The organism is Microbulbifer variabilis (assembly GCF_020524905.1).
In the GTDB taxonomy this organism is placed as follows: Bacteria; Pseudomonadota; Gammaproteobacteria; order Pseudomonadales; family Cellvibrionaceae; genus Microbulbifer; species Microbulbifer variabilis_A.
Genome location: NZ_JAIVKI010000014.1, coordinates 55390 through 113060 on the forward strand (window position 1 = coordinate 55390; position 57671 = coordinate 113060).

General features: G+C 52.2%; 47 protein-coding genes (2 of these 47 only partly in view). 18 read left to right on the forward strand and 29 right to left on the reverse strand.

Translation table 11 applies throughout. The annotated features are described in order from the left end of the window. The 10 genes from pyrF to gyrA form a co-directional block, all read right to left on the reverse strand. A protein-coding gene (gene pyrF / locus LC073_RS15370; protein ID WP_226648182.1) for an orotidine-5'-phosphate decarboxylase crosses the window boundary here: on the reverse strand, nt 1-691 show its 5' portion. 20 nt of this gene lie to the left of the window's left edge; 691 of the gene's 711 nt are visible here — the first part of the coding sequence; it begins with the start codon at nt 689-691; its stop codon lies beyond the left edge, outside the window. Between the two features lie 48 nt (nt 692-739). Next, nucleotides 740-1930, reverse strand: a complete 1191-nt coding sequence (lapB, locus tag LC073_RS15375) for a lipopolysaccharide assembly protein LapB (RefSeq protein WP_226648184.1) — start codon at nt 1928-1930, stop codon at nt 740-742. 1 nt (nt 1931) lies between these two features. Further along, nucleotides 1932-2240, reverse strand: coding sequence for a lipopolysaccharide assembly protein LapA domain-containing protein (locus tag LC073_RS15380; protein WP_226648186.1), 309 nt, complete (start codon nt 2238-2240; stop codon nt 1932-1934). A 119-nt stretch (nt 2241-2359) separates the two neighbouring features. Beyond that, nucleotides 2360-2668, reverse strand: coding sequence for an integration host factor subunit beta (gene ihfB / locus LC073_RS15385; protein ID WP_226648188.1), 309 nt, complete (start codon nt 2666-2668; stop codon nt 2360-2362). 139 nt (nt 2669-2807) lie between these two features. After that, the gene (gene rpsA, locus LC073_RS15390; protein ID WP_226648190.1) at nt 2808-4487 is read right to left on the reverse strand and encodes a 30S ribosomal protein S1; all 1680 of its coding nucleotides are present in this window, start codon (nt 4485-4487) and stop codon (nt 2808-2810) included. A gap of 173 nt (nt 4488-4660) precedes the next feature. Further along, entirely contained in the window at nt 4661-5350 is a 690-nt protein-coding gene (gene cmk / locus LC073_RS15395; RefSeq protein WP_226648191.1) for a (d)CMP kinase, read from the reverse strand. A 68-nt stretch (nt 5351-5418) separates the two neighbouring features. Beyond that, on the reverse strand, nt 5419-7650 hold the full coding sequence (locus LC073_RS15400) for a bifunctional prephenate dehydrogenase/3-phosphoshikimate 1-carboxyvinyltransferase (RefSeq protein WP_226648192.1): 2232 nt from the start codon (nt 7648-7650) through the stop codon (nt 5419-5421). Continuing rightward, on the reverse strand, nt 7650-8753 hold the full coding sequence (pheA, locus tag LC073_RS15405; protein WP_226648193.1) for a prephenate dehydratase: 1104 nt from the start codon (nt 8751-8753) through the stop codon (nt 7650-7652). Before pheA ends, LC073_RS15400 begins: the two co-directional genes overlap by 1 nt. 42 nt (nt 8754-8795) lie before the next feature. After that, a complete protein-coding gene (gene serC / locus LC073_RS15410) occupies nt 8796-9875 on the reverse strand; it encodes a 3-phosphoserine/phosphohydroxythreonine transaminase (protein ID WP_226648194.1) in 1080 nt (359 codons plus the stop codon). A 166-nt stretch (nt 9876-10041) separates the two neighbouring features. Further along, nucleotides 10042-12603: a DNA gyrase subunit A gene (gyrA, locus tag LC073_RS15415; RefSeq protein ID WP_226648196.1), complete on the reverse strand. Its 2562-nt coding sequence runs from the start codon at nt 12601-12603 to the stop codon at nt 10042-10044. Nucleotides 12604-12792: 189 nt separating this feature from the next. Here gyrA and LC073_RS15420 point away from each other — a divergent pair, with 189 nt between their 5' ends. The 4 genes from LC073_RS15420 (at nt 12793) to LC073_RS15435 (ending at nt 16548) form a co-directional block, all read left to right on the forward strand. Then, complete coding sequence (locus LC073_RS15420; protein WP_226648257.1) at nt 12793-14118, forward strand: TRZ/ATZ family hydrolase; 1326 nt, start codon at nt 12793-12795, stop codon at nt 14116-14118. A 246-nt stretch (nt 14119-14364) separates the two neighbouring features. Beyond that, the gene (gene ubiG, locus LC073_RS15425; protein ID WP_226648198.1) at nt 14365-15066 is read left to right on the forward strand and encodes a bifunctional 2-polyprenyl-6-hydroxyphenol methylase/3-demethylubiquinol 3-O-methyltransferase UbiG; all 702 of its coding nucleotides are present in this window, start codon (nt 14365-14367) and stop codon (nt 15064-15066) included. Between the two features lie 12 nt (nt 15067-15078). Then, on the forward strand, nt 15079-15738 hold the full coding sequence (locus tag LC073_RS15430) for an HAD family hydrolase (protein WP_226648200.1): 660 nt from the start codon (nt 15079-15081) through the stop codon (nt 15736-15738). A 51-nt stretch (nt 15739-15789) separates the two neighbouring features. Further along, complete coding sequence (locus LC073_RS15435; RefSeq protein ID WP_226648202.1) at nt 15790-16548, forward strand: YciK family oxidoreductase; 759 nt, start codon at nt 15790-15792, stop codon at nt 16546-16548. Nucleotides 16549-16619: 71 nt separating this feature from the next. Here LC073_RS15435 and LC073_RS15440 read toward each other — a convergent pair whose 3' ends face one another. Next, complete coding sequence (locus tag LC073_RS15440; protein WP_226648203.1) at nt 16620-16928, reverse strand: hypothetical protein; 309 nt, start codon at nt 16926-16928, stop codon at nt 16620-16622. A 264-nt stretch (nt 16929-17192) separates the two neighbouring features. On the opposite strand from LC073_RS15440, the gene LC073_RS15445 reads away from it, so the two are divergent. The 3 genes from LC073_RS15445 to LC073_RS15455 all read left to right on the forward strand — a co-directional run bounded on the left by LC073_RS15445 (nt 17193) and on the right by LC073_RS15455 (nt 19711). Next, nucleotides 17193-17612: a hypothetical protein gene (locus LC073_RS15445; protein ID WP_226648206.1), complete on the forward strand. Its 420-nt coding sequence runs from the start codon at nt 17193-17195 to the stop codon at nt 17610-17612. 186 nt (nt 17613-17798) lie between these two features. Continuing rightward, the gene (locus tag LC073_RS15450; RefSeq protein ID WP_226648208.1) at nt 17799-18947 is read left to right on the forward strand and encodes an RNA polymerase sigma factor RpoD/SigA; all 1149 of its coding nucleotides are present in this window, start codon (nt 17799-17801) and stop codon (nt 18945-18947) included. 326 nt (nt 18948-19273) lie between these two features. After that, complete coding sequence (locus LC073_RS15455) at nt 19274-19711, forward strand: acyloxyacyl hydrolase (protein WP_226648209.1); 438 nt, start codon at nt 19274-19276, stop codon at nt 19709-19711. A 15-nt stretch (nt 19712-19726) separates the two neighbouring features. On the opposite strand, the gene LC073_RS15460 is transcribed toward LC073_RS15455, so the two are convergent. Then, entirely contained in the window at nt 19727-20845 is a 1119-nt protein-coding gene (locus LC073_RS15460; RefSeq protein ID WP_226648210.1) for a glycosyltransferase, read from the reverse strand. Between the two features lie 186 nt (nt 20846-21031). Between LC073_RS15460 and LC073_RS15465 the strand changes: the two genes are divergently transcribed. Further along, the gene (locus tag LC073_RS15465) at nt 21032-21922 is read left to right on the forward strand and encodes a TraB/GumN family protein (RefSeq protein ID WP_226648212.1); all 891 of its coding nucleotides are present in this window, start codon (nt 21032-21034) and stop codon (nt 21920-21922) included. A gap of 252 nt (nt 21923-22174) precedes the next feature. Further along, nucleotides 22175-23485, forward strand: a complete 1311-nt coding sequence (locus tag LC073_RS15470) for an OprO/OprP family phosphate-selective porin (RefSeq protein WP_226648214.1) — start codon at nt 22175-22177, stop codon at nt 23483-23485. A 53-nt stretch (nt 23486-23538) separates the two neighbouring features. Here LC073_RS15470 and LC073_RS15475 read toward each other — a convergent pair whose 3' ends face one another. Beyond that, entirely contained in the window at nt 23539-27096 is a 3558-nt protein-coding gene (locus tag LC073_RS15475) for an indolepyruvate ferredoxin oxidoreductase family protein (protein WP_226648216.1), read from the reverse strand. A gap of 277 nt (nt 27097-27373) precedes the next feature. Between LC073_RS15475 and LC073_RS15480 the strand changes: the two genes are divergently transcribed. Beyond that, nucleotides 27374-27844, forward strand: a complete 471-nt coding sequence (locus LC073_RS15480; RefSeq protein ID WP_020413378.1) for an Lrp/AsnC family transcriptional regulator — start codon at nt 27374-27376, stop codon at nt 27842-27844. 54 nt (nt 27845-27898) lie between these two features. Here LC073_RS15480 and LC073_RS15485 read toward each other — a convergent pair whose 3' ends face one another. Both LC073_RS15485 and LC073_RS15490 read right to left on the reverse strand, forming a co-directional pair. Continuing rightward, a complete protein-coding gene (locus LC073_RS15485) occupies nt 27899-28411 on the reverse strand; it encodes a shikimate kinase (protein WP_226648217.1) in 513 nt (170 codons plus the stop codon). A 44-nt stretch (nt 28412-28455) separates the two neighbouring features. Beyond that, on the reverse strand, nt 28456-29178 hold the full coding sequence (locus LC073_RS15490; protein ID WP_226648218.1) for an acyltransferase: 723 nt from the start codon (nt 29176-29178) through the stop codon (nt 28456-28458). A gap of 107 nt (nt 29179-29285) precedes the next feature. On the opposite strand from LC073_RS15490, the gene LC073_RS15495 reads away from it, so the two are divergent. Then, nucleotides 29286-29903: a class I SAM-dependent methyltransferase gene (locus tag LC073_RS15495; protein ID WP_226648220.1), complete on the forward strand. Its 618-nt coding sequence runs from the start codon at nt 29286-29288 to the stop codon at nt 29901-29903. On the opposite strand, the gene LC073_RS15500 is transcribed toward LC073_RS15495, so the two are convergent. The 8 genes from LC073_RS15500 to LC073_RS15535 all read right to left on the reverse strand — a co-directional run bounded on the left by LC073_RS15500 (nt 29832) and on the right by LC073_RS15535 (nt 39141). Beyond that, entirely contained in the window at nt 29832-30944 is a 1113-nt protein-coding gene (locus LC073_RS15500; RefSeq protein WP_226648222.1) for a prenyltransferase/squalene oxidase repeat-containing protein, read from the reverse strand. The two genes, LC073_RS15495 and LC073_RS15500, sit on opposite strands and share 72 nt — an antisense overlap. After that, on the reverse strand, nt 30941-31693 hold the full coding sequence (locus tag LC073_RS15505; RefSeq protein WP_226648223.1) for a class I SAM-dependent methyltransferase: 753 nt from the start codon (nt 31691-31693) through the stop codon (nt 30941-30943). Before LC073_RS15505 ends, LC073_RS15500 begins: the two co-directional genes overlap by 4 nt. Further along, nucleotides 31693-33036 (reverse strand): glycosyltransferase family 4 protein, encoded by a 1344-nt coding sequence (locus tag LC073_RS15510; RefSeq protein ID WP_226648224.1) that lies wholly within the window; start codon nt 33034-33036, stop codon nt 31693-31695. Before LC073_RS15510 ends, LC073_RS15505 begins: the two co-directional genes overlap by 1 nt. A 638-nt stretch (nt 33037-33674) precedes the next feature. After that, complete coding sequence (locus tag LC073_RS15515; RefSeq protein ID WP_226648225.1) at nt 33675-35060, reverse strand: glutamine synthetase family protein; 1386 nt, start codon at nt 35058-35060, stop codon at nt 33675-33677. A gap of 123 nt (nt 35061-35183) precedes the next feature. Next, on the reverse strand, nt 35184-36533 hold the full coding sequence (locus tag LC073_RS15520; RefSeq protein ID WP_226648226.1) for an aspartate aminotransferase family protein: 1350 nt from the start codon (nt 36531-36533) through the stop codon (nt 35184-35186). A 336-nt stretch (nt 36534-36869) separates the two neighbouring features. Further along, on the reverse strand, nt 36870-37541 hold the full coding sequence (locus tag LC073_RS15525; protein ID WP_226648227.1) for a GntR family transcriptional regulator: 672 nt from the start codon (nt 37539-37541) through the stop codon (nt 36870-36872). Next, entirely contained in the window at nt 37538-38644 is a 1107-nt protein-coding gene (locus LC073_RS15530) for a patatin-like phospholipase family protein (RefSeq protein ID WP_226648228.1), read from the reverse strand. The genes LC073_RS15525 and LC073_RS15530 overlap by 4 nt, the downstream gene beginning before the upstream one ends. 56 nt (nt 38645-38700) lie before the next feature. Further along, nucleotides 38701-39141, reverse strand: coding sequence for a VOC family protein (locus LC073_RS15535; protein ID WP_226648229.1), 441 nt, complete (start codon nt 39139-39141; stop codon nt 38701-38703). Nucleotides 39142-39216: 75 nt separating this feature from the next. Between LC073_RS15535 and LC073_RS15540 the strand changes: the two genes are divergently transcribed. Continuing rightward, nucleotides 39217-40386, forward strand: coding sequence for a hypothetical protein (locus LC073_RS15540; protein WP_226648230.1), 1170 nt, complete (start codon nt 39217-39219; stop codon nt 40384-40386). A 147-nt stretch (nt 40387-40533) separates the two neighbouring features. Then, complete coding sequence (locus LC073_RS15545) at nt 40534-41244, forward strand: SIMPL domain-containing protein (protein WP_226648231.1); 711 nt, start codon at nt 40534-40536, stop codon at nt 41242-41244. 60 nt (nt 41245-41304) lie between these two features. Here the strand turns inward: LC073_RS15545 and LC073_RS15550 are convergent, their stop codons facing one another. After that, on the reverse strand, nt 41305-42666 hold the full coding sequence (locus tag LC073_RS15550) for a metal-dependent hydrolase family protein (RefSeq protein ID WP_226648232.1): 1362 nt from the start codon (nt 42664-42666) through the stop codon (nt 41305-41307). Nucleotides 42667-42756: 90 nt separating this feature from the next. Between LC073_RS15550 and LC073_RS15555 the strand changes: the two genes are divergently transcribed. Beyond that, nucleotides 42757-43368 carry a glutathione S-transferase family protein gene (locus tag LC073_RS15555; protein ID WP_226648233.1) on the forward strand — a complete coding sequence of 204 codons (612 nt, stop codon included), beginning with the start codon at nt 42757-42759 and terminating at the stop codon, nt 43366-43368. 151 nt (nt 43369-43519) lie between these two features. On the opposite strand, the gene LC073_RS15560 is transcribed toward LC073_RS15555, so the two are convergent. After that, complete coding sequence (locus LC073_RS15560; protein ID WP_226648234.1) at nt 43520-46336, reverse strand: M16 family metallopeptidase; 2817 nt, start codon at nt 46334-46336, stop codon at nt 43520-43522. Nucleotides 46337-46586: 250 nt separating this feature from the next. Next, entirely contained in the window at nt 46587-47675 is a 1089-nt protein-coding gene (locus LC073_RS15565) for a Glu/Leu/Phe/Val dehydrogenase dimerization domain-containing protein (protein ID WP_226648235.1), read from the reverse strand. A 348-nt stretch (nt 47676-48023) separates the two neighbouring features. On the opposite strand from LC073_RS15565, the gene LC073_RS15570 reads away from it, so the two are divergent. From LC073_RS15570 to LC073_RS22005, 3 genes are all read left to right on the forward strand, one after another. Continuing rightward, on the forward strand, nt 48024-49991 hold the full coding sequence (locus LC073_RS15570) for a VacB/RNase II family 3'-5' exoribonuclease (protein WP_226648236.1): 1968 nt from the start codon (nt 48024-48026) through the stop codon (nt 49989-49991). A gap of 108 nt (nt 49992-50099) precedes the next feature. Beyond that, nucleotides 50100-51572: an aminoacyl-histidine dipeptidase gene (locus LC073_RS15575; protein WP_226648237.1), complete on the forward strand. Its 1473-nt coding sequence runs from the start codon at nt 50100-50102 to the stop codon at nt 51570-51572. Nucleotides 51573-52388: 816 nt separating this feature from the next. Then, nucleotides 52389-52715: a YceK/YidQ family lipoprotein gene (locus LC073_RS22005; protein WP_413231454.1), complete on the forward strand. Its 327-nt coding sequence runs from the start codon at nt 52389-52391 to the stop codon at nt 52713-52715. A gap of 158 nt (nt 52716-52873) precedes the next feature. On the opposite strand, the gene LC073_RS15580 is transcribed toward LC073_RS22005, so the two are convergent. From LC073_RS15580 to LC073_RS15590, 3 genes are all read right to left on the reverse strand, one after another. Continuing rightward, entirely contained in the window at nt 52874-53767 is an 894-nt protein-coding gene (locus LC073_RS15580) for a polysaccharide deacetylase family protein (RefSeq protein ID WP_226648238.1), read from the reverse strand. Next, complete coding sequence (locus tag LC073_RS15585) at nt 53767-54639, reverse strand: GNAT family N-acetyltransferase (RefSeq protein WP_226648239.1); 873 nt, start codon at nt 54637-54639, stop codon at nt 53767-53769. Before LC073_RS15585 ends, LC073_RS15580 begins: the two co-directional genes overlap by 1 nt. Nucleotides 54640-54739: 100 nt before the next feature. Further along, nucleotides 54740-55822, reverse strand: coding sequence for a linear amide C-N hydrolase (locus LC073_RS15590; RefSeq protein ID WP_226648240.1), 1083 nt, complete (start codon nt 55820-55822; stop codon nt 54740-54742). Nucleotides 55823-57102: 1280 nt separating this feature from the next. Here LC073_RS15590 and LC073_RS15595 point away from each other — a divergent pair. After that, nucleotides 57103-57671 carry the 5' portion of a hypothetical protein gene (locus tag LC073_RS15595; RefSeq protein WP_226648241.1) on the forward strand. Its footprint extends 538 nt past the window's final position, so only the first 569 of its 1107 coding nucleotides appear in the window; its start codon is at nt 57103-57105; its stop codon lies beyond the right edge, outside the window.

The window sequence follows — 57671 nt, forward strand, 5'->3', positions numbered from 1 at the left end:
CCAATATATCTTGCAAGGCTGCCAGGGGGTCCTCTGCCGCCGTGATTGGTCGGCCGATTACCAAGTAGTCAGATCCTTGGCTCAATGCCTCAGAGGGGGTCAGCGTGCGTCGCTGGTCGCCGACATCACTGCCAGCAGGACGAATTCCAGGGGTCACCAGCGCAAAATCCGAGCCAAAGGCTGCTTTTAGCGCTTCAGCTTCACGGGCAGAGCAGACCACACCATCAAGGCCACAGGACTGAGCCTGAGCGGCCAGGTTAAGTACCTGTTCCTTCAACGGCTTACCAACCCCAGTTGCTGCAAGCTCTTCCGGGGTGGTACTAGTCAGCACAGTGACTCCGATCAGCAACGGCTTACCCTCACCAAACTCACTCAACGCATCGGCAGCCGCTCTCATCATGCGCTCTCCGCCACTAGCATGCACGTTTACCATCCAAACACCCAGACGCGCTGCTGCCCTTACTGCTGCTGCAACGGTGTTGGGGATATCATGAAATTTCAAGTCGAGAAAAACCTGAAATCCGCGATCAACAAGGGCACGAACCAGATCTGGTCCCGCAATAGTGAATAATTCCTTGCCAACCTTTACTCGACAAAGAGACGAATCTAACTGATCCGCCATAGAGAGCGCGGCAGCGGCGTTGTCATAATCGAGGGCGACAATAACCGGGGAAGAGACTTGAGAATGCAAAGAAATACCTCTTAAAAAATTAGATTAGAAAGCGATCGAGGAAACCCATCACTCCCCCTCAATCCCCTTGACTGAGTGGACAGAATCCCAATGCTTACAGCTTGGGCATAACCAGTGCAACTGGTTTCCGGAGAACCCGCAATTACTGCAACGATAGTGCGGACGACTGGCGATCAGTTGATCAATCAATGTTTTCAGCAGGGAGAGATTTTCCTTCGACCTGCCTTGTGTCGTGCCGATATATAAATCCAGAAAACGACCAAGTCCGCGCAACGACGGGCGTAGAGCAAGCTGCTTCCCCATAAAGGCTGCCGCAGCGGCTTCGCTATCCTGCTCTTGAATCCTGCCAGTAAGGGCGATCAGCACACTATTCGAAGGGTGCTCCTTGAGGAGTGACTCAAGATAGCGATCCAACCCTTTTCCATCACCCTGCTCGACATAGCAGGTGATTAAAAGCTCCAGAATTTCTGGAATATAGTCAGGGCTTTGCTTGGGAATCCGCTGTAACACCTTGATGGCATCCCGCTGCTTACCGAGCAAATATTCAAGACGCGCCCACAGCAAGCAGGCTCTGACCGAGCTGCGATCATACCCCATAGCTGCATCGAGATGTTTCCGGGCACTCAAATAGTCTTTGCCTGCAATAGACTCCTCAGCCAACTCACAGCAAAAGTGCGCCTGTATAGGGGCCCAGTCGGCGGACAATCGCTTGAATCGGCGACCGTGCAAAAGGTTTACCGCATGAATGGCTTTGGCCCATTCTCTCTCATCCCTATAAACCTCTATTAAGTGCTCGAGACTGGTTGCCCGCAACTCCTGTGAGGTCTCAACCAGCTCCTGCAGAAGTCGCTCGGCCCTGTCTAACCAGCCAGCGGCGATATAGTCGCAGGCCAGCTCGAATTGGGCTTTATGCTGACTCTGTCTTGATAGGCTGGGACGCGCCAACAGGTTCTGGTGGACCCTGATAGCCTGATCGTACTCTCCCCGTCTACGCAAGAGATTACCCAAGGCCAGGTGTGTATCGAAAGTGACCGGACTTACCTCAAGAGAATCGATAAACTTCTCAATCGTATCATCGTGGTGCTCACTCAGCAGGTAATTAAGCCCCTGCGCATAAGAGCGGGCTAGGGACTGCTCCCGCTCACTAAAATCGGGCTTTTTCCTGGAACTACCGCGACCCAATACCCAACCGATAGCAACAGCAGTCAACAGAAAGAAGAAGTAGGCAAGATCCAGCAAGTCAGTCTCCGGAAGCCTTTCGGTGAACGGCTTGCAGTTCGCGCTCCATCTTTTTGAGCTGCTTGCTCAAACCTCGAACGCGGCGATGCTGGGAGAAAATCGGTAAAAGACTGGCAAGAAAGCCGAGCAAAACACCCAGCAACAACATACAAATTAGCCAAACCCCAACACTACCGGGCTGCAAGGAGTAGCCCGCAATAACCGGGGATATCACCTGGGAGTTTTCCACCGCAAAATAGATACCGAGAGCAACGCAAACCAGGGCCAAAAGACCGAAAAAAAAGTGCATCAGCCAGCGCAGAAATGACAAGGGAACCTCCACGTTCCACAAAAGATTGGCTCAAACTAGCGGCCACAAGGATTTTCAGGCGAATGATACTGCCATTTTGGAAGCTCCACCCCTCTGATCCGGCAATATCCGAGATGCAATCATACTTCGATCCCAGCCACATCGTGCATGCTGCGATTTACTCTGTCGCGCAATTCCTTGCCGGGCTTGAAATGGGGAACATATTTACCCGCCAACGACACAGCATCCCCCGTTTTAGGGTTCCGCCCTGTACGCGGTGCACGGTAATGCAGTGAAAAACTGCCAAAACCTCGTATCTCAATGCGTTCCCCCTGCGAGAGGGAATCAGACATGGTATCCAACATCACCTTCACCGCCAGTTCTACATCCTTAACTGGCAGCTGATCCAACCTCAACGCAATCCTTTCGATCAGTTCGGACTTGGTCATGCGCTCCGCAACCTTTGTAAGTCATTGATTTTCTGGAGAGAGCGCCAATCATCTAATAGAAAGCCGGACTGGGCAACCCCAGTCCGGCTTTCTGGTCACTCCAAGCACTAAACTTGGAGTGGTGAACACTCAAAGACGATTAGTCTTTGTTGTTCATCTGTGCCTTGATCAGGTCACCGATAGTAGCGGGCTGAACTTGCTCAGACTGCTTCTTGCTGTGATCCTTGATGGCTTGCTTCTCGTCATCCTGATCCTTGGCTTTGATGGACAGGCTGATCACGCGGTTCTTGCGATCCACGCTGGTGATCTTGGCCTCAACCTCTTCGCCTTCTTTCAGAACGTTGCGAGCATCTTCAACCTTATCGCGGCTGATTTCGGAAGCACGCAGAATGCCTTCCACTTCATCCGCCAGGGTGATTACCGCTTGCTTAGCATCCACTTCCTTAACGATACCATTCACGATGCTGCCGCGATCGCTGGTGGATACGTAGTCGGAGAACGGATCGGACTCCAGCTGCTTGACCCCCAGGGAGATGCGCTCGCGCTCGGAATCAATACCCAGGATAACAGTCTCGATCTCGTCGCCTTTCTTGAACTTGCGAACAGCTTCTTCGCCAGCTTCGTTCCAGGAGATATCGGACAGGTGTACTAGACCGTCGATGCTGCCATCCAGACCAATGAAGATACCGAAGTCAGTGATGGACTTGATCTTACCGGAGATCTTGTCGCCCTTAGCGAATTTACGCGCAAAGGCATCCCACGGATTTTCCTGGCACTGCTTGATACCCAAGGAGATACGACGACGCTCTTCGTCGATATCCAGGATCATCACCTCTACCTCGTCGCCCACCTGAACAACTTTGGAGGGGTGGATGTTCTTGTTGGTCCAATCCATTTCGGAAACGTGCACCAGACCTTCCACACCCTCTTCCAGCTCGGCGAAGCAGCCGTAGTCGGTCAGGTTGGTTACAACCGCCTTCACGCGGCTGTTTTCCGGGTAACGCTGCTTGATGGATACCCAAGGGTCTTCGCCCAGCTGCTTCAGGCCCAGGGATACACGGCTGCGATCGCGATCGAACTTCAGTACTTTCACTTCGATTTCGTCGCCAACATTCACGATCTCGCTCGGATGCTTGATGCGCTTCCAAGCCATATCGGTGATGTGCAGCAGGCCGTCGATACCACCCAGATCTACGAAAGCACCGTAGTCGGTCAGGTTCTTAACGATACCCTTAATGCTCATGCCTTCTTGCAGGCTTTCCAGCAGCGCTTCACGCTCTTCAGAAGTTGCAGCTTCCATCACGGCGCGACGGGAAACCACTACGTTGTTACGCTTGGCATCCAGCTTGATAACCTTGAACTCGAGCTCTTTACCTTCCAGGTGCGCGGTGTCGCGAACCGGGCGAACATCGACCAGAGAGCCGGGCAGGAATGCGCGGATATTAGCAACATCGACAGTAAAGCCACCCTTAACCTTGCCGCTGATAACACCTTTAACCACTTCGTCAGCTGCGTGAGCTGCGTCGAGGATTTTCCAGGCTTCAGCGCGCTTGGCTTTTTCACGGGACAGACGGGTTTCACCGAAACCGTCTTCTACAGCTTCCAGGGCAACCTGTACTTCGTCGCCCACCTGCAGCTCAACTTCGCCCTTGTCGTTGGCGAACTGTGCGGCAGGGATAACGCCTTCAGACTTCAGGCCCGCGTGAACGGTTACCCAGTCTTTGTCTACGTCAATGACAACACCAGTGACGATAGCGCCCGGTGCCATTTCAACGCTTTTCAGGCTCTCTTCAAATAGATCAGCAAAGCTCTCGCTCATTACATTACCTATAGTGCTGGGTCCAGCCGTTAGTAACTGTTGAGTTTAGTCAACCGCCAGCCAGGACCCCAACCGCGATGCCAGAACGCGGGTCGGATTACAACAACGGCCGGGCAATTCTGGCAAAACCCGGCCGCTATCGTTAAAAACTATTTGCTACTGGCTACTATGGCTCAGAGCGCGATTCGCTCCTGCACCAGTGCCATTACTTTACAGAGAACATCCTCGATCCCCACCCCAGTACTGTCGAGCTCTACCGCATCCTCAGCGGGAGCCAGGGGGGACGCTTTTCGATTCATATCCTGTGCATCACGGGCACGGATGTCCTCCAGCAGGTCGCGGAGGCTAACAGAAACCCCCTTCTCCCGCAACTGCGCTTCACGCCTCCTGGCGCGCTCCTCCGCGCTGGCGGTTAAATACACCTTAACGGGGGCATCAGGGAATACGGTGGTACCCATATCGCGCCCATCCGCTACCAAGCCTGGCTGGAGCCTAAAGTCCCGTTGACGCTGCAGCAGTGCGGCTCGCACGCCCGGGATCGCAGCTACCGTAGAGGCCGCCATACTCACCCGCTCCATTCGGATTTCATGGCTGACCTCCCGCCCCTCCAACAGGACCTGCAAGCGGCCATCGCTTATCGGAAAGCAAACATCCAAATCTTTGGCTACCTGAGTTAGCGCTTCCTCATCGGCGAGATCCACCCCTTTTTCCAGGGCGGCCAAGGCTGCAGCCCGATAGAGCGCACCTGAGTCCAAAAGAGCAAAGCCCAGCCTGTCGGCTAGCAACTTTGCGATAGTCCCCTTGCCTGAGCCACTGGGGCCGTCAATTGTGACGACCGGTGGCAGCTTGCTTGTATCATTCATAGTTATTCGTACAACTCTACTTCATCGTTAGCCGCGCCAACCGGCTCCCTCCATAAAGGTACCTTAGGTCAAGCTAACTGCAGCCTAAGACCTGAGCCAACTGCCAATTCAGCAAAATTCGGAAAGGAGGTCGCCACATTGGCACAGTGGAGGATACGAATTGTATCCTTTGCACGCAGCGATGCCACCGCAAAAGCCATGGCGATACGGTGATCGCCCAAACTATCCACAGTACCACCGGAAAATACCGCTTTTTCCAGAGAGCCATTGATCACTATTCCGTCCCCGGTAGGCGCTGCACTTACCCCCAAGGCAGCAAGGCCATCGGCCATTGCCTGAATACGATCACTCTCCTTTACCCGCAACTCTTCGGCACCGGTCAAAACTGTTTGCCCCTGCGCACAAGCCGCGGCAATAAATAGTGCAGGGAACTCATCAATAGCCAATGGCACCTGATCTTCTGGAATGGCAACCCCCTTTAAAGGCGCATAGCGAACCCGGATATCCGCTACTGGCTCTCCGCCGACGGTGCGTTTATTTGAAAGCTCAATATCGCCACCCATGGCCCGAAGGATATTGATTACTCCATCGCGCGTCGGGTTGATTCCCACATGCTCCAGGGTCACATCCGCCCCCGGAGAAATAGCCGCAGCCACCATAAAGAAAGCCGCTGAAGAGATATCCGCCGGCACATCAATACGACAAGCCTTCAATTCTCCATTCCCTTGCAGTGTCGCGCGAGCACCATCTCGCTCCACCGAATAACCAAAGCCCTGCAACATGCGTTCGGTATGATCGCGAGTAGGAGCAGGCTCCACAGTACTGGTCTCACCTTCTGCATAGAGGCCGGCCAGCAATACCGCAGATTTCACCTGAGCACTTGCCATTGGCAGCCGATAGTCGATCCCTGAAAGACGCTTGCCACCTTTAATCAGCAGCGGCGGATGCCCCTCCGGACCGGTTTCGATAGCCGCGCCCATTTCACGCAATGGATTGGCAACCCGGTTCATAGGGCGTTTAGAGAGGGACTCATCACCGGTCAAAGTGACATCAAAATTCTGACCCGCGAGTAAACCAGCAAGCAGGCGCATAGAAGTCCCGGAGTTACCCAGATAAAGAGGGCCCGGTGGTGCCTGTAAACCCTGGAGTCCCACCCCATGTATCGTCACCCGGCCCTTATCCGGCCCCTCAATCACCACCCCCATATCGCGGAAAGCCTGCAGAGTGGCAAGAGCGTCCTCTCCCTCCAGGAAGCCCTCGACTTCTGTCACCCCTTCAGCCAGAGAACCCAGCATAATTGAGCGGTGTGACATGGATTTGTCTCCCGGAACACGGAGTTTGCCACTCACAGTGCCACCCGGCTGCACGATAAAAGTAACTTCCTTAGCTTGCATAGGTTCTGAATACGCTTGTTTCGCCAACATTTTTGTAAAGTGATCCCGCGCGGCTTTAGCGCGGGTAAATACCCCCATCAGTGCCGAGCTATCACCGGAGGCAATCGCACTGCGCAGGGAGGAGAGGTTGAGGCTGTAGAGATCAATCGCCTTTAAAATGGCATCACGGTTAGCCAGCATAATATCCCGCCACATCACAGGGTCGCTGGAAGCGATGCGAGTGAAATCTCGAAAACCCCCAGCGGCATAGCGGAAAATATTTTCATTCTCAGCATCATGGGCCAAGGTATCAACCAGGCTAAAGGCGATCACATGGGGGAGATGGCTGGTCGCGGCCAGCACCTCATCATGCTCTTCCACCGACATTTTCAATACTTCAGCTCCGGCGGCCTGCCACGCCTGAGCCACCCGCTGCAGATGATCGGCATCGGTGTCATGGGCTGGAGTGAGAATAACGCGGTGATCGCGATAGAGGTCATCGCGCGCAGCGCTTACCCCACTATTCTCGGAGCCGGCAATAGGGTGCCCTAACACCAGATAATTCGGTACCCTGCCCCAAATTTTTTCCGCCGCACTCTGCACACTTCCCTTAACACTGGCACCATCAGTGACAGTCACACCTTCAGGCAAATGTTCCTTCAGCTGCGCAAATACCGACTCCACTGCGAGAGTTGGCACCGCAATAAAAATCAGATCTCCTGCTTCTAAAAGCTCGAGCGCTTGCGGCAGGCTTGTATAGGCACGATCGACTACACCCAACCTCTTTGCCTGCTCGCAGACCTCCTCCTGAAGTGCCACACCGATCACCTCACGGCAGGCCCCCGCCGCCTTGAGGGCGAGCGCAAAGCTGCCGCCAATAAGGCCGACCCCCACAACCAACAAACGGCCAACACGCACCTGTCCCATCACAATACGCCACGCGGGTAAGATCCAAGTACCTTTAGGTCTGAAGCGCAGGCCCCGACCTCTTTTAGCGCCTCAGCAATATCTTTCGTATCGCGGTGACCTTTAAAGTCGACAAAAAACACGTAAGTCCAGTTGCCGGACTGAGAGGGGCGCGTCTCCACCCTGGTAAGGTCGATATTGTAACGGCGGAAGGGCTCAAGCATATCGTGCAGCGCACCTGGCTCATTGCGCATGGAGACCATCAGAGAGGTCTTATCATCGCCACTGGCAGGTACCTGCTGAGTGCCAACGATCAGGAAACGTGTGGAGTTATCCGGGCGGTCCTCAATTTTCTCTGAGAGCACTTTCAGGCCATACAGATCGGCCGCCATATCCCCGGCGATTGCCGCGGCGTTCCACTCCCCTTTAACACGCTTGGCCGCATCCGCATTACTGGAAACCGCCACCCGCTCCACGTTCGGATAATGAGCATCCAGCCATTTGCGGCATTGCGCCAAACTCTGGGCATGGGAATAAATACGCGTGATCGACTCCGGCCGGGTCACGTCGGAAATCATCAGATGATGATGAATACGCAACTCCACCTCTCCACAAATACTGAGATTGGAGTTCATAAAATTGTCCAGGGTGTGATTAATCACCCCCTCGGTGGAATTTTCAACGGGCACCACGCCGTAATTTACAGCGCCGGCCTCCACCTCGCGGAAGACTTCATCAATGGCCGCCAGCGGACGACTCTGCGCGGAATTGCCAAAATGCTTTAGGGCTGCCTGCTGAGTAAAGGTACCTTCCGGCCCGAGATAAGCCACCTTGACCGGCTCCTCTAGGGCGAGGCAGGCGGACATGATCTCGCGGAAAAGCCTCGCCATTTCCTCATCAGTCAAAGGGCCTGCATTGCGCTCCATAGCGCGGCGTAACACCTGTGCCTCTCGCTCAGGTCGGTAGTAGAGCGCATCCTCCCCGGTTGCTTTTTTTACCTCAGCCACCTCCAGAGCACAGCTGGCTCGCTCGCTGATTAGTCGGGCGATCTCGGAGTCAATGTCATCGATACGATTGCGCAGCTCCAGCAGGCGCTGGTCACCACTCACGGTTTCCTCTGTCATCCGCTTTTCTACTTTTTCCTTGATTCAATAATTACTTGATCTCTAGCCTCTGCGGGACTCAAAGTCCGCCATAAAGGCCACCAGCGCCTCTACCGCCTCAAAAGGCACAGCGTTATAAAGGGAAGCGCGCATCCCCCCCACAGAGCGATGCCCCTTCAAGCTGAGCAACCCAGCGTCCTCGGCCTCGGCTAAAAACTGCTTATCGAGTCGTTCATCGGCCAACACAAATGGGATATTCATCCGCGAGCGGCTGGACTTTTCCACCGGGCTGGAAAAGAAATCGCTACTATCGATAAAGTCATAGAGCAGAGAGGACTTTTTAGCAGCCTGTTGAGCCATAGTTTCAACGCCCCCCTGATTCTTGAGCCACTGAAAAACCAGACCGGAAAGATACCAAGCGAATGTGGGTGGCGTGTTATCCATGGAGCCGGCATCTGCAGCGACTTTCCAACTCAAGCTACGCGGAATATCTTTCATCGCTCGATCCAGGAGATCATCGCGAACCAAGGCGACCGCTATACCGGAGGGGCCAATATTTTTTTGCGCACCGGCATATATCACACCGAATTTTTCCACGTCGATCGGACAGGAAAGAATGTTAGAGGACATATCCGCAACCAGGGGGCAATCCACCTCAGGAACATAGTCGAACTCGATACCGCCGATGGTCTCGTTGGGCGTGTAATGAAAATAGGCCGCCCCCTTACTCTGCTGCCAGCTGTCCTGCGGCGGGGCATAGCTAAAATTGCGATCCTCACTGGACGCCACCACATTGACCTCACCATAACGCCGAGCTTCTTTAATCGCCTTGGCCGCCCACTGCCCGGTGTGGATAAAGTCAGCCTGTTTAGAGCCCGCGCCGAGCAGGTTCCAGGGCACCGCACTGAACTGTCCGGTAGCTCCACCTTGTAAAAACAGCACCTTATAGTTATCAGGCACCTTAAGAAGGTCGCGCAAATCCTGCTCCGCACGTTCAGCCACCTCGACAAATTCTGGCGAGCGGTGGCTAACCTCCATCACTGAACAACCCAGACCGCGCCAATCCAGCAGCTCCTGCTGTGCCTGCTGCAAAACCGGCTCAGGTAGAGCGGCGGGACCAGCGCAGAAATTGTATTTCCTCATGACCTGACTTCCACAAACTAAAAATGGTTTCAAATTCAACTAGATGTGCCGACGCACAAACCGCCATTCAGGGAGATGGGTATCACGCTTTCAGGCATTTTTTAGGGCACCAGAGGCAAGAAAGGCCGCGATAATCGCAGCCTTTCTTTTGGTACCTGAGGGTGGGTCACTCTGCCCCACCGTTATCTTCAACTTCTTCCTCAGTCTCTTCAATACGCCCGAGGCCCACGAGCTTTTCACCGCTCTTAAGCCGAATGACGCGTACCCCCTGGGTATTGCGCCCCAGGACAGAAACCTCGTCGACGCGGGTGCGCACCAGGGTACCCTGATCGGAAATCAACATCATTTCCTCGCCTGGGTGTACCTGACAGGCACCCACTAAGGCACCGTTACGCTCGCTCTCGGCAATCGCGATAACACCCTGAGTGCCACGCCCCTTGGTCGGGAATTCACTGATGGCAGTACGCTTACCGTAACCGTTTTCAGTAGCCATCATCACAGAGCCGCCCTCTTCCGGGATCACCATGGCGATCACTTCCTGGCCCTCCTGCATGCGGATACCGCGCACACCGCGGGATACACGACCCATAGAACGAACATTGGCTTCGAAGAATCGCGCTGCCTTACCGGCGCTGGTAAGCAGCAGCACATCGCGCTCACCATCGGTCACCGCTGTGGCAACGAGACGATCTCCTTCTTCCAGTTCGATAGCGCGCAGACCCACGCTGCGCGGACGAGCAAAGGCAGTGAGCGGAGTCTTCTTAACCGTGCCGTTAGCAGTGGCGAAGAAGATAAAGTGATTTTCATCGTACTCGGATACTGGCATTAGGCTGCTGATACGCTCGCCTTCTTCCAGCGGCAGCATATTGACTACCGGCCGTCCGCGCGAAGCGCGACCGGCAGTGGGCACTTCGTAAACTTTGAGCCAGTACACCTTGCCCTTGTTAGAGAAGCACAAAATAGTGTCGTGGGAATTGGCAATCAACAGGTGCTCGACGAAATCTTCATCCTTCACCTGGGTTGCCGACTTACCCATGCCGCCGCGACGCTGGGCCTGGTAATCAGTCAGGGGCTGGCTCTTGGCGTAGCCACCGTGAGAGATCGTCACCACCTTATCTTCCGGGGTGATCAAATCTTCTACGGTCAGATCTTGACGGGAGGCAACGATATCGGTGCGGCGCTCATCGCCAAAGTCCTTTGACAGCTGTTCCAGCTCTTCGCGGATCACTTCCATCAGGCGCTCGAAGCTGCCGAGGATATGCAGGTATTCAGCGATCTGCTCCAAGCGATCCTGGTATTCCACCAGCAGCTTGTCATGCTCCATACCGGTGAGGCGGTGCAGGCGCAGCTCGAGGATTGCCTGAGCCTGGGCTGGGGACAGATAGTAGGCGTTATCGCGTAGACCAAACTCCTTCGGCAGATCATCCGGGCGGCAGGCATCGGCACCGGCGCGCTCCAGGAACTGCTGCACATCGCCCACCGGCCAGCCTTTGGCCAGTAACGCTTCGCGGGCATCCGCCGGAGTGGCGGAGGATTTGATCAGCTCGATCACCGGATCAATATTGGCGATGGCGATCGCCAGACCTTCGAGAATATGGCCACGCTCACGGGCTTTGCGCAGCAGGTAAACGGTACGGCGAGTCACCACTTCCTGGCGGTGACGCACGAAGTGCTCGAGCAGCTCTTTCAGGTTCAACACTTTGGGCTGGCCGTCGACCAGAGCCACCATATTGATGCCGAACACACTCTCCAGCTGGGTTTGGGAATAGAGGTTGTTCAAAACCACATCGCCCAACTCACCACGCTTCAACTCAATCACTACGCGCAGTCCATCTTTGTCGGACTCATCGCGCAGCTCAGAGATACCCTCGATCTTTTTCTCTTTCACCAGCTCTGCGATACGCTCGATCAAGCGCGCCTTATTCAGCTGATAGGGGATCTCGGTAATAATAATTGTTTCGCGATTGCTCTTATCATCGCGAATCACATCCGCTTTGGCGCGCACATAGATACGCCCACGCCCAGTGCGATAAGCCAAGAGTATCCCGGCGCGGCCATTGATGGTTGCCCCGGTGGGGAAGTCCGGCCCAGGGATATACTCCATCAAGTCGTCAACAGACAGCTCGGGATTGTTGATCAATGCCAAACAAGCGTTGACAACCTCTTTCAGGTTGTGGGGGGGGATATTAGTGGCCATGCCCACGGCAATACCCGAAGAGCCGTTCACCAACAGGTTCGGCACGCGGGAGGGCAGCACCTCGGGCATCTGCTCGGAGCCGTCATAGTTATCGACAAAATTGACGGTTTCTTTATCCAGGTCAGATAGCAGCTCGTGGGCCAGCTTATCCATGCGAATTTCGGTATAACGCATGGCAGCCGGGCTATCGCCATCGATAGAGCCGAAGTTGCCCTGGCCATCCACCAGGGTGTAACGCATAGAGAAAGGTTGGGCCATACGCACAATCGTGTCGTAGACCGCGGTATCCCCGTGTGGGTGGTATTTACCGATCACATCGCCAACGACACGCGCTGACTTTTTATAAGGTTTATTCCAGTCGTTTTTAAGTTCGCTCATAGCGAAAAGCACACGGCGGTGTACCGGCTTGAGGCCATCGCGTACATCCGGCAGTGCGCGCCCGACGATCACGCTCATGGCGTAGTCGAGATAAGACTGCTTGAGTTCTTCTTCGATATTAATCGGAGAGATTTCTTTGGCTAATTCGCCCATGGCTTACGGCGTTCCTTTTTATAGCGCGGGCATGTGTACTGAGCCCGGATAAGCGGGCGATTCTAGCACAGTTTGACGTCTTTGGACCGGCTGCCATACGCTCTTCTGGACCAATACTATCCCCTGTTGCCGCAAGCGGTCTCTACCGCTAAAGTAAATCCCCACCTTAACCGCCGCCGCCAAATTTCCATGCCCCAAGCAATAGATACCCTAATCCATGCGCGCTGGATTATCCCAGTAATCCCCGAGCAAAAAGTGTACGAGAATTGCTCCTTAGCCATTGAGCACGGACGGATCGCCGCCCTACTGCCGTCGGCCGAAGCCAAAATACGTTTCAAGGCAAAACGGGAAGTGGAGCTCGCACATCACGCCCTGATCCCCGGACTGATCAACACCCACAACCACGCGCCCATGACGCTGTTGCGAGGCTATGCCGATGACCGCCCCCTCAAGGAATGGCTGGAAAAGCATATCTGGCCGACGGAACAGCGCTGGGTAGGGCCTGAATTTGTCGCGGATGGCAGCCGCCACGCCATTGCTGAAATGCTGCGCTCGGGAACTACCACCTTCTCAGATCAGTATTTCTACCCGGAAGCCGTCGCGACTGCTGTCCGAGAGACGGGTATCCGCGCACATATCGCCTTTCCGATATTGGACGCGCCCACCCCCTGGAGCCGACACGCCGAAGAAGCCCTGCATAAAGGGTTGGCACTGCGCGACGATTATCGTGCCCATGAACGTATTGAAGTGGTTTTTGCACCACACGCCCCTTACACCGTCGGCGACCAGACCCTGGAAAAAATCGCTGTGTGTTCCGCCGAGGCTCAAATTCCCGTGCAGATACATCTGCACGAAACTTACCAGGAAGTAGAAAACGCGCTGAAGCAAAATGGAGAACGCCCCACCGAGCGGCTACAGCGTCTTGGCCTACTGAGCCCGCAGACCCTCTGTGTACACATGGTGGCAACCAATGAACGGGATATAGAGTTGTTGAAAACCAGTGGTGCCCATGTGGCCCACTGCCCATCATCCAACCTCAAATTGGCCTCCGGCTTCTGTCCCACCGTCGAGATGCTTGATGCCGGTATCAATGTATCACTGGGCACTGATGGCGCCGCTAGTAACAATAGTCAGGACCTGTTTGCCGAGGCCAGTACCGCCGCATTACTGGCCAAGGCTGTCAGTGGCAGGGCCACCGCACTTCCCGCTCACCAGGCGCTGGCAATGGCCACCATCAATGGCGCCCGAGCCCTTGGTATTGAAGAGGAAACCGGAAGTCTGGAAATTGGCAAGAGCGCCGATATTGCCGCGATCAACCTATCCGGCCTGGAGCAGCAGCCGGTACACGACCCAATGTCCCAACTTATTTATGCCAGCGGCGGGCACAATGTCAGCGACGTTTGGGTTGCGGGCAAGCAGTTATTGGGGGAGCGCCAATTACTCACCCTGAACGAGACTGAGGTAATCCAGCGAGCGCAACTTTGGCGTGATAGAATCGCCGGCCATTCGCGTTAGGCGCGAACCGGACACTGCGATTCAATATAGGAATCAGCCGCTAATGAACCTTTAATTAGGCAATTTAATGGATGTACTTCATCTCTTTTATTGCCGTCCGCGAAGTACTGGAGTGGTTATTAAACCTCCCTGTTTTCTCGGACTTTTACCGGCCAGCTAACAACTGGTTACGGCACCCCCGTGCCGAGATAACCCGTAGCTGCATTTATTTACGGGTTAACAGCGACGGAGTTTGCAGAGAAATTCATGAGTAATGTAGATCCCACGGAAATCGCCAAATTCGAGCAACTCGCCAGCCGCTGGTGGGATAAAGAAGGCGAATTTAAACCGCTGCACGAAATTAACCCATTGCGCGCTCACTACGTTGACAAGTACGCTTCAGTGGCCGACAAAAAACTGCTGGATGTCGGCTGCGGCGGAGGGATTCTGGCTGAGGCTATGGCCCAGCGAGGCGCACAGGTAACCGGGATTGATATGGGCGAGGCCCCTCTCAACGTTGCCAAATTACACGCTATGGAAAGCGGTGTATCGGTAAATTATCGGCTTATTGCTGTGGAAGAGCTTGCCGAAGAAGCACCGGAAGGTTACGACGTTGTCACCTGCCTGGAAATGCTCGAGCATGTACCCGATCCAGCCTCAGTGATCCGCGCCTGCGCCAAACTGGTCAAGCCCGGCGGACACTTGTTTTTCTCGACCATCAACCGCACCCCCAAAGGCTGGCTTTTTGGGGTGGTGGGAGCGGAATATATCCTACGCTTACTACCCAAAGGCACCCACGAATACAGCAAGTTTATCCGACCCTCGGAAATGGGTGCCTGGCTTCGTCAGGCGGGACTGGAATTGCGAGATATCACCGGCATGACCTATAACCCGGTTACCCGCAACTATAAACTCAACCCTCGCGACGTCGATGTCAATTATCTGATGTATGCCAGCAAACCCGAATAAGCGAACCATACAATGAAAGCCGTTTTATTTGACCTGGATGGCACACTCCTCGACACCGCACCGGACTTTATTGTCGTGCTCAACCAGTTACGGCATCAGGAGCAATTGCCTCCACTGCCCGACCAGGTAATCCGCGGCACAGTCTCCAGCGGCTCGAGGGCATTAGTCACCTTGGGGTTTGGCAAACAAGAAGGTGATCCAGAATTTGCCAGCCTTCTGCAACGCCTGCTGGATCTCTACTTGGCGCACCTCGCAGAGCAAACCGTACCCTTTCCCGGCATAGAGCCGTTACTGGATACACTCGCGCAAAATGAAATCCCCTGGGGCATCGTCACCAATAAACCCGAAGCGTTTACGGTACCGTTGATGCAGGCATTTGAATATCTGCCTCCGGCCTCTGCAGTGATTTGCCCCGATCACGTAAGCAAGTCAAAACCAGATCCAGAAGCCATTTTGCTTGCCTGTAGTAAAATTGGATGCACCCCAGCAGACGCCGTCTATATCGGAGATCACCAGCGGGATATCATTGCCGGCCAACGTGCGGGCATGCCGACTATTGCTTGTGCATACGGTTATATCGATGCATCTGACGATCCCGCCAACTGGGGTGCCGATCACCTGGTCAACTCAGTGGATGAAATCTGGCCCTTGCTTCAGCAACATTACATTTAACCTTCCAAATCATGCCCGGCCCGATGCTGGGCGCCAGCATCAGGATGTTTCATGTCTGAATATGCCGGCGACTATGTCGCTCCACCAAGCTTACTAAAAGATAAAATCATACTTGTTACCGGCGCAGGTGACGGTATCGGCAAAGTTGCAGCAAAAACTTTCGCCGCACACGGAGCCACTGTAATACTATTGGGGCGCACCACCCCAAAGCTCGAAATGGTCTATGACGAGATTGAGGCCGCCGGGGGGCCACAGCCGGCAATTTTCCCTATGGATCTCAATGAAGCACGCATTGAGAACTTTGAAAATTTTGCCGAGGCCATTGATCAGGAATTTGGTCGTCTTGATGGCCTGCTTCACAATGCAAGCCTACTCGGACAGCGCACCCCCCTGGCAAATTACAATTTCGCTACCTGGCAACAGGTCATGCAGGTCAACGTCAATGCGGCATTTGGGCTCACCAAGACGCTGCTGCCTCTGTTGGAAAAATCCGAAGCCGGTTCGGTGGTGTTCACCAGCTCCAGCGTTGGCTTGAAGGGGCGGGCTTATTGGGGGGCCTACTCTGTTTCAAAATTCGCAACAGAAGGCCTGATGCAGGTACTCGCCGATGAATTGGAAGGTGTGTCCAGTATTCGGGTGAACAGCCTCAACCCAGGCGCTACCCGCACAGCCATGCGTGCGACAGCCTACCCGGCAGAAAACCCCAAATCAGTGTCTTCACCAGAAGAAATTATGCCGACTTACCTCTACTTAATGGGCAATGACAGCCGCGGCGAAAGCGGCAAACACTTCAGCGCGCAAAAGCGCTAGACCTTGCAAATAGCAAAAAACCGGGTAGCTCCCGGTTTTTTGCTGAGGCAGAGACAAAGGCGCTACCCCGATCACTTCTTAGGGGATTCCTCTCCCGATGGGTTTCTCTGCCCCACGCCTTTATCTGCCCCCATATGTTCAGGCACATCGGCAAAGACGTCCCCCTCAAATTCCATCATCTCACTACCACCGAGCATTTCGCCTTTCTTGACATTGCCTCTGGAAAAATCTTGCTCTATACCCTTACCCTGCTGATTCTGTGGCAGGGTTACCACGCTCGTAGAGGCAAAAGCCTCTCCTCCTACTGTAAGTCGCAGGCCCTCGATACCGAGGTAAGCTGCCATAACCAATATAACTGCGGGAGTAATAAGACTTTTCATCGTTCCGCCCCTGGATAGTTTTTGTCTATAGTTTAAATCCAATCAATAGCCAAGCACTCGACAAACCCCTAAGACAAGTACCGCTATAGAAGATGAGCCAACCAAAACGCTCTAACAAGGTGGCAGATTAGCTCATCTTTATCGAGGCTATTTTTCCATGAGGGTTCCACTAAAAGCGTGCGGAGACGCACAAATCCAATTGTTCATTACCCACAGGTCCGGCAGAATAAAGCCCACAACCGGCAAATAACGCAATAAATAGTCATGAATCGAATTTTTCTCATCTCCCTATTAGCCATCCTCGCCCCCAGTGTTTACGCGGACTCCCTAGGAAAACAACTCAAAGAGTGCTCAGAAATTACATCCAATTCGAATCGTCTGGCTTGTTATGACAAGCTCAGTAACTCTCTTGAAGAACAAGCCGAGCAAGATTTCGGTCAAGAATACAAGCAAACTGTAGAAGCACCTGAGTCTATCGAAGCAAAAATCGCAGAGATTCAAGAGGGCGCCCACAATAAGAAAATTGTCACTCTGGAAAACGGCCAAATCTGGAAGCAGAATGATACGGGTCGCATATTCTGGAAGGCCGGTGACCTCGTTGTCGTAGAGCGCGCGATGTTTGGCTCTTTCTTTATGCAACCCATTGATGGCGGAAAGAAAATGCGGGTCAAGCGCCTGAAATAACTTACCCTTAGCAATCCGGGCGCTGTCTGCGCCCACTCATCCCCCCACGCAAAGACTTATCAGTCAGCCTTTATAGGTCGCAAAATTCAACTTTCATCTATCGTTAAGGTGAAATGGGCGCCAAAGGGTGCCTGGAGAGACTGAACAAAACATATCGTTCACGCAGTCAACAGAAGGTTTAAGCACTTGTCCCGAGAAAATTTTTACTCAAGGGATGAAGACTGGCTGAAGGATACAGACAACGCCCTCTCCGATTCCTGCTCCAAAGCGGAAAATCGCGGCCAGACAGAAGATGCCGGGCCCGATATCGAAGAGATCCATTCAGTTGGGGAGCCTCTGAGCGAAAGCGGCAGCACCCCAATGCAGAGCTATCTCAAGCACCTATACAGGCTTGAATTGCTCACACCCGAAGAGGAGCACAGCACCACCTGCCTGTTGCGAGATCTCGAGGACACCCTAATCGAGAAACTGCAGCAATGTGGCACCGAGCTTGTACAGCTGCGCAGCGAAGGCGTAGAGCAGCGCGGCAGTACCGGCGCCTATGATCACGGCCTGATCATTGCTCACACCGAAAAATTGATGGCCCGCGACGAACTTACCCGGAGGGAAAGAAGTAAGCTCGGCGGCCTTCTGCGGCGCTTCCAGGAACAGCGCAAGAAACTGATTCAGTGTAACCTGCGCCTGGTCATCGCCATTGCCAAGCGCTTCCGCAACCCTTCGGTACCTTTTATCGACCTGATTCAGGAGGGCAATGTCGGTTTGATGAAAGCCATAGAGCGCTTCAAACCGCAAATGGGCTACCGCTTTTCCACCTATGCCTACTGGTGGATTCAACAGGAAATACAGCTGGCTATGCGTCGCAATGAGGATTTGGTGCGCCAGCCAGCCAATGTGCAGGATGATTTGCGAACAATTTACCGTGCGATCGGCGAGATACGCGCCCTAGGTCAGCCCGCATCCGATGAGAATCTGGTGAAGCATACAGGGCTCGATCTCGAACGCATCCAAAGCCTACTCAAGCTACCTGGCCCCACTGGCTCACTGGACGACCCTGTCGCAGACGACCAGAGCAGTACCCGCCTGGATTACGCTCCCGCCGACGAGCTTTACAACACCGATGAGCTGGTTACCAATCAAGAGTTGGCAGAGCGGCTGCGTGAGGCTGTCAACCGTTTGCCGCCGCGGCAGCGAACCGTGCTAAACCTGCGCTATGGATTGATCTCAGATAGGGATTGTTCTTTCCGGGTTATCGGTGAGCAACTTGGACTCAGCCAGGAGCGCGCGCGCCAGCTGCACTCCGATGCAATCCGCCAACTGAAGCGACAGTGGCGATAACTATCCAGGAACCGATAACAGCTTCATATCCTGGCATTGGGGGCTGATTTTCAGCCTCCAACCGATCACCTCCGATCAAACAGGAGGAAGCCGGTGGCGGTCAGCGAGTACCTTGCTTGCCATCAATCACATTCCCACTAGTCTTAGTTACAGCTCTAGCAATTATCCCCCTACAACCCATGCGTAAATCTTCCACAAAGGCTGCGGGCGGAAACACAGCGCCAGGCTGTATACTTTTCTTCGCCTTGAATTTCCTCTATTCACAGGCAGCTCTCGCTGAACAGGAAATTATTATCAGCGCCGGAAAGGGGCTGGGAAATGCCTTAATGCAGCGGGATTCTATTTCTGCCGCCAAGGTAGCCGGCGTGAACTACTCGTACCTACTCACCTCCTCCAATAACGCCAATAATTCATGGCAATGGTGGGGCCAGGGTAGCTACTCTCATATACGCCTGGAACATCTCAATGAAACCCAACAGCAAAACATCATAGAAATCAAACCGGTACTACGCTGGTATCCGCACAGCGAACCCTTAGGTGGATTTGGTGAAGCGGGAGTTGGCGCTTCTTACTTAAGCCAACGGGAATTCGGCGATATTCAGCTCAGCACCAAGATTAACTTTGCTCTGCATTTTGCCCTAGGTTATCGCTTTAGCAGTGGCCATATTTTATCGCTACGCTATAGCCACTTCTCCAATGCCTACACAAACATCCCCAACCCCGGTTTCGACTTCGCTTCAATCAATGGGCATTTTAATTTCTAATCCAACTCTGAGACGCTAGCAATCGCCGGTTAGAGAGACTGTACTCAGACTCCGGTAGATATTCACAGTCTTTTTAACGATATCTTCATGAAAAAAGCCGTGCAATTCCGCTTTATCCCGCTGCGCCATCAAAGCTAGGCCTAGATCACAAAGGGCTTGTGGGCTCCCCCGCTCGACCACACCTTGAGAAAAACAATGCGTCAGCACTTCTCCAGCACAGGTATCTTTATAAGCAACTACCGCACACCCCATCGCCAAAGCCTGCATCGCATTTTGGCCTTTAGGCTCTTCCGGGTCGGCGAGGCAAAAAGCTAACTGGGAGGAAGCATAGAGTTCCCGTAAATCTTTTCTATCTCCCAGAAACAGCACACTCCCCTCAAGCCCCAGCTCTTGGGCTAACTGTTCCAGCTTGCGTACATAGCTTAAATCGCCACCCTTCGGTACCCCTACCACCAGCCCCAATAAGTCTTCCCGGCTCTCCTTAGCCTGCGCCAAAGCCTGTAAAAAGGTTCTCAGCTCCCCTTTCTCTGACAGGGAACCCGAATACAACCACCAATTTTTACCTTCCAGTTGCGGGTAGCTATTCAAGAAGCGTAAATGCCATTGGCTCGATACCGGTTTACTGCGGTCAAACTCCCGGGAATTAATGCCCCAATACACAACATGGGCTGAGTCAGCCAACTTTTCCCCAAAATGTTGCTGCAAATGATTTGCGATCCCCCTGGATGCTGCAATGACAGATTGCCCAGAAACCAATCCAGCATCCCGTCGGCCAGGTGAAAAATACTGATCGACATGGGTAATCAAAATGGGACGTGTGTCGACATTCATGCCCCGCCAAGCCCGCCAAACCAGCTGGGCAGTCAAGCGCCCGTGAACATGAATCACATCGGCATTTAAACTTTGCAGGACATTACGCAAACGGCGTGAAAAGGCCATAGCCAGAAAAGGCTTCTTATTCAAAGATAATCGGATATGCTGAATGTCATGCAACTCTAAACGGTTTACCAGTGCTCCCCCAGCAGAAATCACTATGGGTTTAACGCCCTGCCGGGCCAGTTCCTGAATAAATTCCAGCGCGGCCTTACCTACCTCTCCAGGCTCCAACTCAGGCCAGACTTGTACGATTCTCAAAATACCTACCGCAAAAATGGAACAAAGGCGGTATTTTGACCCTCACAGAAATAATTTCCCAGTAGATTCCACACAACTTTGCAACAAACCCCTCTGGCCCGTCCAATTTGCCAACACAGCCCCCCAGTATGAGATGGGCTTCGCGAGTGCTAACATGACTCGCCTCAACACCTTCAGGGAAAAGTAATGTTCCAGCGCTATTTCACACAGTCGATCGCTCTTATTCTTATTTTGTTTGTTGGTACTGCCACCGCAGCTGAAACAAACCACGGTATTTTCTGGAAAGCCACCAAGGAGGATAAAACGGTCTACCTGCTGGGCTCTATCCACTTGGCAACGGAAGATTTTTATCCGATGCGCTCCCAAATAGAGCGCGCCTATGCCAACAGCGATGCTATTGCCGTTGAAGCCGATGTCCTCGCCGCCGAAAGTGACATAATGGTGCAACAGAAAATTATGATGGAATCGGTCTATCAAGGAGAGCGCAGTCTGCGTGACGACCTGCCAGCAGATTTGTATAAGAGACTGCAAGCGTGGATGCATAAACGCAACATGCCGGAAGCCATGTTTATTCGCCAGCGCCCGGCTATCGCTATGATTTCCATGGGCATGATCGAAATGCAGGCTCAGGGTCTCAATCCTGAATTGGGTATTGACCGTCACTTTCTCACCAAAGCCAAAAAAGATGGCAAACCAGTAGTGGAACTCGAAGGTGTCGTTCAGCAATTCCAGCTTTTGAACGGCTTAGATAATCCTGCCCTATTACTCCAGCAGACGTTAGAACAACTGGAAGATATTTCCACCTTCCTACCTCAACTCACCAATGCCTGGAAAGCCGGGGATCACGATGCCCTCAACCGTCTGATAATACTCGATGGTCTTGAGGAAAATCCCGAATATAAGCCCCTTTACGACAAGCTATTTTTTCAGCGCAATAAGAATATGGCCAATAAAATTGTATCCAAAGCGCCGAAATATGACTCACTGTTTGTGGTTGTCGGCGCCGGTCACTTGGTGGGACAAGGCAGTATTGCAGAGCTGATGGAACAAAAAGGCTATAACCTGGAGCGCATTTAATTTTTTCCAGGCAGCGTAATCAATAAGTTGAATATTTTTATCCTTTTGCCCGCGAAATATTGGCGCAGACATAAATAGTTGTCGGTGTTTCACGGGCTTACCAAATATCGCCTGCACTTCGCACGTTCAAAGCAAGCGCGCTTTTACCCACAAAAAAGCTGAATCGGCGAAAAACCGATTAATCGTCATACTCACTTGCTAAACTGCAACAACACGCCGCAGTAGTCACTGCAGTTTTCCAGGGAGTATCCCATGAAACGCTACGGCCTACTTTGCGCCCTAGCCTGTGCACTTGCCGCATCCCCCGCCACAGCCGATAAGGCCAAAACAGAAGGTGGGCTCAAAATTACATCTGACGATGGCAATTTTTCCGCTGAGCTCGGCGGTCGAATCCATTTTGACACCTACTTTTTTGATAAAGACGACAACTACTTTGACAGTTTCTTCATAGATGATGAATTTGAAGAGCCGGTAAACACCACGGATTTTCGTCGAGTACGTCTGGCAATGAAGGGAAAACTCTGGAAGTGGGAATACAAGCTGGAAAGGGATTTCGCCTCAGCCGGAACTGGGGGGCTTAGAGATGTATTTCTGGCCACTGAAATTTTCGACGGCAAACTTCGCATTGGTAACTTCAAACCCAGCCGCTCTATTAATGAGCTAACCAGCTCCAATGATATCACCATGATGGAAAGATCCTTCGCCACTGCCGCCGGTATTTTCGCCGACCGTGGCCGACAACAAGGGATTGGCTGGAACACCCACTGGTGCTGCCATACATTTGGTATCGATCTCTTTAACCTGCGCAATCCCGGTGACCCACGCAATGAAGGCATAGGAAGCGCAGCCCGGCTAACCTGGGCCCCAATTAACGAGCCCATCAGCACCCTGCACCTCGGCACCTATTTAAGTTATGAAGATGCCAATGAGGACACCTTAGCCCGTGAGGCCCTGGTTGAGTATGCCGGTCGTCGTGGCCCGGAGCAGCTGGTTGCTTTAAGCCCCGGCGGCGGAGAATTTTTCTTTGGAGATTTTGGCGATGATGAGTTTTATCAAGGTGACCCAGGTGGAGATGTGTGGATTTTTGGGCTGGAATTAGCCGGTACTTACGGACCTTTTTACGCTCAATCAGAATACGCTTTTGGCAATTTTTCTGGGGATCTCTATCTATCAGAGCTCACCTTCCAGGATTTCTTTGGCGCACCACCCAGTTTTTTTTGCGATCCATTTACCGGCTGTTTCATCGGCGATCAAGATGTGCGCACCTGGTATATCACCGGCAGCTGGGCGATCACCGGGCAACATAAACCCTACGACGATAAAATAGGCGTCTTTAAATCCATCAAACCCACCCCACCGGAAGGCGCTTTCGAAGTAACCGCACGTTACGACGCCATTGAAAATAAGGATATTCCCGGCATGAGGGTTAGCAACTTTGTTTTTGGATTTAATTATTATTTCAATCCCAAGGTGCGCTTAATGATGAATATAACACTTGGGGATGATGATTTTACCGGTGATCAAACCAAACAGTTCGCTGTTCGAATGCAGGGATACTGGTAAGAGAAATAGCCCCGGTTGGAACCCCCGGGGCTATTGCTATTAAGGAGAGAGTGTTAACCCACCTGCTGGGCTTTAGTGGGATCGAAAATCTCAACCTCACTGGCCTGACCAGCATTTCGGGTAGGATTTTCGAAGCGGCTTAGCGCCAGCTCTCTCTGCCGTTGGGCTTCCAGCAAGCTGGCCTCTTTGATGTGCCCATAGCCTTTAATAACCTCTGGATAGCTGAGCAGTTCAACAGCCGCCTGGTGGTTTTGCGCATTCAACTCACCCACCACTTTTTCAACCAGCTGCTCGTACTCAGTAATCAAGGCCCGCTCCAAGCGGCGCTCAGCGGTATAGTCGAAAATGTCCAGGGCCGTACCGCGCAAGAACTTCAGCTTGGCCAAGACTCCAAACGCTTTATACATCCAACCGCCAAATTTCATCTTGCGCGGGCGCCCCAGCACCTTGTCGAAACGGGCCAGTAGGGGTGGAGCCAGATTGAATTCGAGAACAAAATCGCCGCTGAAATTTTCCTGCAGAGACTGGGTAAAGCGTCCATCCGTGTAAAGGCGCGCTACCTCATACTCGTCCTTGTAAGCGAGCAGCTTGGCATAATTGCGCGCGACCACCTCGGCAAGCGCCTGACTCGCCGGTGAATTAAGGATTTCTGCCGCTTTGACCTTATCTACCAAAGTCTGATAACGCTTGGCCAACGCCTCATTTTGATAGCCGGTCAGGTGTTCAATCCGATGGGCAACAATCTCATCCAATCCTTTGGGCAACACGGCGGGCGCGCGGTCATGTGCAAGAAGCCGGTTTAGAATCTTGCGATCTGCTGCTGCCAGGCGCCCGGCAGCAAATCCCTGCAGGTTGCCCTCAACCGCCACGCCATTCAGCTCAATAGCCTGTAACAGCGACGCCTGGGAGAGTGGCAGAAGGCCTTTTTGCCAGGCAAAACCCAACATAAATATATTGGCCGCCAGGGTATCTCCCAGTGCAGACTTGGTCAGACGATGGGCATCAATGGAATCCAACTCGCTGACCGCACTGCTCAGAGTATCGAGGACTGCCTGTGGAGAGTGGGCATCCTCACGGCCCAAAACGGTGGCAGCGGTGGGACTCAGGTGAGTATTCACCACAGCACGGCTATGGGTTTCATCCAGTTTGGCCAGGCAAGCGGCGAGGTTTCCGGCGGCAATCAAGTCGCAGGCCATCAGTGCATCGGCACGACCATCCGAGATACGTACAGCCTGCAACGCTTCGGGCTGGGCGGCAAATCGGATATGGGAATACACCGCACCGCCTTTTTGCGCGAGGCCGGTCTGATCCAAGGTACTGCAGGCTTTGCCCTCAATATGCGCTGCCATCGCCAACAGCGCTCCGATGGTCACCACACCGGTGCCACCTACTCCGGTTACTAGGAAGTTATAGGGCTCACCAAGGCCTGGTAGCTGTGGCACAGGCAGCTTATCGGCCTCTGTACGCAATACATCACCAACACCCGCACCCTTGGCCAAGCGCCCACCCTTTACGGTAACAAACGAAGGGCAAAAACCATTGATACAGGACAGATCCTGGTTGCAGCCGGTCTGGTTGACGCGGCGCTTGTCCCCCAAAGCCGTGGAAACCTTTTCCACGGCAATACAGCTGGACTGTTGCACACAATCGCCACAGCCTTCACACACCAATTCATTGATAAAGGGGCGCCCCTCAGCCTGGGGCAGCAGGCCGCGTTTACGCTTGCGTCGCAGCTCAGTGGCGCAAGTCTGGTCGTAAATAATAACCGTACACCCTTCCACATCACGCAATTCTTCCATCACCGCCGGCATATAGTCCCGATGGCGAATCTCGACTTCGGAAGGGAAGCTCAGAGCCCCCTGGTATTTATCTGGATTGTCCATCACCAGAACGACTTTCTGCACACCCTCTGCCAGTACCTGGCGGCAGATCATATCCGGTGCCAACTCTCCATCGTGGGGCTGACCACCCGTCATGGCGACGGCGTCGTTGAACAGGATTTTGTAGGTGATATTTACCCTAGCGGCAACAGAGGCGCGAATGGCGAGAATTCCCGAATGGAAATAGGTGCCATCCCCCAGATTCACAAACACATGCTTTTCGTCAGTGAAGGGCGCCTGCCCTACCCAGTTAACCCCCTCAGCCCCCATTTGCGTAAAGGTGAATGTCTCGCGATCCAACCACTGGGCCATATAGTGACAGCCGATTCCGGCAAGCGCGCGACTACCCTCCGGCACCTTGGTGGAACGGTTGTGGGGGCAGCCGGCACAAAACATGGGGAGGCGTGACACACTGGAACCCGCCTGTTGTGCGATACGTTGCGCCAGGGCGTTGAGGCGCATTAAGCGGTGTTGCCCGCGCTCACCCAGTTGATCTTGATCCAAAATCAGACCCAGCACCTGGGAAATGATGGCCGGAGATAACTCTCCATAGGCAGGCATTAACGGCTGGTCGTTTTCATCCACTTTACCGAGGATACGCGGAAAGTTGGGGTCCTTGAGGTGGACGTTGTACAGCTCTTCTTTCAGCTGTACCTCCATCAGGCTGCGCTTTTCCTCCAGCACCAGCAGGGTCTCCAGGCCCCGGGCAAATTTTTGGATACCGGGCACATCCAGGGGATAGGTCATCCCCACCTTGAGGATACGGATGCCCAGCTGTCGGGCTTTTTCCTCAGTAATGCCCATGTCCTCGAAGGCCTGCATCAAGTCCAGGTGAGCCTTGCCGGTAGTGACAATACCAAGACTGGCCTCTGGATTTTCCAGCACTACCTGGTTCAGTTTGTTGGCACGGGCAAATGCCAGAGCTGCCGGGCGCTTGTAGCGCCACAAGCGCTCCTCCTGTTCGAGGGGATTGTCCTGTTTGCGGATATTGAGCCCACCTTCAGGGCGCTCGATGTCGGGGTAGCTGAACTGCACTCGCTGTGGATCAACTTCCACCGTAGCGGAGCTATCCATATTTTCTGCCAGGGTGATCATCGCCACCCAACAGCCACTAAAGCGGGACAGCTCCAGGCCATAATGACCGTAATCCAGAACCTCTTGCACGGTTGCGGGATTCAAGACCGGAATATGCATATCCACAAAAGCAAATTCCGACTGTCCCGGATAGGAGGAGGACTTACAGCCGTGGTCATCCCCGGCAATGATAAGCGCACCGCCCTTCGGCGAGGAGCCCGCGGCATTGGCGTGACGGAAAGCATCACAGGAGCGGTCCACACCTGGCGTTTTGCCGTACCAAATTCCGCAGACACCATCCACCCGAGCGCCATCGAACAGGCCAACCTGCTGGGAACCCCATACCGCGGTCGCAGCCAGCTCTTCATTCACTCCGGGTTGGAATCGGATATTGTGCTGGTCCAGTAACTTTTTGGCTCGCGAGAGCTGTAGATCGTAGCCGCCCAAAGGGGAGCCGCGATAACCGGAGATAAAAGTCGCAGTATTCAGACCGCGGGATTGATCCATCCGCATCTGGTCGATGGGCAGGCGCACCAGTGCCTGAATCCCCGAAAGAAGCACACGGCCTTTTAGGGTGGTAAAACGATCATCCAGTGATATTGGTTTTTTTACCTGGGAGTCCACCGCGCGCTGGGGGCTGGCTACGTTATCAGTCATACACCTAGTTTCCGGTCATTTATTCTTCTCGAAACCCGGTTCGAGTTATAAGTCATTATTCTTCCGAATTGCTCCGATTCAGCATTAGAGAGTGCATTTTTTCGCCTCTCAGGCCATCCCTCTGGCGGGTAATCACAAAAAGCACTCAAGTTGAAACGGATTGGTCAGGTCATACTAGTGCGTTAAGCGCAACAGAGCATTGCTTTATTTACGTAAATGTGCGTAAATTTGTGATGAAAATCTCGATTGAGCAATTTTTTATAGGATAGGAGTCTTTATGAAGCGTTCGACAGACCTGGATGATTTCGACCGCAAGATTCTGCGAGCGCTGCAGGAGAACGCCGATTATTCCATGGCGGAGCTCGGAGACAAAGTCGGTCTTTCTCACACCCCCTGCTGGCGCCGCATCAAGAGACTGGAAGCGGAAGGCATTATTCGCGGCCGCGTCACTCTGTTGGACCCTCGTAAACTGGACCTCGGAGTCACGGTATACTGTTACGTGACCATCCACAACCATGATGAAGAGTCCCTAAATAATTTTGAATCCGCGGTACAGGACGTACAGGAAGTGGTCGAGTGCTATTCAACCAGCGGTGACAAGGACTATGTATTGCGCGTAGTGGTGGATAGTGTCGAACACTATGAACAACTGCTAAAACGCTCTCTGGTACACCTGCCCAATGTGGCCTCAGTAAATTCCACCTTTGCTCTCAAGCAAGTGAAATACACCACTCAGTTGCCGCTCTAGCAGCCGAAAAAAGACAAGCGCGATCTAAGCCCTGTAACCTCAGGGCTTACCCCTTCAAATCAGCCCGTGCAACTTTTGTAATAACTGTTCCAACGCCTGCTGCAGATCCAAACCATCACAGCTCAGGGTAATATCCGCATATTTGCGATAGAGAGCCTGCCGCTCCTCAAACAGATCTTCAAAACTTTGCCCCGGCGCCTTAGCTATCCCACGACTTTCATAATTATGGATTCGCCTGCGCAGCTCATCTGCGGAGCACTCCAAAAATACAATGGTTCCCTGCTCACGTAAATTAGCCATACCCTCCGCGCTATATACCGCACTGCCCCCAGTGGAAACCACATGCTTGGGCAGCTGTGCTGCGGCAATAACCTCTCCCTCAATGGCACGCAGGTTGAGGTAGTCACTATCCGCCATAATTTCCTGAAGGGTCTTTCCCTCCCGAGCCTGAATTAAAACATCAGTGTCGACAAAATCCAGGGCCAACTCTTTGGCCAACAAAACACCCAGGGTACTTTTGCCAGCGCCAGGCATGCCAATCAAAACAATACTTTTTCTTTTTTTCATCAGTTTATCTATTCGCAAAATCATAAGCGGGACTTAAAGCACCTTTAGTCACCGCGGCGGGGAAAAAATACTGAACGCAACCAACCGAAAAAACTATTGCCTTGCAGCATATATTTATCCAGCTCATCCATATTATGAGCCTGCCGAAAAGCGTCGGCAAAAAGCGCTTCGCGGGTGATCATTCTGCGCTTGGGATTAATCGTTTTTATCGGTTTGGCCGGGTTACCTGCCACCACCGTATTCGCAGGCACATCCTTGGTGACCACACTGCCCGCACCAACCACGGAGTTATCGCCGATACTAACGCCTTTACAAATCGTCGCGCTATCGCCAATCCAGACATTATTACCGAGGCGTATCGGTGCGGTGCAACGAAAGGGCCTGGTGCGATTGTAAAGGCCATGCCAGTCGGAATCGGAAATATAAACATTGGCGGCGATCATGCAGGCATCGCCAATTTCTATGGATTGCGCCGCCGAAATACGAACCCCAGGGGAAATCAACACGTAATCCCCAATAGTAATAAAAGCCTCGCCCCCCTTGTGCCCAAAGGTAGTAAAGCGAATACATTTCTCCGCATTGGAAATCAAATGAGGGTAATTACCCACGCGAACATTGCTTCCAAACACATGCACTGAAGAGGGGTCCATCACTTCCGGGTCAACACCTACCGCATCAAACTGAGGTAGCAGAAAATAGTGCGTGCGCCAGTTGCGCCAACGCAACTGCAGGCGCTTTAGCCAGTAAGGCCTATGATCCTTGCGCATAATTAAATTTCTATTCAGTGGGGCATACTGCCCACAAAAAATCACAATTGCTTTTGTGCAAGCGCCAGTTTAGTGTTTGGGCCAAGTAAAATAGCAAGCAGTACAATATGTCCATTCATTTGCCCATCGATATCCGAGCCATCAAGGGATTCCTTGCAGCCCACGAGGGGGAAGCGCTCTATCATCTTGCCGCCGAGGCCAGCAGCCTAGGCCCCTGCCTCGAAGTAGGCAGCTATTGTGGAAAGTCCACGATCTATTTGGCCTCGGCCTGCAAGCTGACCGACAGCGTCGTGTTTGCCGTGGACCACCATCGTGGTTCCGAGGAGCACCAGCCAGGCGAGGAATACCACGATCCCGATTTGTTTGACCAGAAAGCCAATCTGATGGATAGCTTCCGCACCTTTCGCGCCAATATGCGAGCGGCCAAACTGGAAGATTGGGTAGTGCCGGTAGTGGCTCCTTCAGCGGTGGCCGCACGTCATTGGAACACCCCGCTAGGGCTCGTATTTATTGACGGCGGACACTCCCTTGAGGCAGCAATGACGGACTATCGCAGCTGGTCTCGGCATATAGTGCCAGGCGGTTACCTGGCCATTCACGACATATTCCCCGATCCTGCCGATGGCGGCCAGGCCCCCTATGACATTTACAAACTAGCCCTGGCTTCCGCTCAATTCGAGCTGGTCGAAACTGTCGACACTCTGGGTATCCTGCGCCGCATCTGATGGCAGGCGTACCGTGGTAAATAGCCCGCTTGCCGGCGTCAGGTCGGCAAGCGCATCTGCCGCAAGCAACATAGCGCCCACAGTCCAGGTGGTTTTTTCCTCGGGCCAGACCGCCTGATCCCGATAGACATATCCCGTCCAATAACCACCATCACTGTCCTGCCAGCGATGCAGGCCCCGGTAAATAATCTCGGCGCGAGCCCGCTGGCCTGAAGCCAACAAGGCCATTGTCAACTCGCAGGATTCCGCCACGGTCACCCAGGGCTCATCATTGACACAACGGCAGCCCAAACCGGCCACCACAAATTCATCCCAGCGCTGTTGTAGACGTGCACGCGCGGCTTCGCCTGTAAAAGCGCCGGTAAGCACGGGGTAAAACCAGTCCATGGAAAAGCGCGCTTTGCTCTCCCAGGTACGGTCAAAACGCTCGGGCTTACTCTGTAACGCCTCGCCTAGTGCAGCGCGGCCCCGTATCCACTCCGCGCGCTCCAGCCCCAGCGCACTGGTAATATTAATCGCGCATTCGAGGCTTTTATAAACCGAGGCACACCCGGTAATCAGGGCATCCTCTTTAGGTTTTCCCTCGCTGTCTACAGCCCAGTGAATCTCGCCGTGTTCGGTCTGCAGGCTCAAGACAAAATTGATGGCACGCTCCACCATCGGCCAGTACCGCTGTAGAAAACGCCTATCACCGCTGATCAGGTAGTAATGCCAGATCCCAGTGGCTACATAGGCAACAAAATTACTCTCCCGGCGCTCGCTGTTATCAATCACTCCGTCTTTATAAGCCGCCCACCAGCTGCCATCTGGCAGTTGAATTTCCGCCAACCAACGATAGGCTTTTTCCGCAGCGATAAATTCCCCGGCGATGGCCAATCCCATGGCCGCCTCTACATGATCCCAGGGGTCGGCGTAATGCCCTTTAAACCAGGGAATTGAGCCATCGGGCAGCTGTTGAGAAAGGATGTAGGCTGCACTATTGCGCACAAAGTCCGTGGGGAACAGATTCGCCTTCTTTTGGGATATTGCCGTTTCACTCACGAGTTCGCCTCCTCTGCCAGAGGTAGGGATTCAGGGGCCTGCTGATCCGCCTTTACAAAATAGAGCGCGATACTTTTTCCCAATAGAGGATTTAACAATTTTTCCGTCACACGTGTGAGCACGGGCCGCTTCATTAAATCCCAAACAAGCAGGCGGTGGTAGGCAGCCACCAGGCGATTATCCGGATTGTTCCAAAACAGACATTTCAACCACCAATAGGGAGAGTGCAAAGCATGCGCCTTGTGACGAGCGAAATGGCGGTGTCCCAGGGCTTCAATACTCTGGCGCAGTTCACCCTCACGGAAAATGCGGATATGTCCCCCTTCTACCTGATGGTACTCATCGCTGAGTTGCCAACAGATCCACTCGGGGAAATACGCCGGTACGGTGGCGGCAAAGATGCCCGAAGGTTTGAGCACACGGTCTATTTCTGCGAGGACTTCCTTGTACTCGTGAATATGCTCCAGCACTTCGGAGCAGATCACCACATCAAATGTGGCATCGGCAAAAGGCAGCTGTAAGCCATTAGCAACGCCGAGTAACAGGCGCCCTTTAGCATGCTTTGGATGGTTAAAAGGTTCGGCACGCTCACTGGCAGTGCGCACATCATTGAGGCACAGATCTATCCCGTAGACATCCACCTCATCGGTGATCATCAAATGGATGGAGTGGCGCCCCTCACCACACCCCAGGTCCAAAACTTTCTGTCCCGGGCGAAGATTCAGGTGTTGCGGATCTACAGTAATCATCAGGCTGCCTCCGCACCGCTGACATCTGCGTCAACCAAATCGTTTTCTTGGTGCTGTTGCACCGCCGGCTCGCCGAGTATTTCGCGGTAGTAAGCCACCAGATTTGCCGCCGCCAGACTCCAACAGAACTTATTCTCTATACGCGCCCTGCCTTGAGCGCCCATATCGGCTTGTAAAGACTTTTCCTCCAGAACGCGCTCCAAAGCCTCCGCCAGCGCATTGCTGTCACCGGCCGGGACGACGATACCTGCATCGCCAACTACTTCTGGCAGCGCGCCACCATCACTGGAAACCACCGGGGCCCCGCAAGCCATCGCCTCACCCGCTGGCAGACCAAACCCTTCATAGAGTGACGGACAGGCAACAACTGTTGCACTGCGATAATGATTCACCAGTTCTTCATTGGAAATACCGGAAACAAACCGCACTGCATCCTGTAATTTCAGCTTTTTTAACAGCTTTTCGGTGGCGCCGCCTTCGCGTAAGCGCCCGACCACCAATAGTTCCAAACCGGGAAAGCGTTCACGCAATCCAGCCATGGCCTGCAACAAGACACCAAGGCCTTTGAGCGGCTGATCCGCCGAAGAGGTCGTCATGATGCGCAAGGACTGGCGATGTACTTTATCGTCGGGACTGAATATCTCTGTGTCGATACCGTTATAAATCAGGTGGATTTGCTCTGGTGCCACCCCAAACTGATCGATGATATCCCGCTCAGACTGGCGAGACACTGTGACAATATGGCGCAACTTCCTTGAAACCTTAATCTGCATATTCAAGAAGTTATGCCAACGCCGCACCAATAAACGAAAACGCCAGTCCGGCGCCGCATCCAGGGCTAACTGGCGATCACGGGTAATAGGATGGTGAATTGTGGCAACAACCGGAAGGCCGCTGCGCTCGATATCCAACAGGCCATAGCAAAGGGATTGGTTATCGTGAACTATGTCGTACTGGTGGCCATGTTGGCGCAGATATTTGCGCACTCGACGGCCAAAAGTGTAAGGCTCGGCAAAACCGCCGGTCAGTTTGCTCCACCACTCAAAGAAATCCGCCCAAGAGAGCAGGTGTTTCAGCCTGAGAGCAAGACTGGGTTTTTCTACTTCATAGAGGTTGAGTCCGGGCATCTTGATCAGCTTGACCCTTTCATCCAGCTCCGGATAAGGTTGACCGGATATAACATCCACGGAATGACCGGCATCAACCAATGCCTTACTCAAATAGCGGAGATAAATACCCTGGCCACCACTGTGTGGGTGGCTGCGATAACCCAGTAGACATATTTTTAGTGGCCGTGTCTCGCCAGCCATTGGACCGTCTGCACAATTTCCCAAGGCGGTCATAGATTCCCCATCTGCTTGTTCTGAGACCCACATACATTAATCAAAAAGGCAGCGCCGTGCTGTGAAGCCTGGCTATAGCAGTCGACCAATCCGGGGCCCTACGCTGGTAAAGCGGAAGAATACACTGGCGGAGAAATGACTGCTAGGCAGAAGCAGTCCACGCTCTTGGCCAGTCCGGCCTTCCGCGTGTCTTCTGAAGCCAAAACAAATCAAGCCAGTGAATTACCCTCAATTGCATTATCGCCGGTGAAATTTTGGCGAAAGCATAAAAATCCACACAATGCTTATCGTCCACTGCCAGCCCCCTACTCAGTACTTGTCCCACTCCAATATTGCGCCGGATTATTTACCTGACAGTAACACCCTAAGTTCAGCAGACTGAAACAAGTTAGGCGCAAAGAGAAAGGTGGCAATAGTTTTTCAACAAAAAAACCCGCAAAGAAGCGAGTTTAATTATTTTTTTCAGCACAAAAAAATGCCCGCCAATGGCGGGCCAGGTTTCTCGAACACACTTTCAGGAGGAGAGTTTTAAGCACGTTACGCACTTAAATTTAGGTATAGCAGAGTATTTCCTCTCTCCAGTGTTCCTGTCGTAAAAGCCGTTCAGTATTTATGCGCCGGTGGTCGGCGTGCCAGGATTAGACACGATGCAAATAACTTTGATACTCCACATCGGTAACTCGGGCACCAATTTCCGCCATTTCCTGGCGCTTCAGCATCAGGAATAGCTCGACAAACCGAGGATCGAGGTACTCGCGCCACAAGACACTTCTATCAAAGCGCTTGAGTGCCCCACTCCAGGTGTTAATCAGCTGCTCGCTTTGTACCTGATACGCATCACCTTCCACTGGTTCGGGGGCTTGCAACTGGTTCTCGAGGCCATGGCAGACACCAGTCAAAATAGCCGCCAAAACCAAATAGGGATTCACATCTGCGCCAGCGATACGGTGCTCGATGCGACGAGCCTCTGGATTGCTGGCCGGGACACGCAGTGTGGTGGTGCGGTTATCGTAGCCCCAGCAGAGGTTTAACGGTGCGTGAGAACTTTCCTGGAAACGGCGGTAAGAGTTGCTGTGCGGCGCGAAAAAGGCCATCGCATCATTGGCTGTTGCCAGCATACCCGCCGCTGCCTGACGCAACAGTTCGGAGCCCTCTTCGCTGCCATCATCAAAAACATTTTTGCCGCTGCTATCGATCAGACTCAAGTGCACATGCATACCATTACCGGCCTGATCCCCAAAGGGTTTGGCCATAGTAGTCACACGGAAGCCGTGGCTGCGCGCGACGCCTTTCAGCAGGCGTTTAAACAGCAGGGTTTGATCGGCAACTTTAACGGGATCGGGACTGTGCAGCAGGTTGATTTCAAACTGACCAGGTGCGCATTCGGACAGCACTGAGTCGGCAGGAATGCCCTGTTCCTCGCAGGCGGCGCGAACATCGGCAAAAAAGTGGCGCTGTGCATTCAACTCAGAAAGGTCGTATACGTCGGTGGATGGTACTAGCTCGGAGTCGTTGTCGCTGACCGGACGCGGCCGTGCCAAGTGGTCGACCTCGTCACGCAGTAAATAGAACTCCAGTTCGGTGGCACAAACCGCGGTATATCCAAGTTTTTGCAGGCGCTCCACCACTCCTTGCAGCTGCGCGCGCGGGTCGGCATAGAGCGGTGAACCATCGGCCTCGTATAACTGCATATGCAGCTGCCCCGTCTCCTCCCGGTGCCAAGGCGCCAGGCTGATCGGGGATACCGGTAGGCAGACACCATCGCTGTCACCACTGGCAAATACCAATGGACTGTCTTCAATATCCCGCCCCCAGATATCCAGGCTAATGGCACTGCGTGGCATTTGCAGGCTTCCCTTGAGCAGCTTTTCCGCCGCCTCAGCAGGTAGCCACTTGCCGCGAGGTACGCCATTGATATCGAACAAAAACCCTTCAATCCACTTTAAGTCCGGGTGCTCTGCCAGGAATTTGCGCGACTGCTCCAGTAGCTCTGGCTGGGCAGTAAATTCTTTTTCTAGTGACATATATTGCCTGAGGTAGTCCTGTCAAACCGCGGAAGCGACCCAGGGCTACCACCCGTATCCGCCATTGACGGCTAATGAGTGACAGCCTTGCGCCGCTTCCAATAAGGGGGCGAAACCCGGAGTTTACGCTAGAGCTTTAGCGGTGTCGTCAAGTGCGCGATGCGCTTTTTCCACCAGCTCATCCACTTGCTCGGTAGTGATAATCAGTGGTGGTGCAATTACCATGGCGTCGCCAACGGCACGCATTACCAAGCCGTGTTTGATGCTCAGGTCGCGACATACCCCGCCAGCGGTGCAGTTATCATCAAAGCGGGTACGGCTGGCCTTGTCTTTCACCAGTTCCAGAGCACCGACCATACCCAGGCTGCGCGCCTCACCGACAATCGGATGTTCGGCCAGTTCAGCCCAGCGCTTGGCCAGGTAAGGACCAGTTACATCGCGCACATTCTCGATAATTTTTTCGTTGCGCAGGATATTGATAGTTGCCAGGCCTGCCATACAGGCCGCGGGGTGTGCGGAGTAGGTATAGCCGTGAGTGAATTCACCGCCCTTGCTCTTGATCACATCCGCGACACGATCTCCCACCATGGTACCGCCCAGAGGGAAGTAACCGTTGGTCACCGCTTTGGCAAAAGTCATCAAGTCGGGCTTGAGGCCGTAGTAATCGGCACCGAACCATTCGCCGGTGCGACCGAAACCGAAGATCACCTCGTCCATCACCAACAGGATGTCGTACTGATCCAGTACTTTCTTCACTTCAGGCCAGTAGGTTTCCGGCGGGATAACCACACCACCGGCGCCCTGGATAGGTTCGGCAATAAAGGCGGCCACTTTCTCAGGGCCAAGCTCCTGGATTTTTTCGTCGAGGCTGCGCGCGGCCTGGATACCGAACTCCTCTGGAGACAGCTCACCGCCCTCGGCAAACCAGTAGGGCTGCTGCACGTGTTCAATGTAATCCAGCGGCTGGAACTGTTTGTGCATGCCGCTCATGCCACCCAGGCTGGCGCCGGCGATGGTGGAGCCGTGGTAACCATTCTTGCGGGAAATCACAATGCGCTTCTCGGGCTTGTCTTGTAAGTCCCAGAAACGGCGGATCAGGCGCAAATTGGTGTCATTCGCCTCGGAACCAGAGCCGGTGAAGAATACATTGCTCATATTGGCGGGAGTTACTTCTGCCAGAGCGTCTGCCAACTCAATGGACGGCACGGTAGTGCACTGAAAGAAGCTGTTGTAGAACGGCAGAGTATTCAGCTGCTCATAGATAGCGTCACTGATTTCCTTGCGGCTATAACCCAGGTTACAGCACCACAGACCGGACATGCCATCCAGCATACGGTTGCCATCGATATCGGTGATATAAGCGCCCTCGGCACTGGTGATCACACGGGTGCCCTGTTGCCCCAAGTCGTTGAAGTCGGTAAAGGGGTGCAGCAGGTGCTCGCGATCGTGTTGTTGCAGCTCACTTTTGTTCATATTTCGCTCCTGGCTTTTGCTCGGGGGCTTTCAACAATACCGGGCAAAAGCCCGCATGCGTCGAATGAGTCCTCCCGCAAATTGATCACCAGCCCTCCAAAGCCCGTTTACGAGCACGGCCGGGCGGCATATTGCTTCCAACATTTGTGATCACATTCTAGTGGTGAGACAGACGGAAGCGCAAGATCTATCTATACCTCTGGGTAACGATAGAGTCCCACACGCCAGTTACCCTGAGCGGGAAGAAAACCCTGAGGTCAAATCAAAACGGCAAGAGCCCTCAAAGTGGGGATCTGTTGAGGCTCTTTTGATGACCTAAAAGGCTAGTTGGAGGGGTTAAAGTAGTTCTTCAGCGGAAATGGAACCGAGCCCTTCTTCGATATCCTGGCGGATAGCCAATCGCACGCGCGCCACACTGCCATCGGCTATCGCATCCAGCAGGTCCTCGTGGCGGTCCGGCAGTTCTTGAACACCGAAGCGCTGGAACACCAGGTGCTGTAGAGGGGCTGTTTGCAGCCAAAGGCTCTCGATCAACGAGAGAATGATATGAGGATGTCCCAAGCGGTAGAGAGTGAAGTGAAAATCGAGATTGGCTGTCACATATTCCTCAATATTCTTCTCTTTGAGTGCGCTAGTGACACGTGCATCCAACTGGCGCAGCTGCTCAAGAGCCCCCAGCCCCACAAAGGGCAGGGCCTGCTCTGCGGCCTGACACTCCAGCGCAACCCGCGCCGCACAGATCTCCGCAAGCTTTTCTGGAGTCATAGTGGGCACTGTGACACGGCGGGTGTCGGACAACTCCAATGCGCGCTCTGAGGTGAGGCGCCGCAAAGCCTCACGAACAGGCATGGGACTGCAGTTCAACTCCGCCGCCAACCCCCGAATAGTGATCGGATGACCCGGCAAAAACTTACCGCGTAAAATGGCATCACGCACCTGAAAGTAGACCCGCTCTTGAGTGGTGCGAAACTCCTCCTGAGGAGGACTGAACTCCGGTGCCATATTCATGCGGCCCCACCCTGCTGCAACTTGTGGGGCAAATCATCAGAACCCACTTCGATAAGATGCTCCGCCGCCTGGCCTGTCTGCCACATCTCAAAAAAATCGTCCGCCACCTGGCGGCTCATCTCCACCACTTTTTTCCAGTAATTCACACGTTCTTCCGGGCTCAATTTATAAAAGTCATTGCGATCGGGGATTTTGCCAAATGGCAACTTTTCGACAAAATTAGGCGATGGCGCAATCAGTAGTGTCGATGCCATGGCATCGCCGCGCACACGCCTCCAGGACAACCCCTTATCGAACCAACCCGGCACCATAAATGGGAAAAAATGCGGATAGAGCACTAAGCCGCGCGGGTGGTTGAAACGAAGATCAAAATGGTAATCGGTGATCCCCCCATCGCGATAATTGCCCAAAGGCGCACCAACGGGATTACGCACGCCCGCCATTACCAGTGGGATAGAACCGCTGGCAAGCACCGCCGCGCAGACGTTTTCACGATTGAGGGGCGAGTTCACCGTACTCAGATTGCCAAACTCCACCGTGGGCTGCGCCTGAGAGTGGAATACCACCCTCTCCCAAAAGGCCTTCAGGCTGTGTCTGGAGAAGGCATTTGCCAGCGCAGAAGTGAAGAGTGCCGGAGCCAAAAGGGCCCGCTTTTCACTGGCCAAGGGCCCGCGCCCGCGCACTGTGACGAAGTGACTCTGCCACAACGGGTTCTCTACCACTTCACGCGCGCCATTTTCCCCCAAAACCTCCTGCAGGATTGTCTCCCCCGCTGCGGTAATCTCAGCTGGGCTGGGCCTGGCAGTACCGTAACTCTGATGGATATAACCGTATTCCAGGCGCTCCAGGGCTGCCAGAGGTTCTTCCATTGCATAGCACATGTTGCGGAAACTACCGATGGAAGAACCTAATGTCGCAATGGGCTCGCGGCGATCCTTAAAAAAGGCTCCCATAAGAACTCGATCCAACTGGCTGATAACCAGCCACTTGGGGCCTCCAGAAGCGCCGACCAAAGTGGAGAACTGCCCTTGATGCAATCCTTCTTCGCGAATCCTGCGCGCCGCAACAGCGCCGGCCAATAAAATGCAACTGCGGTTCTTCACATAAATTCCTAACAGATCAGCCTTAACCAAAGTTTATTGTGAGCGTCCCGGAGAAATTACCACTCCCCGGTATTATCCATCGACTTCCAGGGCTCCTTCGGCTCCAGCGGCTCACCATTTTGCAGTAGTTCAATCGATATGCCATCCGGAGAGCGGAAAAAGGCCATATGGCCATCGCGTGGAGGGCGATTGATGGTGATTCCCGCGTCCATCATTCTCTGGCAAATGGCATAGATATCATTCACTCCGTAAGCCAGATGACCAAAGTTACGCCCGCCACTGTAGGGCTCTGAATCCCAGTTATAAGTGAGTTCCAGCGTGGGAGCTTTGTGCTCGCGAGCGCTTTCAACATCCTCAGGTGCCGCTAGATACACTAAGGTGAAACGCCCTTTGTCATAATCTTTGCGATTCACTACCTGTAAACCCAGTTTCTCACAGTAAAATTTTAAGGATTCTTCCAGGTCGGCCACTCGAACCATTGTGTGCAGGTATCTCACCCTCTACTCCTTCCTATTGCCAAGCTCTACAATCGCGGAATAATAAATAATTCAGCTTCGCCCGGCGAAAAGCAAATGTATAAAAAATTCTATCGTGCGTTTTCACAAGCGCCCAGCGGCAGCCCATCCTCCATGCTGCACATGGCCTGCCACTCACATCATTACTGGCCCGACGTGACGCTGGAGGCGGTCCAGCAATACTGGCAGGATGCAGCACTGCTCGCCGATGACAAGTGGGGGCCTATTTTCCAGGAAAAAATACCCGCCTGGCAAAGTGCTGTTGCACGCGCATTGAATCTCCCCGACGCCGCCCAAATTGCCATAGCCCCCAATACCCACGAACTTATCTACCGGCTACTCAGCGCCCTCCCTGTCGATGAGCCTCTGCAGATCCTCACCACCGATGGCGAATTTTACAGTTTCACCCGTCAACTGCAGCGGCTGGAAGAGTTACCCAATGTGCAGGTAACCCGTATACCCAAGATTCCCTACGCCACCTTGGCAGAGCGCTTCGAGAGTGAACTGCATTCCGGGGACTACCAACTGGCTTACGCCAGCCTAGTCTTTTTCGACTCAGGCGTGGTTTTCCCCGAATTGATACGCATCGCCGAACGAAAGCCAGCCCAAACCCAATTTGTTATCGACGGTTATCATGGATTTTTCGCCCGCCCAATCGACCTGAGCACTATCGCCGATAAAGCCTTTTTCACCGCCGGCTCCTATAAATACTTGGGCGCTGGCGAGGGAATGTGCTTTATGAGCATCCCCCGCCACTGCACTCTGCGGCCCCTAAACACCGGCTGGTTTGCAGAAATAGCGGAACTGGAAAATCGCAGCGGCAGTGTTGGCTATGCAGACAACTGGCTGAGGTTTGCCGGAGCCACCATGGATTATTCCTGCCTGTACAAAGGCCTGGCCATTTTTGATCTGTTTCGCCGTGAGGGCATTACCGTGGAAAAGACCCACAACTATGTCCTCGCCGCACAACAGCGATTCCTACACACCATGGATAACGCCGACCACCCTTTTCTCAATCGTGAGCATTTAATCCACCATGACCTGGAGCTGGGTCATGGACATTTCTTCACGTTTGATTGCCACAGCGCGGAGAATGCAGAGAAGTTGCAAAGTGAATTAAAAACCCGCGCCGTCCTGTGTGACCGGCGACAGCAGCTGCTGCGATTGGGATTTGCCATCTACCACGACAAGGAAGAAACTTACCAGCAGGTTTTTGGTTCTTACTAAAAGTACAGAAGAAATGGGTTCGTGAAGTTACAGTAAATCCGCTGGATCCGGTATGCTCAGCTGAGGTTCAGACAAACTTAAATAATATTTTTGGCGCCAAGTGCATTGCTACATCGCCTACACCAGAGCGATAGATAAGGAAAAACCATGAAGTTAATAAAATTTTCAACCATCACACTGCTCGCCCTGATACTCAGTGCCTGTGATAATGGACAGACACCCACACAGCGTGGCACCCTGGTATCTATCGCGGCCCAAGGCGAGGCCAGCCAGGCTCCCGATGTTGCCAACCTGTCTGTAGGCGTGGTGACAGAGGCGGACGACAGCAAAAAAGCGATGCAAGATAACGCCGAGCAAATGGATTCCTTGATGAAGGCAATTAAAAAAGCCGGCATTGCCAAGAAGGATATTCAAACCAGCGGCGTTAGCCTCTCTCCCCGTTACCACTACCAAAGAGATCAAAAGCCCCAAATCGTGGGTTACACCGCCCGTAATACCGTCAATATCAAAGTGCGCGAACTGGATAAACTGGGAACTGTGTTGGACGACCTCACCACCGCCGGGGCCAACCAGATTAACGGCCCCAGCTTTGAGATTGGTGAGCCGGGACCGGTAAAAGCCGAAGCCCGCGAAAAAGCCCTAATAGATGCCCAGGAACGTGCGACCATTTACGCCAAAGCACTAGGTATGAAGGTTCGCCGGATCGTCAGTATCTCTGAACAAGGCAGTGGCGGTATGCCCCGCCCGATGATGTTGCGCGGCCAGATGGAGTCGATGAAAGACAGCGCCTCAACCCCAATTGAACCTGGTGAAACTACCGTATCGGTCAACCTGGACCTGGTCTTCGAATTGGACTAATTAGTAGCCTTTATACCGGCCTCGCAATTGTATGCGGCGCCGGTACCTCACACACCACCATCAGCCATTCTCCTCATGCTCCAAAAATACCTCCACAGCTGACTCGCTGGGGTATTTAAAAATCTTGCCTCCCTTCATTACGAACTTCACGCGCTGCAACTCAGAGATATCCTCCAGAGGATTACCCGCGACCGCAATGATATCTGCGAGCTTGCCCTCACTGATACTGCCAAGCTCATCTTGAATCTGTAGTAATTGTGCGGCATTCCAGGTTGCAGAGCGGATAGCATCAGCAGGTGTCATACCGCCTTGAACCATCAAAACAAATTCCCGCGCATTCTCTCCATGTCGGGTCACCCCGGTATCGGTACCAAAAGCAATTTTAACTCCGCGCTTATAGGCCTTGGAAAAAGTCTCCTGCATCAAAGGCCCCATGGTGGCAGCTTTGGGGCGCACTATTTCCGGCAAAAAGCCATCAATCGCAGATTTTTCGGTTACCCACTCCCCTGCCATCAGGGTCGGAACAAACCAGGTGTTGTTCCGGCGCATTAAATCCATCACCTCTTCATCCATATAAGTACCATGCTCAATGGAATCCACACCGGCGCGAATAGCTCGAATCATGCCCTCCTTACCATGAGCGTGCACCGCTACGGTAAAACCATAATCCTTGGCAGTGGAGACAATCGCCTCCAACTCATCCTGCATAAACTGTGGATTTTGCCCACTTTTCGCAACACTCAGCACCCCACCGGTAGCGGTAATTTTGATCAGATCGGCACCGTCTTTATAGCGCTGGCGCACTGCTTTGCGCGCAGAAATAGGCCCATCCACAACGCCATCAACCGGGCCGGGATTTCCCACCAAGTCATGGCGACGGCCATTAGTGGGATCGGCGTGACCACCCGTGGTTGCAATAGATTTTCCTGCGGTGTAAATCCTCGGGCCCTCAATAGTGCCGGCCTCGATCGCATGGCGCAGACTGACGGTGACATTATCGTGATCACCCAAATTACGAATAGTGGTAAAACCCGCCTGCAGAGTTCGATTGGCCGCATCTACACCGCGGAGGGTGAAGTCTGCCGCGTTCCAGGTATAAGATTCCATATAAGCGCGAGGACCAAACTCATAAGTCAGATGGCTGTGCATATCCATCAGCCCAGGGAGCACAGTGAAATTGCGCAAATCGACAAGAGTTTCGCGCTCACGCTTGGCAAACCCTTTTTGCACCGATTCAATACGACCATCCAAGATATGAATGGTACGGTTCTCCAATAATTTTCCATTGCTGCTACTGAAGAGTTTTCCCGCATAAATAGCCATTTCCTCAGCTGAAGCTTGTTGACAAAACAGGCCCGTAAAAACAGCCAGGGCCACGATAGTGCGGCGAAAGAAGCAGCCTCTCTTGGAACTTGTTGTCATTGTCCTCACCAGTAAGTCTCTTTTAGATTTGTAATGTTTTTATAGAAAGTTACTCAATTTAACGTAATCGCCGAGGCGAAAGGAAGCCCTATGAAAATCTATGAGTTTGCAAGCGCCCCCAATTGTCGTCGAGTTCGCATGTATCTTGTGGAAAAAGGTATCGAAGTTGAATTTTCCCACGTAGATATCACCAAAGGCGAGAATCTCAGCCCCGATTATCGAAGTAAAGATATCAACAAAAAAGTCCCTTTATTAGAATTGGATGATGGCACTTATATCTCCGAATCTGTAGCCATCCAGCGTTACTTCGAAGAACTACATCCAGAACCTGCACTGTTTGGCCACGATGCGAAAGAAAAGGCATTGGTGGAAATGTGGAATCGCCGTGCCGACTTCAATTTAATGTTTACCGTGGGCATGTGCTTCCAACATGTATCTGGCTTTTTCAAAGACCGCATGAATGTCTACCCAGAATTCGGCGAGGATTCCGGCAAGCGCGCAATGAAGTTTATGGGTATATTGAATGACCACTTCTCGGATCACGAATATCTTATAGGGGACTATTTTTCCGTAGCGGATATCAGCATGGTTTGTAGCTTGGATTTTGGTAAAGTGCAAAACCTGCGTCCAGATACTGAAAAACACCCCCACTTAATCCGCTGGCGTGAACAACTCAAGCAGCGCCCGAGCTTTAAGGCCTAAAGTGAGCTTTGAGCGATCCTAGCCGTAAGGCCTGTTGAGTTCTGATGAGAAAATAAGTTCTACCGCTGTGCAAAGGCCCATCAGACGCCATAAAAAAATGCCCCGACTCTCAAGAGACCGGGGCATTTATTCTGTGGCATTAACCTATTTGTTAATCTTTCGCGGGTAAAACTTCCACCGGACCAATATTTAGCGCTTCAATCTCTCCCTTAATCTTATCCAGGTCGCCAACAATTACCCAGGTAAATTGATCCGGGGCGAGAAATTCCTGCGCGGAAGCCTCAACCTGCTCTTTATTTAGCGCGGTAACCCGCTGTGGGTATTCGGCAATGTAATCTTCCGGCAAGCCCTTTTCCACCTGCCAGTTAATACTGGAAAGCAACTGTCCCTTGGTTTGGAAACGAGCGCTCTGTTTAAGCACCTCATCGTTTCGGTAGTCCTCCAGCTCCTTTTCTGTAATCGGTCGATCAGCCAAATATTCTCGATACTCTTTGATCAACTCTTGGATCGCAGGGGCCGTTTTATCGGTCTGAACCGGGGCGAATAAAATATACGGTCTCTGCCCTTCCGTATCCATGGAAACCGCACGGGCTCCGTAGGACCAATGCTTATCCTCGCGCAGATTCATATTTACCCGAGAGGTAAACTTACCGGCAATCGTATTTGCCATTGCCTCAAAGGCTTCCGCCCCCTGTGGCTGCCAGGGTTGCATTACCAGCCCAGCCATAATATAGCTCTGTTGAGCGCCGGGGCGGTCCAGGAGGTAAACCCTGGCCTTTTCCGGGCGTGTCACCTTGGCTACATCAATTTTTGGCAATTCCTGCTTAGGCGCTTTCCAACCACCCAAAGTTTCATTCAATAGTGGTTCAATCTCTTTTTCCGTCACATCACCAACAATGGTGAGCGTCGCGTTATCCGGGCGCACCCAGGTCTTTTGGAAATTTACCAGGTCTTCGCGGGTGATTGATTTGATACCCGCAGGAGTGCCTGAGCCGGTCAAGGGCGCGCCGTAGGGGTGCTCAGCACCAAAGAGCAGTGGCGGTAACTCGCGCAGAGCCAGCCCTTGCGGCTGCGCCTTTTCCTGGGCGATGGCATCCAAGCGGTTGGACTTAACACGCTCAAGATCAGACTCAGGGAAGCTCGGCTCTGTCACCACCTTGGCGAATAGCTCCAGGGAGGGTTTCAGTTGAGACTTAAGAGCACTCATGCTGATGGAGTTGTAATCCAGACCGCTGCCGCCACTGATACTTACGCCCAGCTCCTCGGCCCTGGCACTGAACTCCAGGCTATCCAGATTGCCGGCGCCTTCATTCAGCATCTGTGCGGCCACTGAAGCGAGCCCGGGCTTGTTTTTATCTGCGGAAGCGCCACTGCGAAATTGCAAATTCATCAGCACTACAGGTGTATCGTGGCGCTCAGCCAAAACGACCCTCAGGCCATTTTTCAAGGTGAAATTCTGCTGTTTGGGCAGCTCCAGCTCTACATTTTTATCGACCTCCGGCAGCTTGCTGCGATCCGCTCCTACGGATGCTGCGGTGTACTGTTGCTGGGGCTCGATAATCAAGGTGTAAGAATCATCTTTCAGCCACTGTTCGGCAACATCCTGCACCTCGCGAGCAGAAACCTTTGCGTAGTCCTCAACGCCTTTCAGGAGTGCACCGGGATCACCGTAATAAAATTCCGAGCGGGCGAGAATATCGCTCTTACCGCCAAAACCACCGGTTTTTTCCAGGCCTTTCACCAGATCGGCGAACTCACCCTGCTTTACCCGGCGCAGCTCTTCTGCATTGACACCATTCTTGGCAAACTGCTGCAATTCCTTATTTAACAGTTTTTCCACTCTGTCGATAGGCTGACCCGGTTTTACATCCACCACAATAATCAGCTGTCCAGCCAACTGGCGGCCATAATAAAAAGCACTCACACTGGTCGCCACTTTTTCATCCCGAACCAGACGGCGATACAGCAGAGAGTTTTTACGATTTGCCAGCAGGGAAGTCATCAACTCCAAGGCATGCTCTTCCTCGCTGCCAACTGCCGGTACATTCCAGACTTTGTAAATACGGGTTTGCGGCACCTGATCGTGCACAACTTCCCGCTTGTTCACCTGGGTGGGCAACTCCCAGTTTTTGATGCGGGGTTGCACCTTGGTACTGGGGATATCCGCAAAATATTTGCGCGCCTTAGCCATCGCCTCATCGACGCTGATATCACCCGCGATCACCAAGGTGGCGTTGGCCGGTTGATAGTGATCCGCAAACCACTTTTTAACGTCTTCGAGACTGGCATTGTCCAGGTCTTTCATGGAGCCTATAGGCGTCCAGGAATAGGGGTGGTCCGCAGGAAAGGTGCTTTTGGCGATAATGTCGAATGCCTTTCCATAGGGTGCATTTTCCCCCTGGCGCTTTTCATTTTTTACCACCCCGCGCTGCTCATCGAGCACATCCTGGGTAATGGCGCCCTGGAAGTGCCCCATTCGATCCGATTCCATCCAAAGGGCCATATCCAGAGCGCCTTTGGGAACTGTGGCAAAGTAATTGGTACGATCGTTGCTGGTGGTGCCATTCATATCGGTGGCACCGGAGCGTTGAAAGGGTTCGAAGTACTCACCCGGAAAGTTCTCACTACCGTTAAACATCAAGTGCTCAAACAGATGTGCAAAGCCGGTTTTGCCCTCCGGCTCATCCTTGGAACCCACCTTGTACCAGATATTGGTGGAGACAACCGGGGCCTTGCGGTCTTCGTGCACAATGACGGTCAGGCCGTTGGGGAGAACTTCCTTGTGAAATGGGATGTCCAGTTTCGGCGCTGGCACTAAAGATTTCTGATCAATAGCCGCTTCTTTACTACTGGCAGCAGCTTCCTTGTCCACGGAAAGAGCGTGGGGCGTATTGTCGTTAGACTGGTCACAACCGGCGAGACCGACGGTAGCGATAACGATACTGAAGAACACTGGACGCAAGCCCATATAGTCACTCCCTAGTGATATCCGCGGATTCAGGATGGCAAGTTTAGGCCAGTATCCAATCCATTTACCGGCTTGCCTTCCGCAGTAATAAGCCACAAACCTGATACCAGAATGAGATACCAGGTCACTACATCAACCTTGAGACAAAAAAATGGGCACTAAAGTGCCCAAATAAATACATCACAGAGAGAAGCGATGATGCCTATCACCAGGGATCAGGTCATCGGCACATCTCCCGTGCCGAATAAAGTTATGCAGCCACAGTACCGGACTTGTTCTCCGTATCACCAGTCACAGAGTGGTGTCCAAAGCGTTCTTCAGCAATACGGTCGGCCACATGCGCTGTGGTCTCACCAGTCTCATCCGCGCGCTCAAACACTTCTTTCATGGTGCTGCCAATCTCTTCGATGTGGGCTCGCACCTCTGCGGCGTCGTAGTCACCCTTTTGCTGATAGTAAACATCGATAATGCCACCGGCATTGATCACGTAATCCGGTGCATACAAAATACCTTTCTCGCGCAGAGCAGCCGCGTGGCGCTCCTCAGCCAGCTGATTATTGGCTGCACCAGCCACAGCACCCACTTTCAGGCGGGAAATGGTGTCGTCATTAAGGATGGCACCCATAGCACACGGGGCAAACAGATCCACATCCAGATCGAAAATCTCATCGGCGGTAACGGCAATAGCACCCAGCTCGGTTACTGCGCGGTCGATATTGTCTTGGAAAATATCGGTCACAAACAGCTCAGCACCGGCCTCCTTCAACAGCTTACCCAGGCGGAAGCCGACGTTACCAACGCCCTGAATGGAAACCTTTAGACCTGCGAGGTCAGTTTTGCCCCAGCGGTGCTCAACCGCAGCCTTAAGGCCGACAAACACACCGTATGCTGTGGAGGGAGAAGGGTCGCCGCCGTACTCAGAGCCCGCAAACAGGCCGGATACGTACTCGGTGGTCTCACCGATAATGCTCATATCGGCAACACTGGTACCGGAATCCTCTGCGGTGATATATCGGCCGCCCAGGGTATTGATGAATTCACCCATGGCACGCAGCAACTCAGGAGTTTTTTCTTTGCGTGGATCGCCGATGATGACTGATTTACCGCCGCCCAGCTTCAAACCTGCCATAGCGGACTTATAGGTCATCCCACGGGACAGGCGCAGAACATCATTCAAAGCCTCACCGTCATCGGCGTATGGCCACATGCGGCAGCCACCCAGGGAGGGACCTAAATTCGTATTGTGAACCGCGATGATTGCCTTGAGGCCACTCTTAGCATCTTGGTAAAACGCCACTTGTTCGTGTTTATCGTAGGCGGAATGGGAAAAAATACTCATTAACTGTTCCTCTCCGGAAGGCCGGTTCTACAGCTGGGGAACAACCACAGCCCTTATCTGTTTTTATTTAGGGGTAAGATTATATCTAGCTTCGGCAGATAAAGTTTGCATATTTTGCACAGAACAGCGCTGTAATAGCTAAATTCTCACACAAATTATCATCTTTTAGGATAATTAACCTTGCGGAAATATAGAGGGCCGTATAGTCATCAATCTTGACTGCTACTTCAACCTAGTACCTTTGCGCTGAATCAAACTGGGATATTTTCTCTTACCCCAGCACCCTGTTACCCGCTTCACCCTGGTCTGGTAGAATCCGCGCCTAAATCGACCCGAGAGATAAACTCGATGCTGAATGCCGACGCTCTGAAACAACTTTCACAACTGAAAACAGATATTCGCTCCAGTAAGGAGTTTGCCGAGGGCCGGGTTCGCGGCAGCAACGGCAAATTTGGCTTTGTGGAGCTGGAGGATGGACGCGAGGCTTTTTTGCCTCCCAACGAGATGGAACGGGTTTTCCCGGGTGATCGTGTTCGCGTCAGCCTCAGCGAGGAAAAGAAGGGCAAGCTCAGCGCTGAGCTGGATGCCCTGATCGACAGCCAGCTGGATTATCTGGTGGGGCAATATGTACAGCGGGGCCAAGGGCATTTTATTCAGCCCAGCCAAAACGGACTGTCGCGCTGGATCTTCCTGCCACCCAAGGCCCGCGGCAAGGCCCAGCCCGGTGAATTTATCGCCTGCAAAATCAATCGACATCCCTTTAAAGATGGCCGCGCCCAGGCAAAAGTGGAAGCGGTCATTGGCAAACCCGATATTCCCGGTATTGAGCATGCCTATGTGGTAGCGCAATTCAAACTGCCCGAGCAGTTTGGCCAGGCGGCACAAACCCAGGCACAAGAAATCAGCGCGCGACTCTCCTCAGTCATCGCTGAACGCCAGGATCTTTCCGAGTTGGGCTTTGCCACTATCGATGCGGAAAGCACCCTCGATATGGATGACGCTCTCGCCGTCAGCACAAGCGATGGCGGTTGGACCCTGCATATTGCCATCGCCGACCCCTCCAGTGTAATTGAGGCCGACAGCGCCCTGGACAAAGAGGCTTTCGAGCGCGCTCACAGCCAGTACCTGCCCGGTGAAACCCTACCGATGTTGCCGCGCAACCTGTGTGAAGATCTGTTCTCCCTAGTGCCTGGAGAACCACGCCCAGCCCTGGTGGTTCATATCGATATCAACAGTGATGGCAGCCTTGGCGAAAGCCGCTACGAGTATGCCGCGATCAGCTCTCAGCACAAGCTGAGCTACATCCAGGTGAGCCAGTTTATCGAGGGCGACGAATCCGCTGTACCGGAAGAGCAGAAACAAAGCCTGCGCAACCTGGCTGCCGTTTATGAAGCCCGCTCTGCTTATCGCGCAAGTCATTCTCTGGCGATGGAAGACCGCCCTGACTACGAAATTCACCTCGACGACAAACGCAAGATCGCACGTATCGAAAAGCAGGAGCGCAATGTTGCTCAGCGCATGGTGGAAGAAGCCATGCTCGCTACCAATATCAGCATCGGCGGCAAGCTGGCAGAACTGCAACAGGGCTGTTTCTCGGTACACCTGGGCTTCCGCGAGGAGCGCATGGGTGAAGTACGCAGCCTCCTAAAGGAATTACTGCCCGAGCATGCAGAGCAAGACCTCAGCGAGCTGCCGCATTACCTGGCCCTGGTTAAGCAGCTGGAAAACCATGACGATGCTCAGATGCAAAACTTGCTGGCGGTACTGAAACGTATGCTGCGCCCAGGCCAGCTAGACAACAAAGCTGGGGCACATCTGGGCCTGGGTCTTGAATCCTACGCTACCGTGACCTCTCCTATCCGCAAGTACAATGACCTGCACAACCACCGGGTACTGCGTGCCGCCCTACAGGGCAACACTGCTGTGGCGCTGAGCGATGAGCAGATCGAATCCCTGCAGGAAAGCCTGGTCCGCGGCCGTCAGGCCAATCGCGCCCTCGAACAATGGCTTTATACCCAGTTTATGCAGGACAAAGTTGGACAAGAGTTCACCGGCAAGATCACCCTGGTCAATGGTGCCGGGCTCGGTGTGCGTCTGGATGAATTTGGAATCGATGGGTTTGTTCGCCTAAACGGGGATAAAAAGAATCTACCGAATTTTGACGGCAAGCACCTGACCCTCACCTACAACGAGCAAAGTTTCCAGCTAGAGCAGGCTATTAAGGTCAAAGTTTCCTCTGTAGATGTCGATAAACGCCGTATCTCTCTCGAGCTCATACAGGAGAGCTCGCCGGGCGACACCGCTGCGGATAAATAAGCCCCAAAGAGCCCGGCACCCGCTGGGCTCTTTACTGTTATGCCCAAACCGCCCCATTTTTAGGGCAGTGCATAAAGCCAACCCAATAACAATCACTCGAGGCCACCAATGAGCAATATTGCTGAGCTGAACCCCACACCACTATGGAAACACTTCGCCAAGCTCTGTGAAATCCCCCGTCCATCCAAGCATGAAGATCGCGTTGTCGAATACATTGTGGATTTTGCCAAGAATCGTGGTTTAGAGGTTCAGCTCGACGAAATCGGAAATGTCATCCTAAAAAAGCCGGCCACACCCGGCATGGAAAACCGCAAGACATTGGCCCTGCAAAGCCACGTAGATATGGTGCCGCAGAAAAATGCCGATACAGACCATGATTTTCTGACAGACCCCATCAAACCCTATATCGATGGCGAGTGGGTTACCGCCGAAGGTACCACCCTGGGCGCCGACAATGGAATCGGAGTAGCCGCTATCCTCGCCCTAATGGAATCCACAGAGATCCCCCATCCGGCCCTGGAAGCACTACTGACCATTGATGAAGAAGCGGGCATGACCGGGGCCAAAAACCTAAAACCCGGTTATTTCGAAGCAGACTTGCTGCTGAATCTCGACACTGAAGATGAAGGGGAGCTCTACATCGGTTGCGCCGGTGGGGTTGATGTTAATGTCACCTTGCCTTACAGCGCCGAACCGTTGATGGCTGATGCTGTGGCTTTTAAACTGGCAGTGCGTGGTCTGCGCGGAGGACACTCAGGCCTGGATATCGACAAGGGCCGCGGTAATGCCAATAAAATCGCCAACCGCATTATTGATATCGCCCTTCGATCCATCCCCCAATTACGTATTGCCAACCTCGACGGTGGCAGCCTGCGCAATGCTATTCCGCGTGAGTTCTTCAGTACTCTGATCGTACCTGGCAACGCGCAGAAACAGCTTCAAGAAATTGTTAAGAATGAGAGCGCTCAAATTGCTCGCGAACTCGATAACGAAGCAGCTCTGGAAATCTGCTTAGAAGTAACCGAAGAACCGGCGAATGTCATGGACGAAGCGAGTCAACTGAAGTTAATTCGTGCTATTCGCGCTTGCCCCAACGGTGTAGAGCGTATGAGTACCGCTCTGGAGGGTATTGCCGACACATCTAACAACTTGGCCCGTGTGGTCACCCTGGAAAAAGACGGTCAACACCAAGTACATATCCAGTGCCTGGTGCGCAGCCTGTCCGACAGCGCCAGAGATCAGCACGGACTCGATGTCGCCGCCACTTTCGAACTCGCCGGCGCACAAGCCAAACTGGATAATGCCTATCCCGGCTGGACACCAAACCCTACATCACCACTTCTTGCCATGATGAGGGAGGTTTATAAGGAAATGACAGGGGAAAATGCAGAAGTAAAAGTCATCCACGCCGGCCTGGAATGTGGACTTTTAGCCAAACCATACCCCAACTGGGATATGGTCTCCTTCGGCCCCACTATCCGCCGTGCCCATTCACCCGAAGAGAGAGTGCATATCCAGAGCGTGGCCAACTTCTGGGATTACTTTATTAAAGTTGTGCAGGCTATTCCGGCTGGTCACTAGTTAGGTGCTTAGCCCATTGACTGATTTCTAGCAGCACTCTTCCTATTAATTGCCTGCCCGCCAGAACCTATTTCTGAGGGCAGGCAATACCTACCAGCCAACTCGAACCAAAAGGTTCAGTCGACCTTATCAACTTCAGCTTTTGGTGCGCCAAGAAATTAATAGAATATATTTTATTTTATAGAAGTCGTGCATTTTTTTATAAAACTCTTACACCAAATAAATAGCCACGGAACTTTCCCAGAATGCTATAGGTCAATACCATCGCCTTAACAAAACACGGAAGAAACAATGAAAGGTTTGATTTTTGCCTACCCCCCTTTCGTATCCACACCTGTAAATTCAAGTAACCGTATTGACCTAGGCACACAATATGTCTGGCAGGCTTATATGATGGCCTAACAAGCATAAACTACTTAACTATCACCTGGCCCAACACTCATTATGTCGTGACCGCCTCGTTGACAATGTAAACAAGAGATAAACATAGAATGATCTAAAACCTGCATCCAACCCCCTAGACCTACCAAAATGACAATAGAAATAATTTGAGAATATTACACCTATAAAAGCAAAGCTTTCTTTCCCTACCAACAAACAACAAGTGATCATCAGGATTTAAGAGAAAAAGGAGCCCTGAAATATCAAAGGATCTCACACTTATTTCTTAATGAACATGATCAACCCAACCTCTTAAGCAGTATGTACCAGGAAGGGCTCTACTAAAGGCAAACAAAGATAGCTCACTCACAGATCATGTAGAATTAAAACTACAGTTTAGCTATCATTTCTAAATATTTTAAGGGAATAATATCAATGAGAAGTCTAACCTTGGCTCTTTGCTCGCTTTTACTAACAGGATGTGGGACTTTCACCACCCTCTCCAGCACAGATCGTGAAATTTCTGCAAATTTGAAAAGGCAGAAGTCCAACTGTGAATTCATTCCAAGAGTCTACAGCGGGCTTTCTTACAATATGTGTAAAATGCATTCAGATAGCGAATCGATCAATGTCGACCTACTTCTTGGCGTGTACCTCTTAGATAGCGTACTATCTACCGCAACTGATACAGCTGTACTTCCATTTACAATCTACAAACAACAAAAGGAAGGAAACATTTCAGTCGCTAGCGGTCAGTATTGACAGTAGCAATTTCACCAAACAAAAAAAGATATTAGTCAGCTGGCAGAACTATAGATCCTCGATAGCTGCCAGCTCCTTTCCAACAAGAAACACCCACCCAAAAATTCCAATAGGTGTTACGCCACCAGGGATATTATGAGATTAGTCGTTCACCCTTTCTAAGGCGGATACTGAGAAATCCAATGTCTGGCAATATCTGCCCTCCGGCAAATCCATACTTTTTCGAAACCCTGAATATAATCTAGGAAACGGAGCAAAGCCATGGCTCGAGCCGGGTGACCGCTGATACGACTATGCAATCCAACCGTCAACATTTTTGCCTGACTCTCCCCCTCCAGCCAGAGAAGATCAAAACTATCCTTTAAAAGATGGAAAAAATCATTCGCCGAGGCGCAACCGTTTGGAAGAAGATATCGAACATCATTACTTACAAGGGTATAGGGAATAATTAACCAAGGATTTGGCGTATTGCTCCAATAAGGTAAGTCATCACTGTAGGAGTCCGAATTATACAGCAAGCCCGGTATCTCCCCGAGGAGTCTACGTGTGTTTACACTAGTGCGGCCGATATACCAGCCAATTTCTTTCTCTCCAATCAGTCTTTCAATGCTTTTACGCGTTTTTCTTATATGTTCACGCTCAACCTCTTCGCCAATGTGCCGATAATCTAACCAGCGATACCCATGTCCAGCGAGCTCATGACCGGCAGCTACCAATGTTTTTGCAAGTATTGGGTTTAATTCCAGAGCCAACCCACAGGCAAATACCGTTAGCGGGAGATTATTGGAATTAAAAATATTAAGAATACGCCATACACCTGCCCGACTACCATACTCATACATGCTTTCAACACTGAGGTCTCTTCCCCCTAAGCGTGGCTCCCTACCGAAAAGTTCATGTAGATAGGCTTCGGATTGACTATCACCATTTAAAACACAAGATTCAGCGCCCTCCTCAATATTCAGCACAAATTGAACGGCTATCCTGGCTCCATTCGGCCACTTGGGGTCTGGGGGATACCCAGCATAGCCCTCCAGATCGCGCTCATTCATCAACCTAACTCAAAAGTAGTCACGCCAAAAACTCGCTCATTAGCAATATCAGGCTTAGAACCAAGGTACATACGCGCACAACCGAAAACCTCTTTCATGTTATATTTTTTTACCAAGGCCATAGCTTCTGGATTATTTTCTGGCACATCCAAAAATATTGGACCACCTTCCACAGAGCTGGATAACTCTCTCAATAGAGCTTCGGCCAATTCACCGTTGTTGGCAAATAAGGGCCCCACCTTATAACCATCTGCACAGCGACGAATAACGCCATAACCGCAGAGTTTCCCCAATTGCATCAGACCCAGAGCCTGGGTTCCCTCCTGACTCAACCAAGTACGCAAGAATTTCTCCCTGCGCGCAGGGAAGCAGGTCAGGTCATATTGCAATAGCTGATCAAAAGGAATATCAGCGAGAGGACAAATCTCATAATCCCTAGCACCATTTATAGCTTTGCTTAGAGGTTCATCCATACTGAAGCGCAAGTTGCGATGGGAGAATTCAAAACCTCCTTCCCCATAGAAATCCTGCATTTGAAATGCGGCATCCAGACCCACGGAGGCTCCCGGAGTTAATCGCTCAAGCATTCGCTGACGACGGTGATACCAGAGCTTACGACCAAATCCCAACCCGCGATATTCCGGTTTTACGATGAAAAACCCCATAAAGCCATACTTGCCTTCATAAGAGGTAATGGAGCCCCCACCAATCATATTTTCCTGAACCAGTGCAGCGATAAATGCTTCTGAATCCGCTTGCCAAAAAGCTTCAGCGTCATGTACTCCCGGGTTCCAACCCTCTTGAGCCGCCCAGTTCACCAAGACATCGACTTCAGGGCGCTGCATATTGCGCATGGTCATTGTATCTTGCATATCCACCCCTATTTATAAGAACGCAATCTAGCGTACTCTCGAAAGCTTACTTTAAAACCTACCTTAAGGCCCACCAACAATGGCTTCCTTTCAAGAAAGCTTAACTTTTTGGTGCAAGAAATTTAAAAGGTGTTGCTGGTTTTAATTGCGAAGAGATCTCCCCCCCAATATCGCTGGGAGTATCCATCTTCATGGATAAAACCTTCGCCCCATTTTTGAAATCTAAATTACTGAAGTCCAACCATACCACCGAGGGATTAATCACAGAATCAAAGTAATAACGCATCTTCTTTTGATCTATTACTGAACGCCATAGTGTCGAAGCAATATTAGGCTTCCCTGGACTACTCATCCCCAAAGGCACACTGATGGCGCGCACCTGAGAAAATACAGAGGCAATTGCATCGCGGTGGTCTTTAAATTTTGGGGAAGACTTAAGAGCAAAACTGGCACGAACAAATCGATCAGCAGCACTTATGGTTCCCGGCAAAAAATTATCACCACCTATTTGACTCCAGTATGTATTAATTGCAAGCTGCTGATCATATACCGGAGAATTCGTCATCACCTTGTATTGTTTACCATGGTGTACTTGTAACTTCCCATTGATATACTCGAATATGGCTGAATCTCCACTGGGATCAGAGATCGCAAGATGAGCCGAGGCAGGAGTCCCATCAGGTAGATTAGTTCCCACCACTGTAAACGGGTCAGCCTCCATGGCCCTAACTACTTCATCAACGGTTGCGTAATTATCCAGAATATATTGAAGCCAGGCCCCAACCGAGATTGTAGGCTTACCACGTTTTTTTGGATTTCCATAATCAGCTTCAGCCAGATAGAGAAGATTTCCTACTAATCCAGCCTCATTAAGCCCATCGGAAGTTGCCGCTTCATAAATGCTGATCACCACCGAGCCATATTTCGAAGTCCAGGTTATTGACCCCTCTCCCACACCTCCATTCCTTTGCATACCCTTAGGAAACAACCAAAAGTCCATCGCCGCCTTGGTATCACTCCAGTCCATGCTGCGACCAGTAATATAATCTCCATCACCTGATTCATAAAAAATTCTAGTGCAGGCACTGGCCTCACCCAGACTCAAGCCAATAGTTACAGCCAAAGCACCGCCCAACAGGTTACGAGCAAATTTTTTGGCGACTACTTTTTTATTGATATCCATATCTTAAAATTCCTCTTGAATATTTCCCCGCATAGTGACGAATTACTTCACAACCCCTATTCGAGGCCAATCAAACAATCTTCAAAGGCCAATTCTAGCTTTAGCAGGCAAGAATAAACGGCCCAAAGAGGAAAGGGGCGAAACTGATTCAACTAAATACCCCCATCTAACCGTACCCCCCTAAAAAGGCGCTTAAATGCTTATATTTAAAGCAACTCATAGCAATTCTAGCGGTAGTTCTAGCAACCCAATTCTGCAGGAAGATATGACTCCTTTAAAATGAGATAAATATCAGTGCATTATTTCATCCACAATTAATCATTGATTATGTATGATTAAACTATGTTTGGCAGCACATCCTTCTTAATACTTTTTCGCGTACAAGCTACTGTAATACCCACCTCTATAAAGCCGATTAGCAAGATTACCAACCCTCTGTAGCCAATCAAAAGGACGAGGCTTTTTAACCCAACAGGATGGCTGGTTATAAATTTTAATGACAATAAAGAAGCTATATTTTACCGAAATAAACTCGACCTCAAGCTATTTGTTGAATCAGAGACACCGCCATTAAGGTTTGCTCACCCCCACCTACCTCAACAAAAATACATGGGAATCTGGCGTCCACTAACTTCCCCCAATGCACTCGTGAACAGGTTGGCAGTCAAGCTGCTAGCCAGCCCTGTGTGGTTATTTGCACACGACTTGATAGTGAATATCAACACCTGGCAAATAATGGAACAGATTCCACTAAAGGCAGACTCGCAGATCTCAATGCCAAAACCTCGCACCTTGAAGATCTTAATGGGAATAAGTTTGCTCTTGTACAACTGAAACTAGATGTAGTTGATTAATCTGTTTCTTCTATCAAGCTTGCCACTACTAGCACTTATCTGGGGTGGCAATAATCACTATTCCTACATCTCTGTGCCCAGTATCATCATCTAAGGCCACCATCAGAGTACAATCCCTATTGTTGAAAAACTTCCTGTTTACAACTCTTCTTCTATCACATATAAATCGAACAAGACTCACTCTATAAGTACCAAGTCCCATAATTATCACGCCTCTTGATCTGGTTAACGTTTATCCCAGATTGAAATTGCGGCACTGGGATATGCCACGGATAGCCCTGCACCGGTGCGCTAGAGACAAAGGAAGTTTGTTTCTTAACATAATATCAATCGAAAAAATAAACGGTCTTTACAGGCCATTGAACTCCGGGCGTTAACTCCAAGAAAGAACAAACCCGTGGGTCAAAACAATCATTGGAAAGTATCATGAAAAGAAACCTGATTATGCTGGTCCCAGGGCTTACCAGGGTCACCAGCACTGCACAACTTTCAGAGTTTACCGAGGGCTTGATTGCAGCCAGTGAACGCATGCCGCTCGCCCATATAGCCGCCCCCTCAATCCCCCCAGGGGTTCAACGCCTGCGAACCACCACAGCTGGGCAAGAGATGGAACTGGATTTGGTTGAAGCCTACTGGAACGACCTGGTACCCAGCATCACCCAACAAACACTAAAGACACGCCTGGCCAGGGGTTTCTCGCTCATTTGGTTCTGGCTCGCAAACCTGCATATATGGAAAGGGGTATTGCGGCGTAAGTACCTCACTTTTGGCCTAACCCTATCTGCACTAGCCTTCACTGTTTGGTACCTGGGTACCATTATCTTATTTGTGGAAGCTATAGAACCCTCGGCGGATAGCCCATTCTTCTCTCTGGTCGAGGAAATAAAAAAGTCTGTTGAATATATAGGCGGTTGGCGGATCTGGGCAGTGGCAACAGCCGTTGTAGCCCTGATGCCGGTTTCCCTGCTGGTGGACATCTCGGATTTCTGTAAGCG

Coding starts and splice junctions, on each gene's coding strand:
- LC073_RS15520 (WP_226648226.1), bottom strand. CDS start 36,533: ATGAACAAAAGTGAGCTGCAACAACACGATCGCGAGCACCTGCTGCAC.
- LC073_RS15455 (WP_226648209.1), top strand. CDS start 19,274: ATGCAGCGGGATTCTATTTCTGCCGCCAAGGTAGCCGGCGTGAACTAC.
- LC073_RS15495 (WP_226648220.1), top strand. CDS start 29,286: ATGTCCATTCATTTGCCCATCGATATCCGAGCCATCAAGGGATTCCTT.
- LC073_RS15470 (WP_226648214.1), top strand. CDS start 22,175: ATGAAACGCTACGGCCTACTTTGCGCCCTAGCCTGTGCACTTGCCGCA.
- LC073_RS15550 (WP_226648232.1), bottom strand. CDS start 42,666: ATGACAACAAGTTCCAAGAGAGGCTGCTTCTTTCGCCGCACTATCGTG.
- LC073_RS15525 (WP_226648227.1), bottom strand. CDS start 37,541: ATGAATATGGCACCGGAGTTCAGTCCTCCTCAGGAGGAGTTTCGCACC.
- LC073_RS15435 (WP_226648202.1), top strand. CDS start 15,790: ATGTCTGAATATGCCGGCGACTATGTCGCTCCACCAAGCTTACTAAAA.
- LC073_RS15565 (WP_226648235.1), bottom strand. CDS start 47,675: ATGAGTATTTTTTCCCATTCCGCCTACGATAAACACGAACAAGTGGCG.
- LC073_RS15440 (WP_226648203.1), bottom strand. CDS start 16,928: ATGAAAAGTCTTATTACTCCCGCAGTTATATTGGTTATGGCAGCTTAC.
- LC073_RS15490 (WP_226648218.1), bottom strand. CDS start 29,178: ATGCGCAAGGATCATAGGCCTTACTGGCTAAAGCGCCTGCAGTTGCGT.
- serC (WP_226648194.1), bottom strand. CDS start 9,875: ATGAGGAAATACAATTTCTGCGCTGGTCCCGCCGCTCTACCTGAGCCG.
- LC073_RS15420 (WP_226648257.1), top strand. CDS start 12,793: ATGCCCCAAGCAATAGATACCCTAATCCATGCGCGCTGGATTATCCCA.
- LC073_RS15570 (WP_226648236.1), top strand. CDS start 48,024: ATGCTGAATGCCGACGCTCTGAAACAACTTTCACAACTGAAAACAGAT.
- LC073_RS15465 (WP_226648212.1), top strand. CDS start 21,032: ATGTTCCAGCGCTATTTCACACAGTCGATCGCTCTTATTCTTATTTTG.
- LC073_RS15515 (WP_226648225.1), bottom strand. CDS start 35,060: ATGTCACTAGAAAAAGAATTTACTGCCCAGCCAGAGCTACTGGAGCAG.
- LC073_RS15575 (WP_226648237.1), top strand. CDS start 50,100: ATGAGCAATATTGCTGAGCTGAACCCCACACCACTATGGAAACACTTC.
- LC073_RS15475 (WP_226648216.1), bottom strand. CDS start 27,096: ATGACTGATAACGTAGCCAGCCCCCAGCGCGCGGTGGACTCCCAGGTA.
- LC073_RS22005 (WP_413231454.1), top strand. CDS start 52,389: ATGAGAAGTCTAACCTTGGCTCTTTGCTCGCTTTTACTAACAGGATGT.
- LC073_RS15445 (WP_226648206.1), top strand. CDS start 17,193: ATGAATCGAATTTTTCTCATCTCCCTATTAGCCATCCTCGCCCCCAGT.
- LC073_RS15480 (WP_020413378.1), top strand. CDS start 27,374: ATGAAGCGTTCGACAGACCTGGATGATTTCGACCGCAAGATTCTGCGA.
- LC073_RS15580 (WP_226648238.1), bottom strand. CDS start 53,767: ATGAATGAGCGCGATCTGGAGGGCTATGCTGGGTATCCCCCAGACCCC.
- LC073_RS15485 (WP_226648217.1), bottom strand. CDS start 28,411: ATGAAAAAAAGAAAAAGTATTGTTTTGATTGGCATGCCTGGCGCTGGC.
- LC073_RS15590 (WP_226648240.1), bottom strand. CDS start 55,822: ATGGATATCAATAAAAAAGTAGTCGCCAAAAAATTTGCTCGTAACCTG.
- LC073_RS15555 (WP_226648233.1), top strand. CDS start 42,757: ATGAAAATCTATGAGTTTGCAAGCGCCCCCAATTGTCGTCGAGTTCGC.
- LC073_RS15430 (WP_226648200.1), top strand. CDS start 15,079: ATGAAAGCCGTTTTATTTGACCTGGATGGCACACTCCTCGACACCGCA.
- ubiG (WP_226648198.1), top strand. CDS start 14,365: ATGAGTAATGTAGATCCCACGGAAATCGCCAAATTCGAGCAACTCGCC.
- rpsA (WP_226648190.1), bottom strand. CDS start 4,487: ATGAGCGAGAGCTTTGCTGATCTATTTGAAGAGAGCCTGAAAAGCGTT.
- LC073_RS15400 (WP_226648192.1), bottom strand. CDS start 7,650: ATGGGACAGGTGCGTGTTGGCCGTTTGTTGGTTGTGGGGGTCGGCCTT.
- cmk (WP_226648191.1), bottom strand. CDS start 5,350: ATGAATGATACAAGCAAGCTGCCACCGGTCGTCACAATTGACGGCCCC.
- ihfB (WP_226648188.1), bottom strand. CDS start 2,668: ATGACCAAGTCCGAACTGATCGAAAGGATTGCGTTGAGGTTGGATCAG.
- LC073_RS15585 (WP_226648239.1), bottom strand. CDS start 54,639: ATGCAAGATACAATGACCATGCGCAATATGCAGCGCCCTGAAGTCGAT.
- LC073_RS15545 (WP_226648231.1), top strand. CDS start 40,534: ATGAAGTTAATAAAATTTTCAACCATCACACTGCTCGCCCTGATACTC.
- LC073_RS15510 (WP_226648224.1), bottom strand. CDS start 33,036: ATGACCGCCTTGGGAAATTGTGCAGACGGTCCAATGGCTGGCGAGACA.
- pheA (WP_226648193.1), bottom strand. CDS start 8,753: ATGACAGAGGAAACCGTGAGTGGTGACCAGCGCCTGCTGGAGCTGCGC.
- LC073_RS15505 (WP_226648223.1), bottom strand. CDS start 31,693: ATGATTACTGTAGATCCGCAACACCTGAATCTTCGCCCGGGACAGAAA.
- gyrA (WP_226648196.1), bottom strand. CDS start 12,603: ATGGGCGAATTAGCCAAAGAAATCTCTCCGATTAATATCGAAGAAGAA.
- LC073_RS15560 (WP_226648234.1), bottom strand. CDS start 46,336: ATGGGCTTGCGTCCAGTGTTCTTCAGTATCGTTATCGCTACCGTCGGT.
- LC073_RS15540 (WP_226648230.1), top strand. CDS start 39,217: ATGTATAAAAAATTCTATCGTGCGTTTTCACAAGCGCCCAGCGGCAGC.